The organism is Mucilaginibacter lappiensis (assembly GCF_900155965.1).
Lineage (GTDB): Bacteria > Bacteroidota > Bacteroidia > Sphingobacteriales > Sphingobacteriaceae > Mucilaginibacter > Mucilaginibacter lappiensis.
The window spans coordinates 865,071-922,741 of record NZ_FTMG01000001.1; the positions used below are offsets into that span (position 1 = coordinate 865,071).

The following is a 57,671-nucleotide window of genomic DNA, read 5'->3' on the forward strand; positions in this document are numbered from 1 at the left end:
ACACTTTTTAACAAATTTTTGATGGGTTTTGAAAGGTTTAAAAAGTATTAATTTATTGACTATCAAATAAGTACTTACTAAAAGGTCGATTTTGTGGCCTTTATTTCTTTAACCAAAACGGCCCGGTATCCTTTTATAAAAGGACACCGGGCCGTTATACATACAAATATACCGAAATTTTGGGGCATATAAAAGTTCTGGCCTATCAAAAAAGAGCTGTCATTGCTCAGAGAAGCCCCTTCTAAATATCCCCCGGAAGGGGAGACTTTTTGAACTACTTTAAAGCCCTCCCTTCCGGGGAGGGTTGGGTGGGGCTTCGTATTTCGCAATGACATGGGTTTTATATGATCCGTTTTGCTAAACATCTTCATTAATTGCTTTTTGTTATACCGCTTTTATCTTCCAGTGTCCATTCGCAGGTATCCTGTAAAACCTTTCCATCCGTAGTGGCGCTTACCTCAATTTTGTTTTTCCCTTTGTGCAGCAGGACGTTTTCCCAGCGGATGATGTGAAACTCGTCTGGCTCACCATTGGCGATGACAGTTCCATTAACCCTTAGTTTTACATACGCCATGGTACTGTATATTTTTATAACTGTAGCCTGCTGCGTTCGTACCTCGTTCCTGCGATCAGTGATATAGAGCATGGGTTCGGGGTTCCAGTTGGCTTTGTAAAAGTAAAAGGCATCTTTTTTCACTTTCCGATCATAGGTAACCAAACCCTTATCGTTGATGCCGGAGGTATCCCCTTCCGTGCGGATGGATGAGCCAAAATCGGCCAGGGCCCAAACAAACTTGCCCCAGATAAATGGCCTTTTACTCAGTTCCAGCCAGTTCATTTCATGATAGCTGGTTTGCCATTCTTCCGGGTGAAATTTCCCATCGGCATCTGGTTTAACATTGTTCTCGCTATGTTTAAACGGACTACCGCCTGCCCCATATTCGCTTACCGCAAATGCTTTCTGTGGATAACTATGATGTGTTTTATCGGCCCAAACACCTATCTGCTTAAATTCGCCATCGTACCAGCCATAATATTTGTTCCAGGCTATCAGATCGGACACCTGATTAAAGCGGTCACCGTCTAAAAAAGTGGCACAGGTGGTTAACCGCGTTGGATCTTCTTTTTTTGCCAAAGTATTGAGTTCTTTTATAAAAGGTACCGGGTCGTCATGATCCAGTTTCAGCTCATTGAATAAGCCCCAGAAACAAACTGAAGGGTGATTATAATTCTGACGGATCATTTCAGTCAGCACCTGCCGGGCCTGCCCTTCCAGTTCGGGGTTCTTGAGGTATCCGGCACCTGTGTAGCCACCGGGGCCAACAAAGGGAATCTCGGACCATACTACCATGCCGGTCCTATCGCATAGATCATAAAAATATTTGCCATGCGGGTAATGTGTTAAGCGGAGCGCGGTAGCGCCAATCTCCCTGATCAACTGCATGTCCTTGTCATAATCGGCGGTGTCCAATGCCGAGCCCTTGCCTTCCACATCTTCATGAAAACCTACACCATGCAGATCGAGGTATTTGCCATTCAAAATAAAACCTTTGTTGGCGTCTACATGATAATATCTTAAACCCAATGGCTGTGTTACCCGATCAATCACCTGTCCGTCTTTTAGTAAATTCACCTGTACGGTATATACATAAGGATTGGCCTTCCCGTTCCATAAATGCGGCTGTTTCAGGCGGATAGTTTGCGCAGCATTGCGGTTATTGCTTACCGCATTAGTGACTGAAGCCACAACATGCTGACCGGCATCAATCACCTCTGACCTGATCTGTAACCCGGTGCTGGCCGTTACCGAAAGTTTGGTTAAAATATTCACCGTAGCCAACTGCTCAGATACAGAACTTGGCGTAAGATAAACTCCGGGTGAGCCATGATCTAAAGGAGAGATACAATCCTTTGCCGTAACCAATAAGGAAACAGGCCGGTGGATGCCCCCATACACATTAAAATCGCCGCATAATGGCAGCACATCCGTCCGGGCAGCATTGCTTACCTGCACCTCTACCTGGTTTGTTTCTCCGAGCTTTACCAAACCAGTGATCTCCACACAAAAGGCGGTATAGCCCCCTTTATGTTCGGTCACAAAATGTTTGTTTATCAGCACTGTTGCCACCGAGTTAGCGCCTTCAAAATATAAAAACAGGCGTTTGTTTTTCCATATAGGATCAATCATAAAGCTTTTTTCATAGATACCACTTTCTCGTTGGTAATTGCCCTTGCCTAATAATACATCTTGCGCGTTCCAGGTATGGGGTAGCTTTACATTGATGGTTTCCGGCTGCTTGCGAACATCATAGGCCATGTGAAATTTCCAGCCGGTGTTGAAGCTGATGGTTTGGCGGGTGGATTGCGCTGCAGCTCGTAGACAACTCACCCCGCCTGCGCTTCGCTGGGCGACCCTCTCTCCGGCTGCGCCGTATAGAGGGTGGGGAAATTGTTTGTTTTTGTTTCCTTTTTTTTCAAGTCCCCTCTTTACGCCGAAGGCGAAGAGAGGGTGACCAGGCGCAGCGATGGTCGGGTGAGTCGTATGCGAGTTATGATGCGCCAAACCAATTGATGAGGCTCCTGCAATAGCATTTCCAATACCCACAATCAGCAGAAAAAAGATATAAAAAGATCCAGATAGTAATTTATTCATATAAGATAGAAGGGGTGTGTTAGAGGCAAGAGCTGAGAGTCAAGAACCAAGACGTTAGAAAAACACATAAACATATACAATCCTATTTCTTGATTCCTGACTCTAATATCTTGACTCTTTTTAGTTGATCCAACCGGTGTTCTGTTTCAGGTTGGGGTTTCTTTGGGTTTCTACCAGCGGGATGGGCCAGGTATAAATATAATCGCCCTGGAAAGAATACGTGTACACATTGGCACCCCAAACTTGTTTTACACCATTGCCTGAGTAAAACACTTTATCTTTCCATGATTGCCACCTCAGTTCATCAAAGTAATTGATACCCTCGTTCGGGAACTCTACCCGGCGCTCGTTCCTGATACGCTCGCGCAGATCGGCCTGCCCGGCAACCATGGTAGCTGTACTTGAATTTAATAAAGCTACGCCGGCCCTTGTCCTCACCTCGTTAACTTTAGCCACGGCATCTGATGTTAAACCCTGCTCATTCAAAGCCTCGGCCCACATCAACAGCACATCGGCATACCTGATCAACGGGAAATCAGTAGGTCCGTATGCCCTGTTGATGAGTTCGGCATTACCTTCATAAACAAATTTCCGGTACAGGTAGTAAAAATAGCTTTGTGTATCGGTACGCAGATCGCCACCCAGGGCAGCCTCAGCACGATATGGCCAGCGTGAAGTTACTGTTGCATTATTTGAACCAAATACACCGTTATAAGTAGCATAAGGCGTGATCACATTGGCAGCCAAACGAGGGTCGCGGTTAGCATAAGCCTGCAGGATCCGGGCTTCGTTACTCGTAGGTAAATACAAGCTCATTTGTGCGCCCCTGGTTGTAGCGGCAGCTATTTCGGCAGCTGTCAAATTATTTCTTAAGAAAAACACTTCCCGTTGTGCCGGGGTCATGCTTGAATAGCCCGGCAAAACAGAATCCCAGTTAAAAGGCGAACCATCCAGGTTCTGGTAAAGATCAACCAGGTTGGGCGATACCAGGTAATCATTCCAGCAGGAGCCAAAAGACGAGCGCGTACCGCAGAACCATTGTGTGGTTGAGCCATATCCCTGAGTTCCGCCACCGGCAACGGCCACATTCTGGATAGAAAATATCATCTCGCTGCATTGCTCATTGGCGGCCTTAAACAGCGTGGTATAATTAGCAAACAGGGCATATCCGGCCGATTTTACCATAGCGAAATCAGCAGCGGCCAGATCCCATTTCTGCAGATACAAATAGGCTTTACCACGCAGCGCATACGCCGCGCCTTTGGTCGCGTGACCGTAGTTGGCAGCTCCTGCCGTGTATATTGAAGGTAGATTTGGTTCGTTGATGGCGTCGGTCAAATCGGCCACCACCTGGTTCCACACATCAGCTTCGGACGACCTTGCTTTGGTAGCCTGGTCGGCAGTGAAAGGTTCCAGGTAAATGGGTACACCTTTCCATAACTGGTTTAAGCGCAGGTAAAAATAAGCCCGCAAAAATTTACACTCCGCTACGTAACGGGCTTTTTTTGCTGGATCGGAAGGTGATTTTAGTGGTATGTTTTTGATAGCATCATCAGAACGTTGTACACCTTCATACAGGTTTTGCCATGTACTGCTGTAAATTCCGTTACCGGTGGTTATGGTACCTGACAACATGGATTCCTGGCTGCGGGTTTGACCGGTAAAACCAAAGCGATCCATCATATATAATTCCAGACCGGAATCGCCGCCAGAGTTTTCGCCCAATCTTAACGCCTGATATACCCCTGTAACACCCAGATCGGTTAAATTATCGGTTGTCCACATATTGGAGGAGGCAACAGAAGAATAAGGCGATGTATCGAGCAGGTTTTTCTTGCAGCCGGTTACTATGGCTACAGTCATCAATAATATAAATATCTTTTTCATTATTTTTTATTTAAGCTTAAAAGGCAGCATTTAAACCAACAGAGTATTGACGCATGGTTGGATAGCCCACACTCGGACCTATTTCCGGATCAAGTCCAGGGTACTTGGTTATCGTGAATAAATTTTCGGCGGCTACGTAGATCCTTATTTTACTTAACGACCATTTCTGGGTTAACCTTTTTGGAAGTGTATAGCCCAATTGAACGTTCTTCAATTTTACGTACGATGCGTTATACAGATAGAAATTACTGGCTACCGCGGCATTCTGCACATCGGATGTATTTTTTAAGCGTGGGTAATAGCCATTAATATTATTAGCCGGGTCTGATGGATTGGCATCATTATAATAATAATGGTTATTAGCTACCAGTGTACTTACCGCGTTACCTAAGGAAACAATAGAGTTATTATATCCGGTATCATTCCAGTAATAGTACATACCAAAGCTTCCGGCCCATATCATAAAGCAATCAAAACCTTTGTAGGATACATTGAACTGTAAACCGGCATTATATTTTGGCGTTGCCGATTTATTGGTAAGCTGCGCATCGTAACTATTGCCATAAATGCCGTCGCCATTGGTGTCACCATAGATCAGGTCGCCATAATAGATCTTGGTTTTGCCGATGCCATTAGCCGGTTGAAATTTATAGCCGGCATTCATCATACTCTGCAACCAGGCCAAATCCTGCGGTGTACGGATCATACCATCTTTAGGGCCGCCATTTTTATTTACGGAGCCATCTGCATTATAATAGCTTCCATTTCCTTTGTACACTGGGTACAGGTAATACTCATTGATGGCATGACCCTGGATAACTCTGGTAGTGCCACCACTTGAAACCTGACCAATGTTTGATGAATAAACCTGATTCCCGTTAGCATCGGTGGTGTAACCTTGCTGCAGGGTACCATTATATTTTTCGACCCGGTTAAAGTTGTAAGCAAAATTACCAGACACGCTATAACTCAAACCACCAGTTTGGCCGCGAAAGCCCAGGGTAACCTCAATACCTTTGTTGGATACTTCGGCAATGTTTTGTGTGGCGGCCGTGGCCGTACCAACGGTCAATGGTATGGTTGGGGTAAATAAGATGCCGGTGGTATATTTACGATAGGCATCAATCTCAAAATTCATTTTGCCTTTAAACAAGGTTCCATCCAAACCAATATTACTGGTGGTGGTAGTTTCCCACTTCAGGTTCTGGTTGGCAAATTTTGTTTGTGCCAAACCGGTTACAGCAGCTCCGTTGTAGGAATAAGCGGTAGGACTATAAGTTGCCAGGTAATCGTAATTACCCAATGCAGCATTGGAGTTTAGCACGTTATTACCGGTTTGTCCCCAGGATGCACGCAGTTTTAAATTACCTACATATTCATTTACGTTTTGCATAAAGGGCTCTTCGGAGATGCGCCAGCCCGCGGCAAAGGCAGGAAAAAAGCCCCAGCGGTTAGATGGTGCAAATTTGGATGAGCCATCATATCTGAACACCGCTTCCAACAGGTAGCGCGATTTATAATCATAGTTCAAACGTCCAAAGAATGAGCGCAAAGCATAATCGTAGGCGTCGCCGGTGGCTGCTGTTGGCGTGGTTGCCGAATTTAGGGTGGTAATTGTAGGATCGATGAGGCCTAATTTAGTGGCGTCGAAATAGTAATATTTGTATTGATACTGATCATAGCCTACCAAAGCGCCAATAGTATGATTTTTGGCTATAGTAGTGTTATATCTTAAAACCGCATCGAGCGTGATCAGGTAGTTTTTATTAAAATCATAATAAGTACTCAATTGCGATGGCGCTGTGGCTGCCTGTTTTAAGGTGTTGGTCGAAAAGTCCCATTTTTCGAAAGGAATAGTGAACGAATTGTTTTCCTCAAAACGGGTCTGGTAATTGAATTTGGTTTCCAGGGTTAAACCTTTATAAAGGTCGACATTAGCGAAAAGTGTGGTATTGATCCTGGATTCCTGGTCGCTTCCGCCGGTAGAGGTTAAATAACTCAGGATGTTATTGGCTGTCGATGATTCTTCGGGAGCCGAAGGGAAACCATATTTACCGTTGTAATAGGGATAAACACCCGGTGTGGTTTGTCTTAAATAGTTAAAGGCGTTACTGGTACTGGCCAGGCCAAAAGTTTGCAGTGATGCAAATGTTTGCGTACCCACGGTTAAAAACTTGGTAGCCTTAGTCTGCAAATTCACCCGGAACTGGTATTTATCGGATCCGGTATTTTGCATAGTGCCCGGGTTACCGGTATATCCGGCTGATAGCAGGAATTGAGTAGTTTCGTTACCACCGCTGATGGATAGGTTATGATCCTGCAATACATTGTTTTGAAAAATTGCTTTTGCCCAATTGGTATTGGGATAGGCAATGTAATTGGGTACACCAATGACATTTAATCCGTTGGGATCAGCATCGGCTTTTTGCCATTGTGCTATGGTAGCAGCGGTATAAACCGGTGTTTGACCCAGGTTTTGGTACCCCTCATTGACCAACTGCATATGCCTTACATAATCAGACACAAAGGAAGGCATACTGCTTGGATTGGTTTTGGAGGCAATACCCGTATAAGTTACCGTAGTTTTATTTTTGCTTCCCTTTTTGGTAGTCACCAGGATAACTCCATTGGCAGCCAATGAACCATATATAGAAGCCGCTGCGGCATCTTTTAAAATAGAAATACTTTCTATATCGTCGGGATTTACGGCATCTAAAGTGCCCTGTATACCGTCGATAACTACAAGGGCATTGTTATTATTCAAGGTACCCATCCCCCGGATACGGATAGTAGCACCGTCTGAACCGGGCTTACCGGAACTTTGCATCACCGATACCCCAGCGCTCAAACCCGTTAACGCCGATGATACGTTGGTTACCGATCTGTTTTCGAGATCTTTTGCCCCGATGGTAGCCACCGAACCGATCAGGTTAACCTTTTTCTGGGTTCCGTAACCTACTACTACCACGTCGTTCAAACTGGTACTTTGTTCTGCCAGTACAATATTAACAGACGGGGAATCTCCTGCTGCTTTTTCCTGGGTAATAAACCCAATATAGGAAAACACCAGCGTAGCATTGTTATCGGGCACGCTGATGTTATAGATGCCTTTCGCATCTGTAACCGTGCCGTTCGCTGTACCTTTTAATTTGACGCTTACCCCGGGCAGCGTCTCCCCTTTGCTATCTTTTACCGTACCCGTGATCTTTCGTGTTTGGGCGTAGGCGCTGCCAATAAACAAAGTAAGTATGATGAGGGTTGCAAGGAGATTTTTAAAACACTTTACCATGCGCGCACCCTGGCAGTTCAATGAGTAAATTTTATCCATCTTAATTCAATAAGTTTTAAATTTTGTTGGTGTATGATCATTAAAAAGGCACGTATCTGCGCCTTTACTCAGTTCCCGATTCCTGACCGGCGGGAATAAAATGGCATTAAGCCGCAATACCCGGATGGGTTAATAAAATGTCTGCTCTTTCATAATTGGTTTTAATGGTTTCAACAAATTTGCTATTATCAGCAGCAGAGGAGGGGGTAAAATCCTAAGGAAATGGGGGTAAAATTCTAAATAACCTTACCAATAAGGCTTATAAGGCCGATATTTTACGATAGATGACCAGGTTAAATTTCAAGAAGGAAGGATCATTCAACTGTAAATAATGGATTATTCCCAGCAAAATTCACAAACATCTGGTGGAGGTTGCCTAACTTCGGCCATTATATCATAGTTGCTTATATACCGTGAAAAATCATATCAATAATGTTTATATCGTAGGTTTGGGTGCAATGGGCGGCATGTATGCGGCCAAATTACAAGATATAGATCCTGGCCTGGTCAAGGTAATCGCTTCTCCCGAACGCATCAAAAACTATCAAAACTCTGAGATCAAGGTTAATGGCAGTCCTTATCAATTCAATTACGTTAAACCTGGCGACCGCTCTCAGCCCCCTGCCGATCTCATTATTGTTGCGGTAAAGGCGCCCCAGCTTGCAGCAGCCATAAATGATCTGAGCACATTTGTGCACGACGACACCATCGTTATTTCACTACTCAATGGTATATCCAGCGAAGAGCAGATAGGCGAAACAATCGGGATAAAACATTTACTTTTTGCCTATGGCGTGGGGATGGATGCCGTTAGAGCAGACAGTACGATTACCTATTCCAATCCTGGCCGGATAGTTTTTGGCGAAAAAGACAATAGCACGCTTTCGGCACGGGTAAAAGCTATAAAAGAGTTATTTGAAAAGGCTGGTATCCCCCATCACATCCCCGCGGATATGTACAAAGCGCTCTGGTTTAAATTTATGATGAACACGGGCATTAACCAGGCATCAGCTGTATTGAAGGCTCCTTACGGGGAGTTTCAGCAAAATAAACAAGCCCGTAAGCTGATGCTGATGGCAGCCGAAGAAGTGATAACATTATCGCACCAAATGGGTATTTTTCTGGGTCAGGACGATATTAATGAGTTTACCCGCATAGTTGACGGGCTTGGCCCCGACGGGAAAACCTCCATGTTACAGGACATTGAAGCCGGGCGTAAAAGCGAAGTAGATCTTTTTGCCGGAAAGGTAATAGAGCTTGGCCACAAATACCAGGTACCTACCCCTATTAATGAAACTTTATATACCATTATCCGTGCATTGGAAACAAGCCGGGAAGTAATTTAAACCACCTAACCATTTTAAATTTTGTTTGTATAAAACTTTTTATATTTTTGTTTTAGTGTTATATTAACAATTAATATTTCGCAACCAGTTATAGCTAATTTATTAACCGTTCTGCCATTTCATTTGTGATGTTATTTAATTAAATGATCATCAGCATATATCCGGCAGATACTATTTCAACGTCAATCAAAATAAGTGTTATAAAAACACTAATTATACATGAATAAAAATCAATTAGTGATTGGGGTGGATTATGGATCAGATTCTGTACGTTCCATCTTGGTAAATGCAGCAAATGGACAGGAAATAGCCTCGTCTGTATATGAGTATCCCCGCTGGCGCGATGGCTTATTTTGCGAACCCGGTATAAACCAGTTCAGGCAGCATCCACAGGATTATATTGATGGTCTGGAGATCACCATTAAAGACTGTATAGCACAGGCAGGCGGCGCCGGCATTGTTGATTCCATAAAAGGTATATCTGTTGATACTACCGGCTCCACCCCCGTAGCAGTCGACGCTTACGGTACCCCCCTGGCTTTAACACCCGGTTTTGAAAATAACCCGAACGCCATGTTTGTGTTATGGAAAGATCATACGGCTGTTAAAGAAGCTGCCGAAATCAACGCCCACGCGGCTTTGTTTGATACCAATTACCTGCAATATGTGGGCGGCATCTACTCATCCGAGTGGTTTTGGGCTAAGCTGCTGCACGTTTTAAGGGTTGATGAAGTTGTAAGAAACGCAGCAGCTTCCTGGGTAGAACATTGTGATTGGATACCCTTTTTACTCACTGGCGGTAACGATGTTAAAGCCATCAAACGCGGGCGTTGCTCTGCGGGGCATAAAGCCTTATGGGCCGAAGAATTTGATGGTTTACCGCCCGACGATTTCTTTTCATCGCTTGACCCATTATTAAAAGGCTTTACGCACAAACTTTATAAAGACACTTACACCGCCGACCAGGCCGCAGGTACGTTAAGCGCTGAATGGGCGCAGCGCCTGGGCCTTTCCTCTGGAGTTATTGTGGGTACCGGGGCATTTGACGCGCACATGGGAGCCGTTGGCGGGCAAATTGAACCTTATTATTTAAGCAAGGTAATGGGTACATCTACCTGCGATATTTTGGTAGCCCCAACATCCAACATGCAGGGCAAGCTGGTGCGCGGTATATGCGGACAGGTAAATGGCTCGGTTATTCCGGGGATGGTAGGTTTAGAAGCCGGGCAATCGGCTTTTGGCGATACTTATGCCTGGTTTAAAAATATAATTTCATGGCCGGTTAATCATATACTATCTCAATCAAAAATAATTGACGAGGCTACTGCCAAAGCGCTAAAAGCCGAACTGAGCGATCTGATCATACCCGAACTGAGCAGGCAGGCTGCTCTGATCCCTGTTGATGAACCTAACGAATTGGCTGTTGACTGGTTGAACGGTCGCCGTACACCTGATGCCAACCAGGAACTGAAAGGGGCAATAAGCGGCCTGAGCTTAGGCAGCGACGCACCCAGGATTTTCCGCGCCCTGGCAGAAGCCACCTGTTTTGGTGCAAAAAGTATTGTGGACAGGTTTATTGCCGAAGGTATCCCTGTAAAAGGCATCATTGGCATTGGCGGCGTGGCCAAAAAGTCGCCATTTGTTATGCAAATGATGGCCGATGTGCTGGGTATGCCTATCCGTATCCATCAGTTTAAACACACCTGTGCTCTCGGTGCAGCTATGTTTGCCGCCGTGGTAGCCGGTATATACCCAACGGTTGAAGAAGCTATGAAAGCTATGGGAGGCGGTTTTGACGAGGAGTATTATCCCAACACCGATCATACAGTTATTTACAACAGACGGTATGAGCAGTATAAAGATCTCGGGGAGTTTGTAGCTGGTCAAATAGCCAAAACTACAGCAGTCGAACTTCAAAACAGTTAAGCACATGAGTAAGTATCAACACATTAAACAAACGGCTTATGAGGCAAACATGCAATTACCCAAATTGGGCCTGGTACTGTTCACCTTTGGCAACGTAAGCGCGGCCGACAGGGATCTGGGTGTTTTCGCAATCAAACCGAGCGGTATTCCCTATGATGAACTAACACCAGAAAAAATGGTGATTGTTGATTTTGACGGTAATACGATAGAAGGTAATCTCCGCCCATCTTCTGATACCAAAACACACGCTGTTTTGTATAAGTATTGGGCCGGCATTAACGGCATTGTACATACCCATTCCACCTATGCTACCGCATGGGCACAGGCGCAACGCTGTATCCCTATCTTTGGTACAACCCATGCCGATCATCTAACCACCGACATCCCCTGCGCACCACCAATGGAAGATAATAGGATAATCGGCGATTACGAATACCAAACGGGCTTCCAGATCATCGATTATTTTAAGGACAACAATCTTGATTATAAAGAGATCGAAATGATACTGGTGGGTAACCACGCCCCCTTTACCTGGGGCAAAACAGCCGAAAAAGCGGTTTACAACAGCGCCGTCCTGGAGGCTGTTGCGCACATGGCCCATTTAACAGAACAAATAGATAATTATGCTCCCCGTTTAAAAGATTCGCTCATCAAAAAACATTACGAACGCAAACACGGGCCCGATTCTTATTACGGCCAATAATACAACTATGAAACTACACTGTTTAATCCTATTTGCCGCGGGTATTCTGCTGAGCACCCAAACGTCTGCCCAAACAAAAATAGCCGCTACACCACCAATGGGTTGGAATAGTTATAACTGTTTTGGTTCGGCTGTTCATGAGGATGAGGTTAAAGCTAATACCGATTATATGGCCAAATACTTAAAGCAATATGGCTGGCAATATATTGTGGTCGACTTTTTATGGTCATATGACAACCCTCCGGGCAGTAATATCGGCAACCCTTTTCAAAAAAGGTTACAGGATGGCTCATACATACCCTGGTTAGCTATGGATAAATGGGGCCGGTTAACACCTCAGCCCAATAAATTCCCATCGGCGTTTGGCGGCAACGGCTTTAAACCACTTGCCGATTATGTACACGCACAGGGGTTAAAATTCGGGATTCACGTGATGCGCGGTATCCCAAGACAGGCCGTGTGGGCAAAATCGCCGATAAAAGGCACCAACGGTATTACTGCAGATATGGTTGCGGATACCAATTCGCAATGCCTCTGGATGAACCATATGTACGGACTTGATATGAAAAAGCCCGGCGCACAGGAATACCTGAACTCCTTATTGGAGTTATACGCTTTATGGGGTGTAGATTTTATTAAGGTTGATGACCTCTCGCGACCTTACAGCGCAGCCGAAGTTGAAGGCTACAAAAAAGCGATTGATCAATGCGGCAGGCCTATCGTTTTAAGTCTTTCACCGGGCGAAACACCACTTAACCAGGCTGCCCATGCCACCCAATATGCCAATATGTGGCGCATGGCCGATGATTTTTGGGATAACTGGAAAGAAGTGCTGCACATGTTTGATTATGCCAAAAGCTGGGAAGGCGTAGGTGGCCTCGGCCATTGGCCAGATTGCGATATGATACAGATTGGTAAACTATCCAAACGGGGTCCTGTTGGTATTGAAAGGTACAGTCGTTTTACCGAAGATGAGCTCTACACTCACATGACCTTTTGGAGCATCTACCGCTCACCCCTGATGCTGGGTGGTAACCTGCCCGAAAACCGAGAACTGGAATTGAAGCTATTCACTAATGCTGAAGTACTTGCCGCTAACCAAAGCGGAGAAAACCCGCGCCAGTTGTATAAAAAAGATGGCGCTATGGTTTGGTATTCGCATGTGCAAAATAGCAACGACGTGTATGTGGCTATGTTTAATATTGGTGATGATCCGAGATCGGTGGCTGTAGATTTTTCATCCCTTGGCCTTAAAGGCAAAGTAAAGGTGCGCGATCTCTGGAAAAAACAAACCCTTGGTCAGTATAAAACAAATTATCAGCAAAATATCAATGCGCATGGTACAGCCTTGTTCAGACTATCGTCCATAAAATAATAAATCAAAACAATCAATAACTAAAAAGTAGTGGATCAAACAATCACTAATTCACTAAATCCATAATTCAATAATTATAAAATGATCGACCTGAAAACATTTGAAGTTTGGTTCATTACCGGGAGCCAGGACCTGTACGGAGAAGAAACATTAAGACTGGTAGCCGAACATTCCCAGCAAATTACAGCAGGATTGGATAGCTCTAGCAAAATTCCCGTTCGCGTAATTTATAAACCCGTTGTAAAAAGCACAGATGAGATATACACTACCCTGCAACAGGCAAACCTGGCTGAAAACTGCATTGGTGTGATCACCTGGATGCACACCTTCTCTCCTGCCAAAATGTGGATACGGGGTTTAAGCATCCTGAAAAAGCCACTATTACATCTTCATACCCAATACAATCGCGATATTCCATGGAGCTCTATCGATATGGATTTTATGAATCTGAACCAAAGCGCCCATGGCGACCGGGAGTTTGGTTTTATGGTATCACGTATGCGCATTAACCGCAAGGTGGTTGTTGGGCACTGGCAGGATCCCGAAGTTTTAAGTCAGATAGAAGCATGGACACGCGCTGCGGCTGGCTGGTATGACTGGCAGGGTGCCAAATTTGTCCGCTTTGGCGATAACATGCGCTTTGTTGCTGTGACCGACGGCGATAAGGTTGAAGCCGAGCTAAAATTTGGTTTCTCTGTAAATACCTATGGCATTGGTGATCTGGTAGCTGTGATCAACGCGGTAATTGAAGCCGATATTAATACGCTGATAGACGAATATGAAGCAACATACACCATGGACACTTCGCTTAAAAAAGGAGGCGAAAAACATTCGTCCGTTTATGAAGCCGCAAGGATAGAATTAGGCTTGCGCAAATTTCTGACAGAGGGCGGCTTTAAAGGTTTCTCAGATACATTTGAGGACCTGCATGGCATGGTACAATTACCAGGCATTGCCGCCCAGCGCCTAATGGCCGATGGTTATGGTTTTGCCGGAGAAGGAGACTGGAAAACAGCTGCCCTGGTACGTGCTTTTAAAGTAATGGGCGCCGGACTAAAAGGTGGCAACGCTTTTATGGAGGATTACACCTATCATTTCGACCCCAATAATGCGCTGGTATTGGGATCGCATATGCTGGAGGTAGACGCCTCTTTGGCCAATGGCAAAGCCACGTTGGAGGTTCATCCTTTAGGCATAGGTGGCAAAGCCGATCCTGCAAGGCTGGTATTTAATGTAGCAGGCGGCCTTGCGCTAAATGCGGCGTTGGTTGATATGGGTAACCGTTTTCGCCTGTTGATTAATGAGGTAGAAGCCGTAGAACCGCTGAATGATCTGCCCAAGCTACCGGTTGCCCGAGTATTATGGAAACCATACCCCGACATGAAAACCGGCTGCGCCGCATGGATATACGCCGGTGGAGCCCACCATACTGCTTACAGCCAGAATTTAACCGCAGAGCATCTGCGGGATTTTGCTGATATGGCGGGCATTGAGTTTTTACGCATCGGAAAAGATACCCGTATAGACCAATTCCGTAATGAGATCAGGTGGAACGAAGTTGCTTATAGATAATTACCCCCTAATTTAAAAACTGGACTGGCGACTATTGATGGGTGCTATAAGTCGCCGGTTCAGTCCTATCAACCCCAATTAAAATTAAACCAAATTATGAGTAAATTCTCCACTATTGATTATATCATATTCATCATCTATTTTTTTGTTGTGGCCGGGTATGGTTACTGGGTATACAGCCGTAAGAAAAAAAACAGCATCACAGGCAGTCACGATTTCTTTTTGGCCGAAGGGTCACTTACCTGGTGGGCCATCGGCGCCTCGCTGATCGCCTCTAACATTTCGGCAGAACAATTTATTGGCGCCAGTGGTCAGGGCTTTACCGTAGGTATTGCCGTAGCGGCGTATGAATGGATTGCGGCCATAGCACTCATTATTGTAGCCGTATGGTTTATCCCGGTATATCTTAAAAACAAGATATTTACCATGCCCCAGTTCCTGGAAACCCGTTATAATCAGTCGGTGAGTTTGATCATGGCCATTTTCTGGTTGTTTTTATATGTTTTTGTAAACCTTACCTCCATCCTCTTCCTCGGCGCATTGGCCATCAACAGCTTAGCAGGCGGCGATCCTGCCACTTTCCACTGGATCATTATCGCTCTCTCTGTTTTCGCATTGGTGATTGCCCTGGGTGGTATGAAAGTTATCGGCTTTACAGATGTGATTCAGGTTTTGGTACTGGTTATTGGTGGTTTAGCCACAACCTATATTGCCTTAACACTGGTTAGCGAGCGTTTTGGTTTGGGTAAAGATGCCTTGGCAGGATTTACTGCTATGCTCAAGGATTCGCCCGAACACTTTAAAATGATACTGGCCAAACCGGGGCCGCATGCATCGCAGGCTGATATTGATAAATACCTGCTGCTGCCAGGTATAGCCATGTATTTTGCCGGGCAATGGATAGTGAATTTAAATTACTGGGGTTGTAACCAATACATCACCCAAAGGGCCTTAGGCTCCGATCTGAAAACCGCTCGTACCGGTATCCTTTTCGCCGGTTTAATGAAACTGGCCATGCCTATCATCGTGATCCTGCCGGGTATAGCAGCTTATGTTTTATATAAGAACGGCGGCTTACAGCATGAAATGAACTCAGGCGGACATTTAAATGCCGATAACGCTTATTCCGCAGTGCTGGGATTTTTGCCAAGTGGTTTAAAGGGGCTTTCTATAGCGGCCCTAACTGCGGCTATCGTGGCCTCATTGGCCGGTAAGGCCAATAGTATATCCACCATATTTACGATGGATATCTACAAAAAGTATATCAAAAAAGATGCTGATGAAAAAGGCATGGTAAGGATGGGTAAGTTAATTATCGCATTGGCTATGTTACTATCTGTTTTGTTAACCTGGAAAGACCTGTTAGGCATTGGTGGTGAAGGTGGATTTACCTTCATCCAAAAATATACCGGCTTCATTAGCCCGGGAATATTTGCCATATTCATATTGGGCTTCTTCTGGAAACGTACAACAGGAGCAGCAGCTATTGTAGGGATTATCACCGGCTTTCTGATGTCGGTATTATTTAATAACTATGCGCCAAGATTGTTTGGGCATGAAACATTTTTATATACCGCTTTCCCTAACGGGCATGGTGGTTATGAGATACCCTTTTTGATATGCATGGGCCTTTCGTTCCTGTTCACCGTTATTGCCATCGTTCTGGTAAGCTTCGCAGGACCTAAGATCAATCCAAAAGCATTTGTACTTGATAAAACCATGTTTAAGGTTGAGCCATCTACATTGGCCCTCATCATAGTAACCTTGCTGCTGCTTACCACGCTTTATGTAAAGTTCTGGTAAGTTATAATTCTGTTGCTCCAATAAACAGGCCCGATGTAAGCCTTTACATCGGGCCTGTTTATTGGAAACTTAAAAGTATATGGCTCTATTTTTTCTGATAAACCCTTACATAATCTATTTCATAACGGCGAGGAAACTTTGTTTGAGATGGATCGCCGCCATTGTTGCCACCCAGCGCCAAGTTGAGCAAAATATAATGCGGTTGCATAAAAGGGTTAAAATTACTGCCATCACGGTTAACCAGGTCTTTGAGTTCTACCCAGTTCAGCAGCTGATCATCCACAAACAAACTGATCGTGTTTTCATTCCAATCCATACGCCAGATGTGAAATTTCTGGCTCCAACTCTGATCGAAACTGGTGAGTGGTTTGGCATTGCTATACCATTTGGCATGGTAAGGCTGGGCTGTTCCACAGGCTATATTAGCTAATAGTTTACCCCGATAATATTCCATAATGTCAATTTCACCATTAGATGGCCAGGGTTTACTGATACCCAACGTCCAGAACGCGGGCCATAAGCCGGCATCAACATCAATCCTGGCACGCATCACAAAACGGCCATATTGCCAGCTATGCCGTCCACCTGTATTTAGGCTTGATGAGGTATATTCTATAAACTCCCGGCTGGCTTTCCAATCGCTGCTCCCCGCCACATAACCTGTATTTGGCAAATGTTCTTTTTTAGCCTCTATTACTAAGAAACCCTTATGGCAAACCGCATTTTGTGGCTGATACCATTGTAATTCATGATTACGTACAAACCCATGTTCAAATTTCCAGTTGGTGGTATCCGGAGCGCCTTCTTTATTAAATTCATCGGCCCATACCAGTTTATAATTACCGGCCGTATCAATTTGTTTAACCTGGCATTTACCTACCCAACTATTGCCGGCAAGAAGCCCTGCCAAAACTACCAGCATCTTTTTCATCATGCTATTTCATCAAGCCAAATAAAACATCTCCTGTAATGGGGAGCTTATGGGTGAGTGATCGCTATTACTTTCCATAATATCGGCCATATATTGCCACCATTTTTGCATCACCGGGTTTTCCGGAAGCTGGCTAATAACATTTAAATCCGCAGCCATGTAAGTACCCAAAAGGATGTTTGTGTCTTCGTCCAGGTAAATGTAATAGTCACTGATACCCGTTTGTTTTAACAAGGTTACTAATTCGGGCCATATGAGGTCGTGCCGCATTTTATATTCCTGGGCTTTACCAGGTAAAAGGTGCATCTTAAAAGCGACTCTTTGCATAACGGGTATATTTAGATTAAAGTAAATACTATAACTGATCTAAAATTGGCTTTTCGGATGTTTCCAGGAGGGTTTGTTCTGGTTTAAGCAGCTCTAAAATCACTACTTCATTTTGGCCTTTTTTCAACCACTCCGCAGGTAAATATAACGTTTGTTGAGGCCCTACGCTCCAATATTTACCTAAATTATGACCATTTACCCATACCAGGCCTTTCCCCCATTTGCGCATATCTAAATAGGTATCGGCAATCTTATCCAAATTAAATGAACCTTTTTTAATAACCGGTGCTGTACCTTTGTAAGTTACGGGCTGATATTTTAAGCCGTTAAGATTTTTGAAGGGCAGGGTATACATTTTCCAGTTGTTCAATTCGGTGTGGTTAAACCATACTTTTTCGGTAATTCCTTTTTTATTTTGTAAAAGATATTTACCAAAATTAATCCGGCCCATATTTTCAACCAATATATCCAGCGTCACATTACCGGCAGGCAGGGTAACCGGTAAACTATCCTGTTTTAAACGGCGATCAAGCGTACCTACAGTTTTTCCGTTAACCATTACAATGGCATAATCCCTTAGCTCCTGTAATTTCAGCAGACCACTTTTACCACCTTTTATAGTAGTCCGATACAATACAAAACCATAGTCCTGGTTCAGATCTTCAAACGTAAGTGGCTTCGGACTACTCTTCGGCACTGGCAGATTCTGCAGTATCCCCCCTGCCTGTGTAAGGTTTATAGTCGGAAGCCGTGCAGTGGGTTTAGCAGCCGGAACCGGCGGTAATTGCTGACCAGCCAGTAAATGCTTTTCAATTACACTTCTGAACGCCATAAATTTAGGTGTTGCGTTACCGGCCTCATCCAGCGGCGCATCATAATCATAACTGCTGATCTGCGGTTCATAAGGCGTTTCGTCCTTAAAATTGGCCCCATTCATAAAACCGCGGGTAGTACCGCCATGAAACATATACATATTGATGGAGATACCGGCGGCCAAAACGGAGTCGAGCCGGCCACTATACTGCTCTGCTGGGACTGTATGATGCTTTGTACCCCACCAATCAAACCAAGCCGGGTACCATTCGGCTATATAGTAAGGTCCCTTGCCTCCATGATTTTCATTGATAATCTTTTTTACCTTGGCAGGGCTATCAAGGCCGTTTACCGCTGGCAATAGCCCGGGCAAATGACCTTTTACCAGATCGGGTGCCGGATCGCAGGTATAAAGCAAGCCATCAAAACCCGCCTCTTTAAATAATTTCTGATTGATTTCCAGGTATTCTTTATCACTTCCGTATGATCCATATTCATTTTCGATCTGCACCATGAGGATGTTGCCTCCATGATTGATCTGCAAGGGCGCCAGCTGTTTGCCTACTTCTTTGATATATTTTTCATACTCTTTCAAATATTGCTCCTCTTTGCTGCGAACAACCAAGCCTTTTTCATTTTGCAACCAATACGGATATCCACCAAATTCCCATTCGGCACAAACGTATGGGCTTGGCCGCAGGATCACCCACAAACCCTCCTGTTGAGCAATCTTTACAAACTCGGCTACATCGTTATTACCTCTGAAATCAAATGTGCCTTTCTGTGGTTCGTGTAAATTCCAGAAAACATAGGTACCAATGGTATTTAACCCCATGGCTTTTGCCATCTTCATCCGGGCACGCCAAGCTTCACGGGGTACCCTGGGGTAATGCATCTCACCGCTAATCATCTGAAAAGGCTTACCATCCAACATAAAGGCAGTATCGGATAAAGCAAAGGAATGTTGAGTTTGCGCATGGGTATATAAAGCCGTTAGCATTAAAATACCGGAACACAGGGCGTGTAACTTATTTCTTAAAAGCATAAAATTAATTGGTGGTGTTATTTTTATCAGGTTGTAATTGCTAAATACAGACTTTTTCAAATAAAACAGAGGGGGTAAAATCGCCAATTGCAGGGGATATTTTCTCATTTGCAAAGTTTTCCACAATATATTACTGAATCTTCCCAAAAAGGACTGAAAATGTATTTTTGCCAGCTGTAAAACAGAATACCATTTTATGTCTGCTGAAGAAACTTATTCCAAATCCGGGGCCAACCTGGTCAGCATTGCTTCCAAATATATTTTGCTTATAGAAAGCCGAAGAAATTTAAAAGGCCGATGCCCGTTTCATGCCGATCAGGGAACTTCGTTCATGTTATCGCCCGAGAAAAACATTTTCAAATGTTTTGGCTGTGGCAAAGATGGAGGCCCCATAGAATTTATTATGTATATGGAAGGCAAAAGCCGCGAGGAAGCTATTGAACAATTGATAAGCTCAGGAAATTAAAAAAGGTATCGCATGGGGCAATGCAATACCTTTTTAAGATATGGGTATTATTGATACCTATTTATGTGGCATTAATGTAATTGAAACGCCCCCATGGTAGTTGTTCCACCACTAATCAAAGGAATGCCGTCATAATCAGTTTGGGTTGGATCTGTTATAACACTGATGTCACCCGATTTAGTAAAAGTACTTAAGGCAGTAAGATGAAAATCTGGTGATGATGCGGTAAGGTTCTTAAAATTGGGGTTAGTATATAATGATTTGCCATCTTGTTTAGTATTCGCCTTATAAGCCGCAAAACTATCATACTCTTTCTTTAACCAATTTACACTTACATTATCCTGATTTCCATCGGGCGAATAATAACAATTAAAGTTGAACGTATTGTTTTGTTGAGGAGTTATCGGGGTAAGACTAAATAGCAATGCCTGGCTACCAGTGTAAAAAATATTATTTTCCATTTTGCAATTTGTTGCCTTAGTGATCAAAACTTCACCATTGCCATTCATGCCCATGTCATTGCTATAAAAGGTGTTATTATAAAAGGAGCAATTCAGCACCTGGCCCGTTGTTTTTTCGTCATATCCGCCAAAAGCAAGCCCTGCATCATCGTTAGAGTAGAGTAAATTTGAAACCACTGTAATATTGCTGGCCGATCCATTTTGCTCATTTCCTACTTCAATACCAAAACCATTTTGATAGCTCAGATTTCTTTCAATTTTTATATCCCGTCCTCCGTCAATATATATCCCTCCACTGGTGGAGTAGGTGGCAAAGTCCTTGTAGCAGGTATTTTGACTGATCAGGCCATTTCTGGCCTGATCAAGCTGGGGAGTTCCGCTTGTACCATAATTCCCAATGGCATCAATGCCGATATTGGTATTATCATGCACCAGACAGTGTGTAATGCTGAACCCATCGATATTACCATCCAATGAAATTGCCTCGCTTTGGCCCAATATATTGTTACTTATCTCGCAACTATCTATTACTAATTTGGTAACCGCATTAGCTTGCGTTGTTCCTTCTCCATAAACTATAAAAGCCTGGGCGTTCTGGTCAGCGTTTGGGATAGCGGCGGCACTTGTACTCCAATTAATTTGCGAAACTACTATGTGTTTAAAGCTAAGCGCTGTCACCCCACCGTTCTCTGTAGCATCAACCAAGATTCCCTGCGCTTCATTCATGGTGAGGTTTTTAATAGTTAATCCTCTAAAATTAAGGTAGCTTTTGTCGACAATTTTTAATATTACATTTCCAGCCTTACCCGAACCGTCAATAGTAACGCTTTGATTAGCGTAGTTAACAAAATTTATAGGTTTGCCGCTTAAACCCGAAACATTAACTGTAACGTGTTCATTATAAACGCCCCCAAGAATAGCGACAGTACTACCGGGAGTTGCGCTATTACAGGATTTTTGAATTGTTTTCCAGGCCTTTGCCAATGATTTGCCATCATTGGCATTATTTCCATTTTTGCCATCCACATAATAAACAGTAAGCGTACTATCTGCTTTACCAAGATTAGTATCCGAGAGGTGAGTACCAGCAGACGATTTCTTATCAACAAGCTGGTTTTTATTGCATGACGCAATAGGTAAAATAACTGTAAGCATAGCGAATTTCATAAGCAACGTGCTTACTTCCCAAATTTTTTTCATAGGTGTTTTGTAATTAAAAGATTAATAATTATTAAATAAAACTGGTATAGATGTTTTTCTTAAACGAATCTAGGGATGACTCGTACATTGTATACAAAACATTAAGTTTTCTATACAATGCGGACGGCAATAAAAAACTACAATGCTCAAATGTATAAAAAATCCGGAATAACAAAAGGGAAATATGTGAGAACAACATAGCCCCCGGTTAATCTTAATTATAAAGCATTATCCATTGGTGAATAATTGGACTGTACAATTCTACTTACTTGTGTGGAGTATAGTTGAAAAAATTAAAAGGAGTTCATTCTGTAAGCTCACGCCTTTATCTTCATTATACCATTTCTGCAACGCAATCTTCTTTTGCTCTATTTCCACATGTTCTTCCAGTAGCCTGTTGTATAATAATTGACACTCCGCTGGTCGTGAGCCCCAAACGGCAAGATCATTATTCTCATGATCCTTAATGATCAATTTCGGTATGGTTTTTTTGCCGTTAGTTAGATAATGATCAATCAAAAATGGCGCTGTATCCCTTAACTGGTAGTCTATCTTTATTAATGGGTTCAACTCCGATAACCTATGTATAAATGGCAAAGAATGAGCCGCATCACCACACCAGGGTTCAGTAATGATTGTCCAGAATTGCTCTTTCCTTATACTTTGAATTACAGCCACTAACTCCTCATTCAGTATACCAATCTTCAACCACCTTTGCTGCCTCGACCAATTTAGCCTGGTATAATTCAAATAATCGGGATTATCGTAAGGCGCCAGAGGATTAAGCCCGTCTAAAGTATTTTGAAAGATCTGCTGATAAGCTGAAAAGTTCATCGATTTTACTTTTATTATTAAAAAAGAGGCAAAGCCAGTTTTTTTCAACCGGCTTTACCATGATTGGTAATTTACAAATGATTAATTGAAAACAGGTCAGTTTTTTGTAAATGTCAGATGGTTTAAACTTAAAAGAAAAAGCCTGTAAATCTTAAGATTTACAGGCTTTTGATACTTATTGATATCGCTTTTATTGCCCTCCCTATATAAATTCCGAACCTTCTTCTGCATAATTTGAGGAGGTTGGCGACATTGTCGTTGTAAGGAATGCAAGCATCAAAAATAACTTTGCATCAGAGGTCTTCTTCTCGATAAGACGAATTCCATTCCCTAACGTTTCTTGGTAAAGGCCGCTAACGTACAGGCTAATCCCTCTAAGAGTTCCTGTCCTTTTAATAAGTGGTTGCCATTTATCGGCTCAGATATTTCTTGTATATTTATAGCACCAACCCAATCGTGATTCAAATAGTTTATTATGGTCTCTGCCGACTTCTGATTTAACTTCCGTCCTGATAAAAATAAGGATATGATAACGGCATTGATCCGATAGTTGAGCACTTGAATATGCTCTATCCCGGGCAGATCAACCTTGCCTGGTTCTACCCTCGCATGACGAATCCCCTCAGATAATCTGGCTAGTCGCAAATGAGCCTCTTTCCTTGCCAACCAAATTTCTTGCTGTTCCGATCCATTCACTACGGCTTCTAAAAACAAACGATTACCCTCCGTAGCCGAGCGTCCAAGATCTTCCAGTTCAGTATTGATCCAAACCGGAAAGATAAAGATACCTGCAAACGCTAGTGCGCATCCCACCAAAGAATACCATACCCTGGCCGATACGATTACCGTTGGCTGCCCGTGATATAAACTTAGGCAAATCACTACACAAATAGTGATACAACAAACACTCCATCCATATTTCGGACGATTCCAGATGAAAAAGCCCAGCAAGGCAAAACTGGCAATGACTAACAAAACAACAGTTGGCTTAATCAGGAAAATAAACGCACTCGCCAGCACAACACCAGCAAATGTTCCGGCTAACCGTTCCAAATTCCGCTGCCAGGTAACTGCCAGCTTTGGCCTCGCTACAATAACGATGGTTAGCAACAACCAGTAACTATAATAGTCCTTAGTAAAAAATAAAGTAGCGAGATATCCTATACCGAATAGGAGTGCCAACCGTAACGAAAATCGTAATACGGGCGATTGAAAGTGAAGTTGCATTTTAAACTTTTGCCAGTAATTATCGCCGCGTGGTAAAAAAGCGTTAAAATTAGGATTTGCTACTGTATCATCCCGGTCAAGGTGAATATCCTCCAATAGCTGACGTATGGCGCCCACATTTGTCAAAATACTATTTACAACCGCCCTTTCCTCGGTCGGCAATCTTATAGCTATCTTACCCAGCTCAATATTTAGCTCCTGATATCTTTCGAAATATCCTGGTGGCACATCCTTCTTCAACTGGTCTGCCTCTTCAGCTAACAAATTGATCAATTCTGCCACAACTATCAGGGCGCCTGTGGGTGCCAGACGTAGTCGCACCACTTCATAGTCATAATGCATCGCTGTTATTTGTTCATAAAGACCAATCACTTTTATGGACGAGCTAAGCAGTCTTTTAACCTGCGGTCGTGATTCCCGCATCGCTGCGCGATCACTTAATAACAATTGTCTCACTAATTCTTGTTTTTCGGATACCCGCAAATGCAATGTGATGATTTGCCGGTAGCTTTCCTCCAGTGAAATATGCGGATCGTAACAATTAGCTTTGGCCTTCAAAAAGTCAGCCGTGGCCGATAAAGTCTCCCTTAGACCCTGATGCAGCGAACGGAATGGCCATACAAATACCTGTATCAGACTTACCAAGTAAAACCAAATACAGCCTGCCAGCAAGTAACAGCTAAATATTAATGGCTCGTGTGGCCGTAGGCCCAGAATAAAAACCATCAGTATGATACCCATGGTTCCGACTACGGTTGAGCGCCCACCCAACGCTGCCAGCATAGAAAGTAAAAACGTAAAGCAGACCAACATCAGTCCGGTACTTACAGGGCTGGATAAGCCTGTCGAAAACAAAAGTGAGATCAGTAAAAAGGCAACGATACTTTGCAAAGCAGTCAATGTCTTATTGCGCCGGTTCCCCGGTAAATCGGTCAAGCTAATCAACAATGCACCTACAGCCATCGCTATTGCCATTTGCCGATGTTTTGCATACAGCAATACTAAAGGTATTAACACAACCAGCGTGTTACGTAGTGCATCGGTTACACTTTCTTTTAAACGGAAAGCTAAAAAAAACGAAGGGCGGTTTAACACACAGCAAAAGTAAATAATAATTAGGGGTACAAGCAATCCCCCCCTTGCATCATTGAACAATTCACAATAAATGTCTTTATCTCCAGAAAAATTTATGGCATATTCAGGCGCAATTTATATTCAGGCATATCATAAACCAGGCTAGGTGTCCTCTAATAAAACTCGAATAGTTTTAAGTCACCATGTTTAAATCGTTTATTAAAAAATTTCGATTAAAATGATTCGAAAAATATCCTATTGTCGGGATTCGTTAGCACCAACGAGTTGGCCATCATTCAGAAGCATCAACACCCCACTTACAACAGCGTTAATGAAAAATTACGTGGGTTTACTGCCACTGGCAGCAGACCTTACAAATAAGCAGCCATTGAACTATCTGGTAAAGGAAGTTGGCGGCACTTTGTTTATAGTAGCAGTTAGTATCGTGCTTAATATTTCTGATTCGGCTTGATAATACTAAAGCCTAAGGATTCTTGAATCATTTCATTGAATATTCATCTAAGACATAGATTTTAGAGGAAAAATTACTATTTCGTAAATTGCTAATTCAATAATTGCTGTTCATTTTTTTTATTCGTTCGAGCCCATTAGGACGCACTTGCAGGTGCTGCCTGATTAAAAGCTCTGAGCGGGAAGCTTTAGCGCGAAATGTGCAGGAACAATTGCCGGGGCTGACGATATTTATCAATAATCCATTACCGTATGCAAAAACAGGTAATGGTTAGCTTGATGTGTTTATGAAAAATATGTCATGATTGATTAAATGGCCTAGACCTAATCATCATCATCTTTCTTTTTCTTTTCGAGGATAACAAAGGCACTGCGCTTGGGTGCCGGCATTACCGATCCCTCTCCTTTTACTGATTTCCAGATCACTTCATTCAAATCGAGGTCGGGTACGGCATCCTCTTTGGCGAAATTGAATAGCTGTGAACGTTTGCTACTTTCATTCACGGCAACGTTACGTTGTTCAATATCAACCTGCGCGGCCTTCGCAACATATGGCGAAGTATCCGGCTTACTCATAAAGCACTCATACAGGGGCATTGCAGCTGCATCATACTGGCTCATAGGCGGTAGGCCTAATATAAGCTCAATAGTACGTAGCACACCTGATGTTGAATACATATTATGAATAATCGCATTACGCCTAACATAAGGACCGGCAACAAATACCGGAGATCGGTGAGCATCAATATGATCAGAACCATTCTGAGCATCATCCTCCAGGATAAATACCACAGATTCCTTCCAGATGGAACTTTTAGACAGGTGTTCGATAAAGCGGCCTATAGCCAGGTCGTTATCGGCAACAGCCGCGATCGGCGAAATCGCTCCTCTTTTCTGCCCGCTGGTATGATCATTTGATATACGGATGGTATTAAACTTCGGTACCTCATTGATGGTAAGCAGTGAATCGAAGTCATGAGCCCATATCTCTTCGCGTTTTATATCCTGCACAGCAAGATCAAACCCCGGTGATTTGACACAGTAATGTCCCTGTAACGATTTGATATTCGGTTTTCCGTCATCAACAAATTCGCCGTAGGTGCGGTAGCTTATGCCCGCTCGTTTGCAATAATCCCATATGTAGCCATCGCGCGGATCACCGATTTTACGGGTGCCCTCGGAATCATAATTACCGCCGCGGCCTCCATAACTAGTTGGCCAGGTTTTTTCAATAAAATCTGTTGCATAGGCGGCCATGCTCCAGTTATGCCCATCGGCACTTACTTCGGCATCTACGTAAAAATTATCAAGCAAAACAAACTCATTAGCTATAGCATGATGGTTTGGAGTAACCTGTTTACCAAAAATACACAGAGAAGTATCGCCATTACCCTGAGGCATGTCACCCAACACCTGATCATAGGTGCGGTTTTCCTTGATAATGTAAAACACATGTTTTATAGGCGATTTCTCGCCTTTTTTGCGCGGTATAGGGTTACCCTCCTCGCCGGGGGCCTGTGCGGTCACTTGTTCATTAAATGGAGTATTGGCATAAACCTGCCTGGTGTAGGCCTTAAGCTGCTCGGGGTGCGGAGCATCAATAAACGACAATGTGCCTTTAAATAAGCCACCGATATATTGTTCCTTAGTATTGGTAGCACCCAGCTTATAGCCGCTATTATCGGTTCTTTTAACCGGCCGTGGCCCTTTAGGATTAGCCATTGAGGTAAAACCCTTACCATTGGCCACCAGAATTTTACTGCCTAGTATTTTAACGTTGGTTGGATACCAACCAACGGGTATAAAACCCTGGCTAAGGCTGTTGCCCGGTTTGGTGACATCAAATACCGCCAGGCAGTTATTGTCGGCGTTGGCTATATAGAGCGTTTTTTCATTGGCCGATAAGGCCAGTCCGTTGGTAGTTGAACCAGTTAGTTTCGTTGGGTAAAGCGTAGCTGATATCAGTTCGATAGTTTTACGGGTTACCGTATTAATTACCGAAACAGAGTTATCATTGGCATTGGCAACAAATAAAAGGTTCCCCTTTTTGTTCAACAACAATTCATTAGGGTGATTGCCAGTAGGTAGGATACTCAACGCCCCGGTGGTCGTGTTATAGCAGGCTACCTCACTGCCGCCCCATATAGATATATATAAAGTTTTTTCATCGGGCGACAAGATGCAGCTATAGGCTTCGGCAGTTAACTTAACCTGTTTTAAAACTTTACGCCTGCCGGGGTCAATTATGTAGAGGGAGCTATCCTCCTTGGTAACGGTGTATAAGGTAGTATTACGTTTATTTACCGCTATGCCCGTTGGGCAAATTTTATTTTTAGGCCAAGGGGCACCTAATTTTATGGTATCTGCCTCACCAAACTTATTGTTCTGAATGGAGAACGCCAGTATCCAGTTATCATTACCACCAGATGCGTAAATTTTTTTTTCGTCGCTGTTAAAAGCAAGGCCATACCATGATTTACTCAGTACTTTTTCATCGAGCAGTTTTTCACTTTTGGGATCGATAAGCTGAAGTGATTGGGTGCTTTGCCCATTATTGGTAACCGCTAAATATTTACCCGATGCAGATAACTGGATATTTAAAGGCAGGTCACCCAGGGGTAAACCACGCCCTGCCGGACTGAGCTTCCATCCGTTAGGTAACAATACCTGGTTCGTTTGTGCTATTTTTCCAGGTACCTGTGCTTGGACATAAAAACTCCATACGAGCCATAAAGCCACTGTTAGCATTTTTTTTATTGAGCCGAGCTTGCTAGTTAATATCATGACGAATATAGATTACATGGGTAAATTAAATTTCACAATAGCTGCACAATAACATGTGAATACGGGCTAAATGTTTATTAACTTAAGTAAAAGACCTGAAAATTATTTTTACTCTCTATCATTTACTGACAAACAAAACTAGTTTAAATACGATGCTAAGTATATTACCGGCTTGTTAATCAATCGCCAACAAATGATAACAATGTTGTTGCACAATGTGGCCATCGATTTAATTAAGGGCAAAAATGCGATCATAACAAACAATATATACTTTTCAATTAACTTCCGTATCCATCGTTCGAATACAGGAGTATACACAAAGAAGCACGAACGTATATAAATACTGTCAATCAATTATTAGAGTGCTATATTTGCATCCCAACTCAAAACCATCAAAACGATGCTTGTAATCGATACCTACTGCCAAGGCTAACACTCTAAGCGTAAAAATATTAAAATTATCTCAAAAGATCTCTTCTCTTTTCTACCCGGCTTGAAACTATAATACTGATTTCGTATAATAAAAATAGCGGAAAAGTAACGCTAAGCATAGTTTACGTTAATTCATAAATAACGTCGTCCAAATGCCCTTTAAGCTCTTCCTGGTCTTCATTACTTATAGATGCTTGACTTAGGCGATGTTTCCAACCCGTTATTTGTTGGTTTAGGTAAGAGAAAGTGGTGTCCATAAGGTATTTAGTAATTCATTCATAAATTGCCAGGACAGGCGCTCTGCTTTCAAATATTCCAGGCCTTTTGCAGTGATCTGGTAATAACGCCTGCGCTTATCGTTATCGGCTATACGCCATTCTGAAATGATCAGTTCTTTATCCTCCAATTTCCTAAGTACAGGATATAAAGTCCCGTCTGAATACAATAACCTTTCATTTGTGACCTCTTTTATCTTTTTAATAATTTCATATCCATAACTCTCTCCCTGAATAAGCGTCGATAAAATAATGGGTATGGAAGAAGCCGCGATCAGGTCTTTAGAAATCGCTATCATTTATAATTTATTTTATTTAAATATACATAGAACTGCAATGTATATAAAATAATTACTCCGTAATATCATTTCAGCACGCTTTGTTCTTCCAAATCAGGCCCTCATAAATTTTAATTTTTATCTCTTGCAAATATCAAACTTTGTGATATATATTTGTAGTGCACTATCTAACTATATCACATATTATGATTCAGATAAAAGATCTGCAGTTCGGATATCAAAAAAACAAGCCTTTATTTAAAGGGCTTCATTTAAATTTAACTAAAGGACACATCTACGGTCTGTTGGGAAAAAACGGGGCTGGTAAATCAACCTTGTTAAAAAACATGGCAGGTCTCGCCTATCCGCAACATGGAAAATGTTATTTTAAAGGTATCAATGTATCCGGAAGACCGGTAGCGGTTTTAGAAGATATATACTTTTTAGCAGAGGAGCTGTTTGTACCTAACCTCACCCCTGCTCAATTCGTTGCTAATACCGCTTATTTTTATCCGCGCTTCAACAAAGCAGATTTTTACCGGTATCTGAGCATTTTAGATGTAGACATTGATGCGATAATGGATAAACAATCTTTTGGCCAGCAAAAGAAGGCGATGATAGCCTTTGGACTTGCTGCCAATACCGGGCTGTTAATTATGGATGAACCGACAAACGGACTGGATATCCCATCTAAAGTGCAATTCAGAAAGCTTATTGCATCAGTATTGACCGAAGATCGCTGCATTGTTATTTCCACTCACCAGGTACGTGACCTCGACAGCTTAATTGATACACTGTTGATATTACATAACGGAGAGATCATTATTAATCAATCCATAGACGAAGTGCAGGAAAAAATACTTTTTGAAAGTTATCACGATACCCAAGGGTTGCCGGTGTTATACGAAGAAACTGGCCCACGCGGCAAAAATGTCATCCTGAAAAATGAAAGCGGTGAATATAGTAAAGTTGATCTGGAACTCCTTTTTAACGCGATTATCATCGGTAACCAATCCGTTTTACAAACTTTAAAAGCATCAGCCCATGAATAACATATTTAAACCAGAACGCTTTAGCAGGCTATTTATGAAATTCACAGCCGAACAGTACAAAAGCTATCTTCTGTCCCTGGGAGTATTGATGGGGATATTAATCCTCGGAGGTACTTTCATGGTATATATGATGAATGTACACATGGAACCAACCATTCAAATGATATTTTTATCCTGGGTAGTTTTCTTTTCGGGATCGGTTTTTACGAGTATGATATTTAGCCCGTTGGGTGAGCCTAAAAAAGCCATTAGCGTACTTACATTACCGGCAACACATTTTGAAAAATTCCTGGTAGCCTGGATTTACTCCTTCGTCATATTTTTGGCAGTGGTTATTGCCTGCTTTTACTTGGTTGTGCTGTTTTTACTAAATATCAGGCATTTCCCAGGTCCACAGGAAGAAGTTTTTAATTTATTTCACAATATCAATGGCTTTAACGGAAGTGTTTTCTTTGTGGTAGTTAGCCTGTATGCTTTATTTCATTCCATTGCTTTTTATGGCGCCATATGTTTTAAGAAACTACATTTTGTAAAAACGGCGCTTATATTTTTTTTAGGCATAGCAGTTTTAATTATTGTGAATAATATCTATACGGGTTGGCTAATACATCGTGATATTATTCAGGCGGTGCCCTTTACCTTCCTGGGCTTCCTGGAAAAAGGTCAACCAGTTTTTTTAAATGTCATCAGTTTTGTTTGGGTCGGGCAATTGGTATTCCTTATTCTCGCTTTGATGCTCTGGACAGCCGCTTATTTCAGGCTAAAAGAAAAGCAAGTCTGATAAATCGTCAATTATGGAATTTAAAGACAAAGATGCCATATACCTGCAGATAGCGGCATATGTGAGCGAAAATATACTATTGGGTAAGTGGTTGCCGGAAGAAAAGATACCGTCGACGCGGGATCTTGCCGTGGATCTGGAGGTGAATCCAAATACGGTTATACGGTCATACGAATTTTTACAAAGCCAGGAAGTAATAGTTAACAGACGGGGTCTTGGTTTATTTGTAGCGACCGACGGGCCCGAAAAGATCAAAGCTTACCGCAAAGAGCGTTTTATTCAGCAACAATTACCCGAATTTTTCAGGAACCTCTACCTGTTGGACATTGATATTAAAGACTTGCAGGAAATGTATAATAGTTACATCAGAAACATCGATCAAACAGCCAAAAACAAATGAAGACAAGTACCAAAATTTTTATCGCTACCCTGCTTTTCTTAGTGCTGTCTATGCTGGGATACGATCATTTATTAAAGAAGGAATTTCTTACCGGCAGGTATAAAAACAGCTATGCCTATTATAAGGAACTCAAACTTGAAAATTTTGACACGTTTGATATCAATGCGGCACACATAGCCAATGTTAAATTTATTCAGGGGCCATACCGTGTGTTGATTGAACCAAACGCGCTTGATTATGTCAAGGTGAAACAAATAGGCAATCACCTGCAAATTGATGTAAACCTTTCGGAGGCACGTTATAACAACCGCAATCCCTATCTAATACTTATATCCTGTCCGCGTATCAAAGAGGTTATTACTAATGCCTATATAATCAACAAAAACCTAAAGGTAATTGACACAGTAGTTAACGAGGGATGGAACGGACGACAGGTTTTGATATCCGGTTTTAAGCAAGATAGTTTAGCCATCAGGCAGGATTATGGTACTAATGTCGTGCTTGCGGATAATTCTATCCGTTCATTAAATGCCACTGTGGGGCAAAGCCCATCAAGTGTTTCCAGGATAGCCATTTTAAAAAGTAATCGCTTTGAAAATGTAAACCTTCAGGTAATGAATAAAAGTAAGCTGGTATTAAAAGATGCACTGATCACGCATCTGAAATACCAGCTTTCTGATAGCGCGGAGCTCATCATGAGCGGTGCAGCGAAACACGCTTTTATTAAAGAATAACAAATAACTAAACCTTATAATTATGAACTTAGTCATTAACTCACTTTCCAAAACATACTCCAACGGGGTGAATGCCTTAAAAGATGTTTCCCTAACCCTTGGCAATGGCATGTTTGGTTTATTAGGCCCAAACGGGGCCGGTAAATCATCATTGATGCGCACTATTGCCACGTTACAGGAAGCTGACACAGGCAGTGTTTTCCTGGACGACCTTGATGTACTTAAACATAAAACAGAGGTAAGGCAATTATTAGGTTACCTCCCCCAGGAATTTGGTGTTTACCCAAAGATTTCGGCCGAGCGTATGCTCGATCATATTGCGCAGCTCAAGGGTGTAGGCAACAGGAATGAGCGAAAAGAACTAGTCGCTGCCCTGTTGGATAATGTGAATCTGACCAAAGACAAAAAGAAAAACCTCGGTACTTACTCCGGCGGTATGAAACAGCGGTTTGGTATTGCGCAGGCGTTGATCGGTAATCCTAAACTGATCATCGTGGATGAGCCTACCGCGGGTCTTGATCCGGCTGAGCGCAACCGGTTTTATAATCTGCTTAGCCAGCTAGGCGATAATACAATCGTGATCCTGTCTACCCATATCGTAGAGGATGTCAGTACTTTATGCTCCAACTTTGCCATTATTTGCCAGGGTGAAGTTTTATACGCTGGCCAACCGGATATAGCTGTTAATGAACTGGATGGTAAAATATTCAACAAGGCCATCAATAAACAGGAACTGGGGTTTTATCAGGACGATTTCACCGTTATTTCCACCCAGCTCAAAACCGGTAAATTACATATCCGGATCATTCAGGATACCCATCCCGGAAAAGATTTTGAATTGGCAATACCCAATCTGGAAGATGTTTATTTCAGTAACATCGCTACCCGCATTGATGTAAATACTATTTAAAACCACCCCATCATGTTCTGGAAAATATTCATTTTTGAGGTGCAAAACCGCCTCAGACGGCCTGCAGTGTATCTATACTTCGCCGCCGTGTTTGTTTTTGTGACTTTTACCTTTTCTACAGGATCATTACCGGTTGGCGAAAAAGAGCACATTAACAGCCCCATGTTAATCGCGATGTCCATGGCCTGGATCAGTACGATCATGATGCTTGTTACTTCTGCCATCATGGGTATGCCCCTGTATAAAGACATCGAATATAACACCAAGGATTATTACCTCACCTACCCTATAACCAAAGCGGGTTATTTCTGGGGCAGGTATTGCAGTTCGATATTATTTGTATTTATTATCGGCAGTGGCATCATGCTTGGCGTTTTTGCCGGGAGCAAGTTAGGGCCTTTAATGGGCTGGCGCGAGGCTGCCAGGTATGGCCCCAATCATCTGGAGTATTACGTAAAACCTTTCTTATTAATTGCCATTCCTAACCTCGTTTTCACCTCTTCTATATTTTATGGACTTGTAGCACTCACTCGTAATATCAAGGTGATCTATAGCAGCGGCATTGTGATGTTTCTGGGATATATGATAGCCTCCTTTTCTTTAATGCATTTAAGCAATGAGTTTATTACTAATCTGGCCGATCCATTTGCTTTTAGCGGGATTCGTTCACAGCTTTTGGCAGCTAATGACCAGGTTCGAAACGTAACCATGATCTCTTTTGAAGGTTCCCTGCTCATCAACCGTATCTTATGGCCAGCATTGGGGCTGCTTGTTTTAATCATTACCTATTTAAAGTTCAATTTTGAAGATTTTTTTAGTGGTAAAAGGGACAAACGTATAATTAATAGTGACGAAAATATCAACCGGAATGCGCAGCGCCCACAAGTTGTTACCAGTTTTGCAGATTCCTACAACAGGCAAACCCTGGTTACGCTGGTTAAAACCGAATTGGTAAACATTGTTAGGGATAACTACTTCTGGATCATTATTGGTTGCGGGCTCAGCTTTTTGGGCTTTGTTTTTTACCTGGGGGATAGTTTTTATGGTATCCCCAATTTCCCCAGAACGGTTGCGCTGTTAAAGATCTTTTATGAAGTGTTCCTGTTTTTCATTTTCTTTATTATTATTTTTTATACCGGCGAAACCGTGCATCGTGACCGGATCACGCGGTATGCCTACATTAACGATTCCCTACCCGCTCCCAATTGGGTATTAAATGGCTCGCGATTGATCAGCCTGCTCATCATGGGCCTATGTTTGTCCTTGGTTCCGTTGGTTATGGGGATTTTTATTCAGATCATCAGGGGTTATCACGAGTTCGCTTTTTCGGTATACCTGATAGTGGTCTTCACGCTTATCTTACCTCGTTTTCTGGAGATGGTTGTATTTGCTTACGTTATTCACGTAATATTCAACAATAAGTTTGCGGCCCACGGTATTGGCATTGTTATTTGGATAGCCCTTTTCTTTCTGCACATTACCAGTATTTTCAATTACAATATCTTGCTATACTCCTATACTCCGGATTATACAGTCTCGGACATGGACGGTATCGGACATATGGCTTGGCCGGTATTTTGGTTTAATTTTTACTGGTTATTAGCTGCCGGAATACTGATCATTATCGCTTCATTATTTTATTACAGAGGTTTATCCTCTACACTTAAAGAAAGGCTCCAACTCATTCCTGAACGCTTTGACCGTAAAACTAAATTAATCACCACTATCGTATTATTTGGTTTCTTAGGCACAGGTTCTTTTCTTTACTACAATGTAAATTATCTGAATAATTACCTGACACGATCAGAAAGCGATCAGCGGGCGGTAGCTTATGAGCAAAAACTAAAACCATATGCCAACCTGCCCCTACCTAAAGTAACCGCTATCAAATTATGGGTAGACCTGTATCCGGAAAAGCAACAGGCCCGAACACACGGGTATTTTACGTTAGTTAATCAATCTGACAAAACTATTAGTCAGCTCCTTCTGGATGGCGATAGAATGAGTAGTTATAGTTTAAAAACTAATGGCAAGGCCATACCTTACACAACGCCATTACTATACGCTCGTGGCAAATTCAATTGGTTCAGAGCAGAAAAGGATACTGCCGATTTTAGGCTATATCATTTTGCTAAAGTGCTCGCCCCTGGCGATTCTATGATCGTGGAATTGCGATCAGCAGTATTTCACAAGGGCTTTACCAATAGTCTTTTCAGCGGAGATATCATACATAATGGAACTTTTTTCAGGGGTGGTATCCCGGGTTTAGGTTATGATGAGGACGATGAGTTACATAGCCCTTATGAACGTAAACGAAGTGGTCTGGCACCAAAAAAAGAGGAAGAGATAGCGCAAAATGATCCTGAAGGCATCCAAACCCTTAGTATGGGCAAAGCCGCGAGCTTTTATTCGCTGGATATCACGGTTAGTACCTCTGGTGATCAAACCGCGATCACCAACGGCTATCTGGAAAAACAGTGGAAACAGAACGGACGAAACTACTTCCAGTATGTTCAAAACAAGCCTGGCATGTATCCGCCATTTGGTATCCTTTCAGCCAGGTATGCTGTATCTCATCATTTGGCTGTTATAGATCCCCATCATCACATCAATGTGGATGTTTTTTATCATCCGGACCACAAGGCTAACGTTAGCCGTTATGCTGATGCCTTAAAAGCCGGCTTAACCTATTATTCAGGTGCTTATGGAATATACCCTTTCCATGATATACGGCTTGTTGAAAGCAGTGTTTACAGCCGTGGTTCAACCTCATCAACGTCTTTAATTACGTATAATGAAAATGGCGGTTGGAACGCGGATTTTAAAAGCCGGAATAACCAGAACGTACTTTATGATTACTGCTATTATGAAAGTGTACAGGCACTGGCTCAACAGTGGTGGATGTTCCAGGTTTGTCCTAATAATACAGTTGGTTCGCATATCATTTCGGATGGTTTGCCTCAATATGATGCTTTTGTAATGATAGAGAACAAGTATGGCAAGGAAAATATGCGCGGGATCCTGCGTGAACAACTGTGGGGCTATCTATTTTGGCATAGCCGAGGTGTATTTGGGGAAAAGCCGTTGATCAGGACTGATGCCTGGTATGAATGGGACAAAGCCGGTGTTGTTTTGTATGGCCTGAGAGATCTAATAGGTGATGAACATATCAATGCTGCGCTGCGGGACTTTAAGAATGAATATGCTTTTAAAAAACAACCACCATACGCAGGCAGTAATGATCTGTACCGCTATCTGAAAAAATATACTCCGGATTCCCTACAATATTATTTAACCGATACCTGGGAAAAAATTACTTTTTATAATAACAGGGTAATAGAGGCCAAATCTGTTCCACTTGGGCACAACAAGTATAGGGTAACTTTCAAAGTCAGTACCGGTAAAATTTATATCAATACGAAAGGAGACGATATTCCGGCGACGATGAATGATTATATCGACATAGGCGTATTCGCCAAGGAAAGCCAGGATAAAGATGGACAAATGGGGAGTAAACCTTTATATCTCAAAAAGTATAAACTGACAAGTGGTGAACATACTTTTAGTATTGATGTACAGGGAATACCTGAAAGTGTAGGCATTGACCCTTATAACAAATTAGTTGATCGCGCGCCAATGGATAATAACAAAAAATTTTGAGTAGGAAGGTCCATTATACTTATACGAGGCTAGTCACATCCAGATGAACTAATAGAACATGCGGCTAACATAAACTATACAACAAGATCGAGCTCACTAACGGTAACGGCGTTGTGGTATATAGTGTCCTATATAACCAATGACACCATTAAATGGTGTCATTGGTTTGCCGCATCTCCTGTATAGGTTTCTTAGACGACAGAGAACTCAATTAAAGGCACATCCATTACTTTTGTTTAAATCACCTCTGGTAAAATTGAGGATAATTTAAAAAATAAAAAAGTACAGGACAATTAGATACTACTAAACTTTTGTCTTTTTCCCCACCTGGTCGCTTCTCGAACTATTTTATTGATGATTTGAAGAAATTATTATAATACGAAATAGTAGGTGACTGGACAAGTTACTCTATACTATACATCATTTGTTAATTCTTATTTTTTTGCTGGCCATAAAAATATAAAGCCTGCTATCAAATGATAACAGGCTTTATAAAATTGACGATTATTTTTCAGTAAACCTCGGTACTACCGAAAAACAAAGTCGGGATGGCAGGATTCGAACCTGCGGCCTCCACATCCCAAATGTGGCGCGATACCGGGCTACGCTACATCCCGTTTCCGATTGGGTTTGCAAAAGTAGGATTTTAAATCAAGTTGCAAAACTTTTTTTAAAAGAATTTTCAAGTTAAATGCTAACCCATTCATTAGCACAGTTTTGAACTTAAAAAAAGTTTTACATTAATATTTACAGCACACAATCGCTGTTATTTTAAACATATCAGAGCCTGCTAAAACTTTAAATAACTAATCATGTTGTTCAAACAAACCTGCCTGAAAAATATATGAACCTTTACGAACAGCACCCTTATTGGCTAATGAAGAATGGTATTGTTACCTCATACCCTTCTTTAGATAACAATCTCCAGATAGATGTGGCCATTATGGGTGCAGGTATCAGCGCTGCTTTAACAGCCTTTAATTTAAGAAACTCGGGATTATCTGTAGCCGTTTTCGATAAAGGTCATACCGCGATGGGTAGTACCGCTGCGAGCACCGCCTTTTTACAATACGAGATTGATACTCCATTAAGCCAATTGAAAAACTTAGTTGGCGAAAAGGATGCAGTTAAAAGCTATGAGCTTTGCCGCCAGGCGATATATGATATTGGCGACCTGTGCGAATCATTTAAACCAAAATTTGATTTCCACCTCCGGCCAAGTTTGCAGTATGCAAGCTTTAAAACTCACACCAAAGCTTTACAGGATGAATTTAAACTCCGGAAGAAACATCATTTTAAAGTGGAATGGCTGGAAACATCAGATCTGCGGAAAAAATTCAATTTTGATGCACCGGGTGCTATACTTTCTGCAGATGGTGGCGAGGTGGATGCCTATTTGTTTACACACGCTCTATTTAAAGACTTTCAGCGTGCCGGTCACCGGGTTTATAATAACACCGGGATAAAAAACATTGAATATTCAAAGCAGGGCATTAAACTGTACACCAACAATGATCATATTGTAAAGGCTAAAAAACTAATCATAGCCTGCGGTTATGAAAGTTTGCAATATATCCCTAAAAAAATCGCGGAGATCAATTCAACCTATGCCCTGGTATCTGAGCCCTTAATCAATGAATTCTTTTGGCATAAAAACAGCCTGATATGGGAAACAGCTACGCCATATATGTATTTCAGAGTGGTTAGCGAAAATCGCATTTTGGTAGGCGGACGGGATGATCCGTTTCATCATCCGCACATCTATCCATCCGTAATTAACCGAAAAACGGAGTTATTAAAGCAGGCTTTTTTAAAGAAGATGCCGCATATTCCCTTAGTACCCGATTTTAGCTGGGCCGGCGCATTTGCATCAACCAAAGACGGCTTACCTTACATTGGTTCAATTTCCGAAAGGCCAAACACATTTTTTGCTTTGGGTTTTGGAGGCAACGGGATTACTTTTAGCGTAATAGCAGCACAAATTATACAAGATATGGTATTGGGTAAGAAAAACGCCAATGCCGACATTTTCAGCTTTAACAGGTAATAATTTAATCTAGTTTACCCGAGCGGTTCATCAGCGCAAGCGAAACAGCTACGCAAATGAATACCCCTATCAATGCCCCACCCAATAAACGACCGGAGAAACCCAGGAAGTTATTGCCCTGGTCGATATAATTCAGGTAAACAAGCCCGGCCAGACAAGCAACAATACCACCTATGACTAATATTCTGAAACTTTGAAAAAGTGCCTCGAAGAAACTAAGATTATTGTCCTTTTCGTTTTCCTTATAACTTTTCACCCCCATGTAAACCCCTATCAGCGGTATTAAAATAGATAAATATTCAATAGGATAAACATGATTGCCCGAATTGCTATAACCAAAAGTGTGCATTACAAACAGCCAGGTTCCGCTAAAAACACCTACAACCAAACCACTAACAAATGCATTTTTCATCAGCTCAGTATTAAATAGTACATCTTACTAAATTTACATATAAAAAAGGAAATAATCAAAGCCAATTATTTTATGTAATGATTGTTTTACAGGGAAATACGTTACCATCTCATCAAACAACAAGCCTGTTTTGCTGCTTCAATAACTTTTAATTATAACCAAAAGTTATTGAAGATTGTTCTTTGTGATAAAAATAACGATGGGTAAAACTTCACTTTTGTGGTGTTAAAACATACATCACATGCATACAAATCATCAATTTGCCAATAACACCAATACATTACTACTCAATGTAAGCTCTAATGCACGCATCATCATTTTTGCCACATGTATCATACTTTGCTTAACACCATTTGTAAGTCCGGCAGTAGCGCTCCTCATGGGACTTGTCATAGCCCAGTTCACCGGTCATCCTTACCTACATCTTAATCATAAGGCCACCCACATACTATTGCAAGCATCGGTGGTAGGCCTGGGCTTTGGTATGAATGTACATAGTGCGCTGCATGCCGGTAAAGAAGGTATTTTGTTTACAATCGCTTCTATCAGCGGAACGCTAGTTTTGGGGTATTTCATGGGCAAATGGTTTAATATCGAAAAGAAAACATCTTTCCTGATTTCATCAGGAACGGCAATTTGTGGCGGAAGCGCTATTGCAGCCATATCACCGGTAATTAAAGCCGAAGAAAAACAAATATCGGTAGCGTTGGGCTGCGTTTTTATCCTCAATTCTGTAGCATTATTTATATTCCCGGTTATTGGCCATCATTTAAATTTATCACAAAACCAATTTGGTTTATGGTGCGCCATAGCTATTCATGATACCAGTTCGGTAGTAGGCGCAGCAAGTAAATATGGCGCACATGCTTTAGAAGTTGCTACCACGGTTAAACTGGCCAGGGCTTTATGGATCATACCGGTTGCTTTTTTATCCTCATTCCTGTTTAAAAACAATTCGCGCAAAATTAAAGTGCCCTATTTTATAGGATTATTTATTTTGGCCATGATCATTAATACTTATGTACCTGCTATAGCTATAGCCAGCCCCTATATTATAAAAATTGCCAAGACAGGCTTAACGCTTACTTTATTTTTAATTGGTGCCGGTTTATCCCGTACAGTTTTATTATCCGTAGGTTTCCGGCCTTTGTTTCAAGGTATATTATTATGGATAGCCATATCAACCAGCGCTCTTTATGCAGTGATACATTGGGCGTAATTAATTTTCATATAAGAATAAATAATTTCAATAAACAAAAGAAACGTGTTTTTACGTATAGGTGGTTACCGTTTTTTGTTTATTTTTAGCCCCGATGATACCCGTTGTTTCTAAACTCCCCCAAACTGGCACAACCATATTCACCATCATGTCGGCCCTGGCCAACGAGGTTGGTGCAATAAATCTTTCGCAAGGTTTTCCGGATTATGATTGCTCTCCGGAGCTTATTGAGTTAGTGAATAAGGCCATGAAAAATGGTCATAATCAATATGCCCCGATGGCCGGTGTAATGGGCCTGAGAGAAAAAATTGCCGAGAAAACAGAAAAGCTATACGGAGCAGTTTATAATCCGGATACCGAGATCACTATCACTGCCGGCGGCACACAAGCTATATTTACGGCCATCAGCGCCGTTATACACCCCAATGACGAAGTGATTATTTTTGAGCCCGCCTTTGATTGCTATGCACCAGCCATCAAACTGATGGGAGGTGTTGTAAAATCATTGGCGCTTGAACCGCCAAACTACCGTATTGCCTGGGATATGGTAAAAAGACTGATCAATCATAAAACTAAAATGATCATTCTTAACTCGCCGCAAAACCCAACATCCACCATACTGCACCGGCATGATATTGACGAGTTGAGCGCGATAGTTAAAAATCAGGACATATTGATATTGAGCGATGAGGTATATGAGCACCTGATATATGATGGCGAAACCCATCATAGCATGGCCCGGTATCCCGAACTGCAGCAACGTAGTTTTATAGTGGCCTCATTTGGCAAACCTTTTCATGCTACAGGCTGGAAAGTGGGCTATTGCATGGCCCCAGAGCACCTGATGAATGAGTTCAGAAAAATTCACCAGTTTTTAGTATTTGCAGTAAATACGCCCATACAATATGCTATTGCCGAATATTTAAAAAACGAAGAAACCTATTTAGGTTTACGCGAGTTTTTTCAGCAGAAAAGAGACTACTTCAGAAAAGGGCTTGAACAAACCCGTTTTGAGTTGCTTCCATGCTTTGGATCATACTTTCAGTCAGTTCGTTACAGCAATATAACCGACGAAAAAGACGCTGACTTTGCCATTCGTATGGCTAAGGAAAACGGGGTGGCTTCTATACCAGTTTCGGCTTTTTATACCAAGGGGATCGACCATCATGTGTTAAGATTTTGTTTTGCCAAAAGGCAAGAAACCTTAGATAAAGCCGTTGATAGGTTATTGAAGGTTTAATTTATGGTTAATATATTGTTTATAAACCATAGTTTTGGTTAATAGCAATAAGATGGATCAATTGTAACTTATTTTGACAAGGGTCTATCATCTATAAACTACTAAAATACTGCTTATGGATAATCTTAAAATTACTGTTTTTCAGGGTTACCTTTTCTGGGAAAATACCGATAAAAATTTACAGAATATATCGCTAAGATTATCGGGGGGTATACGCGAAAAAACCGACCTTATTATATTGCCCGAGATGTTCAGCACCGGTTTTACTATGGATGCCGAGAAATTGGCAGAACCCATGGATGATAAAACCATGAAATGGATGCTCAAAACGGCACAGTTATATGATTGTGTAGTAACCGGCAGCATTATTATAAAAGAAGGTGACAAGTTTTATAACCGCCTGATCTGGATGCGGCCTGATGGTACTTATGAACATTATGATAAACGGCACCTTTTTGCATTGGGCAAAGAACATAACACTTACACTGCAGGTAACGAAAAGCTTTTTGTTAAACTTAACGGATGGGTAATTTGCCCGGTGATTTGTTACGATCTCCGTTTCCCGGTATGGTTACGTAATATTAACGAAAACGCTTACGACCTGCTCATTGTAGTGGCTAACTGGCCCGAACGCAGGGCATTACACTGGCGTACCCTATTGCCGGCACGCGCCGTGGAAAATCAAAGCTATGTAATTGGTGTAAATCGCGTGGGGCATGATGGCAACGAGGTTTATCACTCTGGTGATTCAACCTGTATCGATCCCAACGGCAACGTAGTATATTATAAACGCGATGAAGATGATGTATATACATTTTCTATTATAGCCGATGAGGTTCAAAAAGCCCGCCGTGCCCTACCTTTTTTAAAGGATGCTGATACGTTTGAAATAGAAATTTAGCCCATTTTTATCCCAATCAGGAATAAGAGAATTAATATCGAATAATGAATTTTGAATTGCCAACATCGAAATAATTATTCCACACTCAATACCCGATATTATACCCTATGTCTCCTCGGGGCCTCTCGCAGAGGATCCTAAGATATAAGGCAACCATCTCAAGACTCCTTTTACCATCATATAGTGGGTTTACATAAAAAACTACTATATGGTGGCAAAATTCACATAATTAGTTAATAATCAATTACATAAATAAATGTAAACCATAAAAAGTGTAAACCATGTAAACCCACTTTTTAATAAACTAGCTGCGTGTTTAGAGGTTATACTTAGGGGAGAATTAACTGCAAGCTTCTTAAAAACTTCGCTTCAGGGAAGGGCTTGGGAGGCACCTTTTGCCAAACTTATTTTGAAAACCTTACCTAAGATACTTTTATAACATTTATATTTAGCAGTATTTAAACTTTATGTTTTTCCCGATATAATATATGGGCAGTTTATATTGCCACGTTCTTTTTAATTATATCGTTAACCCATCTTCATGTAAAATTCATACCTATTATGAATGTTTGCAAAGTTGAATTGAACTAGGACTATGTATAAGATAAAACCCCTGCTTTTTTTATCAGTTGTACTTTTTACTTTTGGTACCAACCGGGCAGTCGCCCAAACTGACACACTCAAAATCACCTTTCAGGATGCCGAGAAACAATTTCTTGAAAACAATTTAAGCCTTTTAGCCCAAAAATATAATGTAGAAGCCTCAAAAGCGCTTATACAACAGGCTAAGCTTTGGGACAACCCTGTATTAAGCACCGATCAAAACATTCATACCAGCGGCAGCAATAAATTCTTTGACCACAGCAAAGGCCAGGGGCAAGTATTTGTGCAACTGAACCAGGTATTTACTACCGCAGGCAAACGTGGTAAGCAAGTACAAATGGCCAAAGATGATGCCATGGTACAGGAAGCCGCTTTTAATGATCTGATGCGTAACCTGCGCTATAACCTCCGGCTTGATTTTAGTCAGCTGGCTACGCTTAATGCCCAGCAAAAAGTTTATGAGAATGAGATCACTTCGGCCACTAACCTGGTGAAGGCTATTCAAAAATCATATGATGCTGGTAATACCTCCATGAAAGATCTGATCAGACTTAAAGCCTTGCTTTTTGGCTTGCAGAATGACATGGTGGAGAACAACCGCCAGATCAATGATCTGCAAACCGAACTCAAAACTTTGCTGCAAACTAAAGAAACCGCTTTTGTTGATCCTATCATTAATGATAAACCAACAGAGAATGTAACGCTTGATGTTCCTTCATTAATTGAGCAAGCAAAAGCAAGCAGGCCTGATTACTTATCGAACCAATACCAGCTTAACTCGGCCACACATAACCTGGCTTATCAACGGGCATTAGCGGTTCCGGACATTACCATTGGTGCTTCGTATGATAAAAACAGCAACTACGCCCCTAACTATTATGGTTTGGAGATTGGCTTGCCCCTGCCCTTTTTTAATCGTAACCAGGGTAATATCAAATCGGCCAAATATAACATTAAAAGCCAGGAAAGCACTTTAAAACAGAGTGAGTTCCAGCTTAAAAATGAGGTGGTAGCCGCTGTAAATCAATATAAATTAAATCAACAGTTGTTTACTACGCAGCAGGTTGAATTTAATGAGCAGTACGATAAATTATTTAGCAGTATGCTTAAAAGTTTTCAGCAACGACAGATCAGCCTGATTGAGTTTGTTGACTTTTTTGATACTTATAAAGATACTAAGCTTAAGATTTTGCAACAGCAGTATAACCTGCAAAAGTCTATTGCCGATCTTAATTTTGCTATTGGTATTCCTGTAATTAAATCCTGATAATTTTTATAAATATAAAATAATGATGAAAAGAGAAACGCTGTTATCCGGCATCTCCGCTTTACTATTACTTGCCGCCTGCAAAGGCAAGCCCCAACCTGTAGCAGAAAACCTGCCTGTTACCGTTAGCGACTCTATGGCGCGAATGATCACTATTGATACGGCCAAAACCACTGCCATGAAAGATGAACTCAGCCTTTCGGGTGAGGTGTCTTATGATGATAACAATGTGATCAAAGTATTCCCTTTCGCGGGTGGACAAATACAGGAGGTGAAAGTTTCCCTGGGTGATAAAGTTACCAAAGGTCAAACGCTAGCCGTAATGCGGAGCGCGGATATTGCCGGTAATTATACCGATCTGACAGCAACCCGATCAGACTTAGCCATTGCCAAACGCCAGTTGGAGCAGGCAGAATACCTGTACAAAAACGGTATATCAAGCGAGCGCGACTATACAGAAGCCAAAGAAAACTACAATAAAGCGGCAGCAGCCAGCACAAAAATTCAACAGCAAATTGCCATCAATGGCGGCGGTAATACCTCTGCAAGTGGTTCACTGGTCATCAAAGCCCCTGAGAGTGGTTTTATCGTTGAAAAAAGTATCACCGCCGGGAGTTTTATCCGCCCCGATAATAGCGGTAACATGTTCACTATTTCCAATATGAAGGATGTGTGGATATGGGCCAATGTGTTCGAATCAGATATTAGCAAAGTAAAGGTAGGCTATACTGCAAAAGTCACTACAGTAGCTTATCCGGGTAAAGTATTCATTGGTAAGGTTAATGCGATCAGCTCGGTTCTCGATCCAGACAATAAGGTAATGAAAATAAAGATCGTTTTACCTAACACGGATATGTTGCTGAAGCCGGAAATGTTTACCAATGTGGTGATATCTAATAACGATAAGGCTCAATCGGTAGCAGTACCTGCAAAGGCGGTTATTTTTGATAACAGCAAATATTACGTAGTGGTATACAATAGCAAAAGCGATTTAAAAGTACGCGAAGTAAGTGTAATTAAAACGGTTGATGATGTAAGCTATATCTCCTCGGGCTTAAATGCCGGTGATAAGATCATCTCTAAAAATCAACTCTTATTTTATGATGCGTTAATGGGTGATAAATAGTGGTGAGTGGTAAGTAGCCAGTGGTGAGTATTTACCCCGCTCCCTACCCTCCTAAAATTACAAAACTGACCACTCAAAACTCAATACTAAATTACAATGAATAAATTCATTAAAAATATAATCTACTTTTCATTAAGGCACCGCTACTTCGTGTTTTTCATGACGCTGGTATTGGTTGTGCTGGGTATATGGAGTTACCTCAATACGCCTATTGAAACGTTTCCGGATGTTACCAATACACAGATCATCATTATAGCGCAATGGCCGGGCCGCAGTGCCGAAGAGGTCGAAAAAATGATCACCATACCTATGGAGACCGTTTTAAACTCCGTACAAAAAAAGGCTAACCTGCGTACCACTTCTTCCTTTGGTTTATCCTATGTCCGCATCATTTTTGATGATGACGTGGACGATGCATTTGCCCGGCAACAGGTTTTAAGTCGCCTGGGTAATGCCGACCTGCCAGATGGTGTAAAACCAGAAGTAGAACCACCTTATGGCCCTACCGGCGAGATATACCGTTATACTCTTAAAAGCCGTACCAAAACCATCCATGACCTCACCGCCATTCAGGATTGGATTCTGGATCGTCAGTTTAAATCGGTACCAGGTGTTGCCGACGTAAACAGCTTTGGTGGTGAAGAAAAAACCTACGAAGTAAGCGTTAACCCTGCATTACTTCAGAAATACAGTCTTACCTCACTTGACGTTTACAATGCTATCAACCGCAGCAACATCAACGTAGGTGGCGATATTATTGAAAAGAACGACCAGGCCTACATTGTACGCGGTATTGGTTTGATCAATAATATTGATGAGATCCAGAACATCATCATTAAAAATGTAAACAATGTACCTATACTGGCCAAAGACGTTGCCGAAATTAAAGAAAGCGGTCTGCCACGTTTAGGGCAGGTTGGCCGCGACAAGCATAACGACGTTATTGAAGGTATCGTAGTAATGCGTAAAGGCGAAAATCCAGCCGAAGTTTTAAAACGGATACGGGATAAGGTTGCCGACCTCAACAATAACGTGCTACCAAAAGATGTTAAGATCGATACTTTTTACGATCGTACCAACCTGATGGACTTTTGTACCGAAACTGTTATCCATAACCTGTGCGAAGGCATTATCCTGGTTACCGTTATTGTATTCCTGTTCATGGCCGACTGGCGTACAACCCTTATTGTAGCCATCATTATACCGCTCGCCCTATTGTTTGCCTTTATGTGTTTACGCTTAAAAGGTATGAGCGCCAATTTGCTCTCGATGGGTGCTGTTGATTTTGGTATTATCATCGATGGCGCCGTGGTGATGGTGGAAGGGATATTTGTGGCCCTTGACCATCGGGCCAAAGAAGTAGGGATGCAAAAATTCAACGGCCTTGCCAAGCTGGGACTATTCAAAAATGTGGGTGCAGAAATGGGTAAAGCTATATTCTTTTCCAAACTCATTATCCTTACCTGTTTAGTACCGATTTTCGCCTTTCAAAAGGTGGAAGGTAAAATGTTCTCGCCATTGGCTTACACCCTGGGTTTCGCCTTGTTGGGCGCGTTAATATTCACCCTTACACTGGTACCCGCCCTATCAAGCATATTGCTGAGCAAAAACGTTAGGGAAAAACATAACCCTATTGTTATATTCTTTGAGAAGGGCATCCGCCGGATGTTTAATTATACCTACCGCAATCAAAAGCTAAGCTTAATTGTAGCTGTATCGTTCATGGCTGTAACTTTCTTTTCGGCCAAATTTTTAGGCACTGAGTTTTTACCGCAGCTTAACGAGGGCGCTTTGTGGGTAACAGCACAATTACCTATGAGTACATCATTGGAAAGCTCTGTAAACGTTACCAACAAAATGCGCGATGTGCTCTCAACCTTCCCTGAGGTAAAACAGACACTTTCGCAGGTTGGCCGTACCAATGATGGTACCGACCCTAAAGGTTTCTTTAACGTACAGATCCAGGTGGATCTGAAACCCAAAGACCAATGGGAAAGCGGTCTGACCCAGGAGGAATTGATTGCCAATATTGATAAAAAGCTCAGTCAGTTTCCGGGTATTATCTTCAACTATTCGCAGCCTATTATTGATAACGTTGCCGAGGCCGTTGCCGGTGTACCTGCTTCTATGGCCGTAAAAATATTCGGCCCTGATTTTACCGTGCTCGACCATAAGGCCGATTCTGTAATGGATATTCTCAAGCATGTTCAAGGCGTTGAAGACCTTGGCGTACTGCGCAACCTGGGCCAACCGGAGTTCAGAATAGAGCTTGACCAGCGAAAAATGGCGCTTTACGGCGTATCTACTGCCGACGCTAATGCCGTTATTGAAATGGCTATTGGTGGTAAAGCAGCTACTACTCTTTACGAAGGTGAACGCAAATTTGACATCCGGATACGGTATCAAAAAGCATTCAGGAATACACAGGATAAGATCGAAAATCTAATGGTACCTACTTTGAACGGTTCCAAAATTGCTATCAAAGAAATCTCAAACATCACCACCCAAACCGGGCCTGCCTTTATTTACCGCGACAATAATATGCGTTATATAGCGGTTAAATTCTCGGTGCGTGGCCGCGATTTAGGCAGCACCATTGCCGAAGCGCAGCAGAAAGTAAATGCCGCTGTTAAGCTTGACCAGGGCTATTCCTTTACCTGGAACGGTGAGTTTGAAAACCAGATTCGTGCCTCAAATACTTTGGCTCACGTAGTACCTGTATGCCTGCTGGTTATATTCCTGATACTGTTTATCACCTTTGGCAACGCTAAAGATGCGATACTGGTTATCATGAACGTACCATTCGCGCTTATTGGCGGTATCCTGGCATTGCATATTACAAACACCAACTTTAGTATATCGGCAGGTATCGGTTTTATCGCCCTGTTTGGCGTTTGTATCCAGAATGGGGTGATATTGGTATCCGTTTTCCGGAAGAATCTCGAAGCGCGGATGCACCTTAACGAAGCTATACTGGAAGGTGTAATTTCAAGAGTTCGCCCGGTAGTGATGACCGCCCTCATGGCGGCAATCGGCTTGTTACCAGCAGCTGTATCAACCGGTATTGGTTCCGAAACCCAGAAACCACTGGCTATTGTAGTGATTGGTGGCCTGGTGACATCGACGATATTAACATTATTGATATTGCCGATCATTTATGCCATCGTTTACCGCCTCATTCATCGTCGCGAAAACCGTAAGCTTTTGAAAAAAATGGGAGTAGTACGTAACGCTTAAAAACTTTTTAAACCTTCTATTTTAACACTTTTTTAGTCAAAAACAGGGTAAAAACGATTGATTTTTACCCTGTTTAACTAAATTTTACCGCCATTTTAACACTTTTTAACAAATTTTAGAGATGTTTTAAAAGGCTTAAAAAGTATTAAATAATTGACTATCAAATAACTACACACCAAACGGTCGGTTTTTTGTCCCTTGCGAACCTTAACTAAAGAGCCCCGGCTTTCAATATTCATGAAAACCAGGGCTCTTGGTATATACAAATATACGAAAAAGCAGTCTGAATCAGAATTAACTCTGTTGAGGGCTACGCCGTTTTCAGGATTTAAGAATTTTCAGGATTTGACTAAGCAGTCTGGCATTTTGCTCCTTATTCTAAAAATCCTTACTCTCCTCACCTGCCTTTTTTAATTGTAACATTTAAGTTTTAATTTGCGTGATATAATAAACAGCGTTTACCTATATGTCTGCTATAAAATTTGTGCTCCGGAATGTTTTAGCATTTACTTTATTATTCGCTACAGCATCCGTTGCTTTGGCCCAAAAGGTCGAAAAGAAAAAAGAGAAAGATTACGCGCAACTGGTCGATCCTTTTATCGGCACCGGCGGGCATGGGCATACTTACCCGGGTGCTGTACTGCCTTTTGGTATGGTACAGCTGAGTCCGGATACGCGCCTAACCGGCTGGGATGGCTGTTCGGGTTACCATTTTACCGATACGGTAGTATATGGCTTTTCACATACCCATTTAAGCGGTACAGGTATTGCCGACTATTGTGACGTATTATTTATGCCCACCACCGGCGATCCGCAGTTTAAAAACACGGATTACCGATCCGGCTTTAAAAAGAAGAACGAACTGGCCTCACCCGGTTACTATAAAACACTACTGGATAAATATAATATAGGTGTAGAACTTACCGCAACTACCCGGGTGGGTGTTCACCGGTATAATTACCCCAGTACCCCAAAAGCCAATATCATCATTGATCTGCAGCACCGCGATATGGTAATTGATTCCTGGATAGAGGTGGTGAATGATCATGAAGTCCGTGGTTTTCGCGAATCCAGGTCATGGGCAAAAGGTCAGCGGGTTTATTTCTATGCCAAGTTTTCCAAACCATTTAAAACTTATGGTATAGCAAGTGATGATCAACTACAGAAGGGTCAGAAAAAGGCAGAAGGCAAAAACATCAAAATGTACCTGCAATTCGATAATCCAGGTGAGGTGATCTCCAAAGTAGGCATATCCGCGGTAAGTGCCGAAGGAGCCTTAAAGAACCTGGATGCCGAAGTGCCCGATTTCGACTTTAAAAAGACACAAAAAGCGGCCAGAGCTACCTGGAATGCCGAACTGAATAAGATACAGGTAGAGGGCGGCGCCCCTACCGTTGCCCAGGCTACACAAGCTGCCCAAACAGAACTCAAAGCAAGCGGGGGTGCCAATGGTCGCGTTCCCAAAGAGAAACGACCTGTAGTGCCCGATTATTCCCACATTAAACAAACCATATTTTATACGGCCCTGTATCATGCCATGCTCGCGCCAAACATTTATAATGATGTAGACGGGCAATATCTCGGGCTCGATCAAAAGGTACATACCGCTCAGGGTTTTAACTACTACACCGTATTCTCCTTATGGGATACCTTCCGTGCCGAAAACCCTTTGCTCACGCTGATTGACCGGAAACGAACAAGTGATTTTATCAAAACTTTCCTGGCTATGTATGAACAGGGCGGTTTACTGCCTATATGGCCGTTGGCGAGTACCGAAACCTATTGTATGATCGGCAACCACTCCATCCCGGTTATTGTTGACTCTTATGCCAAAGGTATCCGTGATTTTGATGCTGCCGAAGCTTTTACAGCGATGAAAGCCGCCGTAAACCGCGACCAGTTTGGCTTGGATAATTACCGTAAAAATGGCGCTGTACAGGCCGATAGCCAACCGGCATCTGTTTCAAAAACCCTGGAGTATGCTTATGACGATTGGTGCATTGCCCAAATGGCCAAAATGCTGGATAAAACCCAGGACTATACCGAATACATACAACGCGCCCAATACTGGAAAAACGTATATAACAATCAGAACGGGTTTATGCAGGCCCGTATTAACGGTGGCTGGTTCGCTCCTTTTAACCCTACCGATATCAACCGTAATTATACCGAAGGTAATTCCTGGCAGTATTCGTTCCTGGTACCGCAAGATGTGGATGGCCTGATAACCCGTATGGGCGGCAAACAAGCTTTTGAAGCTAAACTGGATGAGTTGTTCACTACCGAATCGAAATTAAGCGGGAATGCTCCCCCCGATGTGGCAGGTTTGATTGGCCAATATGCACACGGAAACGAGCCAAGTCATCACATGGCCTACCTGTATAACTTTACCGATTCGCCCGATAAAACCCAGTTCTACATCGACCGCATCCTGCGTGAGGAATACAGCGAAAAACCGGATGGCCTGGCGGGTAATGAAGATTGCGGGCAGATGTCGGCCTGGTATGTGATGAGCTCCTTGGGTATTTATAACATCGCGCCAGGGCAAAACCAGTTTATGGTGGGTATCCCCCAGTTTGATAAGGCTACGGTTTACCTCGAGAATGGCAAAAAATTCGTTATTACCAACCCGGGCGCAGGTATCAGCAGGGCCAATACCTATTTGCAGGGGATGAACCTTGCCAAAAAATCATATAATAAATTGTACTTAAATTACAGCGACATGGCCGATGGCGGCGAGTTTGAAGTATTTACCGGCCGGTTATCCAACAAACTATTTCTGCAGGACCTGGAGAAACCGGTATCCACCATCACCGATAACCCCATCGTGACCAATCCGTACATCATTGCGCCATCCAAAACATTTAAACAACCTTTCAGCATCCAGATTAAAAGTGCTGATACCGATGCTAAAATATATTACACGCTTGATGGATCGGCACCTACAGCCGGTTCAATATTATACAGCGCCCCGATAATCATTTCTGCCAGTACAACCGTTAAGGCTGTGGCTATCGTCAATGGTAAAAGCAGCTTTGTTGATGAGGCCAGTTTTGTGAAGGGAAATTAAGGGAAGTAACAGATGTTTTTTTATTTCCTACAACATAACACTGTTTCGACTGGAAGGAGAAATCTTATACGAGGCATATCCCATGTATAAGATTTCTCCTCGTACCTCGTTCGAAATGACATTAGTTTTTTCTCCCCATCGTCTGTGTCCTCACAGACGGTCACCCACCAGGTTATTTGTGAGTATACAAACAACGGATATACTATTTACGACACCTCTCAGAGCCACAGAAGCTCCATGGCATCCCCGAAAACCATGATTTACAAAAAAATAAAACATTTGGTGACAAAATATAGTTAGCTTTAATTAATAATTGATAATAAATCTAAATCATTAATCACCTAACCCCATGAACGACATCCCATCAAAAGACGACGGCAAAACAGCAGGAATTGTAAGTTACTTTTTTATCATCGGTTGGCTAATCGCTTATTTCGCTATGTATAAGGATAATAAAACCGCGCAGGCAAGCTATCAGTTAAGACAAACCCTATTATTTCATATTGCTTCCATGATCATTTATTACGCTGCCGGAGCCATTTTCGCAGCTATATTTTTCTCGGGAGGATATACCATTGGTATAACCATTTTCTGGATAGTGCGCGTTGGATTATTTGTTTTATGGGTAATAGGCTTTATTGGTGCTATTAACGGCGAAAGTAAACCTATTCCACTTATCGGTGAAAGAGCACAATCGATGTTCTCGAGTATATAAAATATTTCTGAAGAACAGGGGGGTGTCATGCTGAGCCCGTCGAAGCATGACACCCTTTTTTACTCTTCTTCACTCCTTCACCAGCATCTTTTTACATTCATCCAACCTGTCCTTTTCCTCTTTGGGAAGTACCGGATATTTTAGTTTCAGGTCTTTTAAGGTTTGCAGGATAACGTTGGAGATGGCTATACGGGTAAACCATTTTTTATCAGCCGGGATCACATACCAGGGGCAATCTTTAGTAGCGGTTTCCTGGATGGCCTTTTGGTAAGCAGTCATATAATCGTCCCAGCGCTTACGCTCTTCGATATCCGATGCAGAAAATTTCCAATTCTTTTTTGGGTCGTCTATCCGTTGTAAAAAACGTGCTTTTTGTTCGTCCTTTGATACATTCAGAAAAAACTTAATGATTACCGTTCCATTAATGGTAAGATGCTCTTCAAAAGCCCGAATACTTTGATAACGTTTGTTCCAAAATTTGGAATCGATATCTTTTACATTGTTGATGTCGGGCAATTTTTCTTTTAATATCAGCTCTGGGTGTACTTTGGTGATGAGCACATTTTCATAGTGCGACCGGTTATGGATACCGATACGTCCACGTTCGGGCAGGGTTTTATAATGGCGCCATAAAAAATCGTGCTGATAATCTTCGGTACTGGGTTGTTTAAAACTATATACCTGGCAACCCTGGGGGTTTAGTCCCGATAAGGTATGTGCTATGGCGCTATCCTTACCGGCTGCGTCCATTGCCTGAAAAATAATCAGCAGCGCATATTTATTGGCCGCGTAAAGCTCGGTTTGCAGGTCGGAGGTTTCTGCTATCAGCGCGGTGAGCACATCTTTGGCATCGTCTTTTTCAAAACCATCGGCATAGGCGGAATCATGATCTTTAAGCGAAAAGCCCTTACCGTTGTCGATCTTAAATTTGTTAATTATGTTACTCATATTAAAAAAATTGCTTTACAGTTTTGTCAACTTAAAATTTAGATGTTAAAATTGCGTTGTTAACGATACTGTTTATTTAAATTTATAAATATCCATACCCATAAAGGTCAATTTAAATTTGACCGAGCCTATATGAATACGGTTTTAAGGTACTGAAAATTTAATGCCTTATGCTTACAAACAGGTTGGTGATGGGTGTACTGTAACTTTTATGTAAACTGTATATATTAATATTTGTTTGATACTATGATTTAGTGTCATTATTTTACATCTTTACCCAATGTTCCGACGTATACGAAACCGATTTCTTAGATATTTCGCCATATTTATTTACTTCGTCATCATCTTTTTTTGTTGTATCGAACTCAATTTCCTCTGGCTTTCAGGCTACTCACCTGATATGCAGGATATTAAAAACCCTGTAATGTCTGTTGGCTCTGAAGTGTATACAGCTGATGGTAAGCTGATTGGCCAATACTATAAAGAGAACCGCTCACCTGTGGAGCTCAAAAACATCTCTCCCAACCTCATCAACGCCTTAATAGCTACTGAGGACGTACGCTTTTACAAGCATAACGGTGTCGATTTCTATTCGTTTTTTACCAGTATGCTATCTACCGCTAAAGGCGAACGCCGCGGCGGCAGTACCATTACACAGCAGCTGGCCAAAAACCTGTTCGAGACCCGGAAACGCAAATCGCAGGGATTTATTAAACACGTTCCTTTTATCCGTACCATTGTTTATAAGTGTAAGGAATGGCTCACCGCCTTTAAAATTGAGCATGTTTATAATAAGGAGCAAATACTTACGCTGTACTTAAATACGGTACCTTTTGGCAATAACTCTTTCGGCATTAAAACTGCTTCGTTAAAATATTTTAATAAAACACCGGATAAGGTTACGCCTGCAGAAGCCGCCCTGCTTATTGGGATGCTTAAAGCAACCTCGAGTTACAATCCTATTAAAAACCCTGACCGTGCCCTGGAGCGCCGTAATACGGTTTTAAGCCAAATGCAGAAATATGGCTATCTGACCAAAACTGGTTACGATACCAGTTTCAAAGCGCCTATAAAACTTGATTTGAGCTATGTGGAAGAAGATTCACATGGGGACTCCTACTTGCGCCGCGCGGTAGAAAAATGGCTGGATAAATGGTGTAAGGATAATGGCTATAACCTGTATGAGGATGGCTTAAAGATTTACACAACCATCGACTCGCGTTTGCAACGGTATGCGGAAGAAGCTGTTGCCGAAAAAATGAAGATGCTTCAAAAGCGCTTCAACAACCTGTGGGGTAATAAAAACCCATGGCGCGACTCTAAGGGCGTAGAGATCAAAGATTTTATCCTGAAAAACGAACAGCGCTTGCCTATATTCAGTTTACTGGAGAAGAAATACAAGGGCGACACTGTTCAAATTCAGCAGTATTTTAAACAGAAAAAACGGATGACCGTTTTTACCTGGAATGGCGAAAAGGATACTACCTTCTCAACCATCGACTCGATTAAATATTACGCGAAGATCCTCAATACCGGTATGATGACGCTGGAGCCATCAACAGGTAAAATAAAGGTATGGATAGGCGGTATCGATCATCGCTTTTTTAATTACGATCACGTAAACCAGGCACGCCGCCAGGCGGGTTCAACCTTTAAGCCTTTCGCTTATTTAACCGCGCTGGACAATGGCTTTACACCCTGCGATAAATTCACAGACAAACCCGTAACCATTAAATATAAAGACAATGGCAAGGACGAAGTTTGGCAGCCTAACAATGCCGACTTCAAGTTCTCGTACCGCGAAATGTCGTTACGCTGGGCCATGGGTAAATCGGTAAACTCCATCACTGCACAGCTGACAGAAAAAGTGGGCTGGGATAAAATTGTTGAATACGCTCATAAATGCGGTATCGAAAGTCCACTTAAGGCTGTACCATCGGTATCATTAGGTTCAAACGATGTTTCGGTTTTTGAAATGGTGAGGGCTTACAGCACCTTCCTGAACAAAGGCGAAAAACTGGACCCAATTCTGGTAACCCGAATTGAGGATCAGGACGGAAGCGTATTGAAAGAATTCACCTTAAAAACAGAACGTGTGATCAGCGAGGAAACGGCCTGGCTCATGTTATATATGTTCCGCGGTGGTATGGAAGAACCAGGAGGTACTTCACAAGCTTTGTGGGAATACCCTGGCTTGTGGAAAAAGGATAACCAAATAGGCGGTAAAACCGGTACATCATCTGACTATGTTGATGGCTGGTACATGGGCATCACCAAAGACCTGGTAACCGGTATATGGGTTGGCGCCGATGATCGCAGCGTGCACTTCACTACTTCCGAGACTGGTGAAGGATCACATACCGCGCTCCCTATATTTGGCCGTTTTATGGAAAAAGTTTATGCCGATCCAAAATCAGGCTACACCTATGGATCATTCCCGAAACCATGGGTAAAAATCACCAAGGAGTACAATTGTCCATCACCAAGAATAGTGGCCGATACGGCAGCGGTTGACAGTACAAGCAACCCTATTGATACAACGCACGTATTACCTGTACCGGCAACACCAACTACTACACCTGAAAATCCAGAAAATACGCCACCGGGTAATAAATAGGGAGTCAAGATATTAGAATCAAGAGTCAGGAATAAAAGGTTGGTGTTGCACTTAAACAAGTAATTTTGTAATGAACTGTTTTGCACTCATCTTGACTCTTTATTCTGATATCTTGAGTCTTGATGCTTTTCATTAAATTAGCCATGTCATCTATTAGTTAAGTTATGAATAAACACTACCCCTTATCAAATAAGGCCAAAAAGTTCACTTTTGTACTCCTTTGTATTATAGGTTCTTTATTGATAAGTACTGGTGCCCATGCCCAGTATTTTGGGCAAAATAAGGTGCGTTATAAAAACCTCAAGTTTAAAGTTTACAAAACCCCGCATTTTGAAATTTACTATTACTTAAAAAATGATAGTATGGTAAAACGCTTCGCACAGGAAAGCGAATTGTGGTATACTTTACATCAACAAGTTTTTAAAGACACATTTAAAACCGCGAACCCCATCATCCTATATGCCAATCATCCCGATTTTCAGCAAACTACAGCCATTGATGGCGAAATTGGTGTGGGTACCGGCGGTGTTACCGAAGGCCTGAAGAACCGGGTGGTGATGCCGGTGATGGAAACCAACCAAACCACCCGCCATGTTATCGGGCACGAATTGGTACACGCATTTCAGTACCGGGCGCTGCAGGCTGGTGAAGGCGATAGTTTTGAGGAGATCAACAACATCCCACTGTGGATGATTGAGGGTATGGCCGAATACTTGTCCTTAGGTAAAAAAGATACATACACAGCAATGTGGATGCGCGATGCCTATCTGAACCATGATATCCCCTCGGTACGTGATCTTACAGAAAGCAATAAGTATTTCCCTTACCGATATGGTGAGGCTTTCTGGTCGTTCCTGGGCTCCACCTATGGCGATACGGTAATTGTGCCCTTCTTCAAAAATACAGCGCGCTACGGTCTTAATTATGGCATCAGGCGTAGCTTTGGGTATGATGACAAGACCTTATCCCGTTTGTGGAAGACCTCCATCGAGAATACCTATAAACCTTTTTTAAAAGATACAGTTCAAAAACCAGTTGGTATGAAACTAATCGACAGCAAAACTGGGGGTGATCTGGTAGTGGCGCCAGCGGTAAGTCCCGATGGCAATTATGTGGCTTTTCTGTCTGCGAAAAGTTTATTCTCTATTGACCTTTATCTTGCCGATGCCCATACGGGGCGCATCTTACGAAAGCTTACGAGCAAGGTATCCAACACTCATATTGATGAGTTTAACTTTATAGAATCAGCGGGCGCGTGGTCGCCGGATGGTAAGCGCTTTGCCTTCAGCGTTTTCAGCAAGGGTCGAAACCGGATGATTGTGGTGGATGTAGCCAGCGGTAACACACTGAATGACGTTTCGATGGGGAAAGCCGAGCAGTTTAGTAACCTATCCTGGTCGCCCACCGGTAAGGATATTGTTTTCCAGGGCTTATCAGAAGGCCAGGGCGACTTGTATTCGTATAACTTCGATACCCAAAAAGTCACTCAGTTGACTAACGATAAATATTCTGATTACCAGC

Annotated in this window: 38 protein-coding genes and 1 tRNA gene (1 of these 39 only partly in view); 25 read left to right on the plus strand and 14 right to left on the minus strand. The window is 42.2% G+C overall.

All coding sequences use genetic code 11. The features are described from left to right. Positions 1-370 precede the first annotated feature (370 nt). The 3 genes from BW976_RS03515 to BW976_RS03525 all read right to left on the minus strand — a co-directional run bounded on the left by BW976_RS03515 (position 371) and on the right by BW976_RS03525 (position 7,868). On the minus strand, positions 371-2,653 hold the full coding sequence (locus tag BW976_RS03515; protein WP_084192048.1) for a glycoside hydrolase family 2 protein: 2,283 nt from the start codon (positions 2,651-2,653) through the stop codon (positions 371-373). Between the two features lie 120 nt (positions 2,654-2,773). Further along, the gene (locus BW976_RS03520) at positions 2,774-4,540 is read right to left on the minus strand and encodes a RagB/SusD family nutrient uptake outer membrane protein (protein WP_076370400.1); all 1,767 of its coding nucleotides are present in this window, start codon (positions 4,538-4,540) and stop codon (positions 2,774-2,776) included. 16 nt (positions 4,541-4,556) lie between these two features. Further along, positions 4,557-7,868 carry a SusC/RagA family TonB-linked outer membrane protein gene (locus tag BW976_RS03525; RefSeq protein ID WP_245834617.1) on the minus strand — a complete coding sequence of 1,104 codons (3,312 nt, stop codon included), beginning with the start codon at positions 7,866-7,868 and terminating at the stop codon, positions 4,557-4,559. Positions 7,869-8,281: 413 nt separating this feature from the next. On the opposite strand from BW976_RS03525, the gene BW976_RS03530 reads away from it, so the two are divergent. The 6 genes from BW976_RS03530 to BW976_RS03555 all read left to right on the plus strand — a co-directional run bounded on the left by BW976_RS03530 (position 8,282) and on the right by BW976_RS03555 (position 16,593). Further along, a complete protein-coding gene (locus tag BW976_RS03530; RefSeq protein WP_217696197.1) occupies positions 8,282-9,214 on the plus strand; it encodes a ketopantoate reductase family protein in 933 nt (310 codons plus the stop codon). Positions 9,215-9,433: 219 nt separating this feature from the next. Then, positions 9,434-11,140 (plus strand): ribulokinase, encoded by a 1,707-nt coding sequence (locus BW976_RS03535; protein ID WP_076370402.1) that lies wholly within the window; start codon positions 9,434-9,436, stop codon positions 11,138-11,140. A 4-nt stretch (positions 11,141-11,144) separates the two neighbouring features. After that, positions 11,145-11,843 carry an L-ribulose-5-phosphate 4-epimerase gene (locus tag BW976_RS03540; RefSeq protein WP_076370404.1) on the plus strand — a complete coding sequence of 233 codons (699 nt, stop codon included), beginning with the start codon at positions 11,145-11,147 and terminating at the stop codon, positions 11,841-11,843. 7 nt (positions 11,844-11,850) lie between these two features. Next, a complete protein-coding gene (locus BW976_RS03545) occupies positions 11,851-13,218 on the plus strand; it encodes a glycoside hydrolase family 27 protein (RefSeq protein WP_076370406.1) in 1,368 nt (455 codons plus the stop codon). A gap of 81 nt (positions 13,219-13,299) precedes the next feature. Further along, positions 13,300-14,790, plus strand: a complete 1,491-nt coding sequence (gene araA, locus BW976_RS03550; protein ID WP_076370408.1) for an L-arabinose isomerase — start codon at positions 13,300-13,302, stop codon at positions 14,788-14,790. A 96-nt stretch (positions 14,791-14,886) separates the two neighbouring features. Continuing rightward, positions 14,887-16,593, plus strand: a complete 1,707-nt coding sequence (locus BW976_RS03555) for a sodium:solute symporter family transporter (RefSeq protein WP_076370410.1) — start codon at positions 14,887-14,889, stop codon at positions 16,591-16,593. An 85-nt stretch (positions 16,594-16,678) separates the two neighbouring features. On the opposite strand, the gene BW976_RS03560 is transcribed toward BW976_RS03555, so the two are convergent. From BW976_RS03560 to BW976_RS03570, 3 genes are read right to left on the minus strand one after another with little or no spacing between them, the layout of a single operon-like run. After that, complete coding sequence (locus tag BW976_RS03560; RefSeq protein WP_139332185.1) at positions 16,679-17,527, minus strand: glycoside hydrolase family 16 protein; 849 nt, start codon at positions 17,525-17,527, stop codon at positions 16,679-16,681. 9 nt (positions 17,528-17,536) lie between these two features. Further along, a complete protein-coding gene (rhaM, locus tag BW976_RS03565; protein WP_076370414.1) occupies positions 17,537-17,851 on the minus strand; it encodes an L-rhamnose mutarotase in 315 nt (104 codons plus the stop codon). Positions 17,852-17,879: 28 nt separating this feature from the next. Then, a complete protein-coding gene (locus tag BW976_RS03570; protein WP_076370674.1) occupies positions 17,880-19,709 on the minus strand; it encodes a glycoside hydrolase family 35 protein in 1,830 nt (609 codons plus the stop codon). A 196-nt stretch (positions 19,710-19,905) separates the two neighbouring features. Between BW976_RS03570 and BW976_RS03575 the strand changes: the two genes are divergently transcribed. Continuing rightward, complete coding sequence (locus tag BW976_RS03575; RefSeq protein WP_076370416.1) at positions 19,906-20,175, plus strand: CHC2 zinc finger domain-containing protein; 270 nt, start codon at positions 19,906-19,908, stop codon at positions 20,173-20,175. Positions 20,176-20,246: 71 nt separating this feature from the next. Here BW976_RS03575 and BW976_RS03580 read toward each other — a convergent pair whose 3' ends face one another. From BW976_RS03580 to BW976_RS03590, 3 genes are all read right to left on the minus strand, one after another. After that, positions 20,247-21,836: a right-handed parallel beta-helix repeat-containing protein gene (locus BW976_RS03580; RefSeq protein WP_076370418.1), complete on the minus strand. Its 1,590-nt coding sequence runs from the start codon at positions 21,834-21,836 to the stop codon at positions 20,247-20,249. A gap of 261 nt (positions 21,837-22,097) precedes the next feature. After that, positions 22,098-22,670, minus strand: a complete 573-nt coding sequence (locus tag BW976_RS03585; RefSeq protein ID WP_076370420.1) for a thioredoxin family protein — start codon at positions 22,668-22,670, stop codon at positions 22,098-22,100. A 330-nt stretch (positions 22,671-23,000) separates the two neighbouring features. Further along, positions 23,001-24,992: an FUSC family protein gene (locus BW976_RS03590; RefSeq protein ID WP_076370422.1), complete on the minus strand. Its 1,992-nt coding sequence runs from the start codon at positions 24,990-24,992 to the stop codon at positions 23,001-23,003. A gap of 310 nt (positions 24,993-25,302) precedes the next feature. Here BW976_RS03590 and BW976_RS29220 point away from each other — a divergent pair, with 310 nt between their 5' ends. Further along, entirely contained in the window at positions 25,303-25,443 is a 141-nt protein-coding gene (locus BW976_RS29220) for a hypothetical protein (RefSeq protein ID WP_175614033.1), read from the plus strand. A 323-nt stretch (positions 25,444-25,766) separates the two neighbouring features. On the opposite strand, the gene BW976_RS03595 is transcribed toward BW976_RS29220, so the two are convergent. After that, positions 25,767-28,190: a bifunctional YncE family protein/alkaline phosphatase family protein gene (locus BW976_RS03595; protein ID WP_076370676.1), complete on the minus strand. Its 2,424-nt coding sequence runs from the start codon at positions 28,188-28,190 to the stop codon at positions 25,767-25,769. A gap of 700 nt (positions 28,191-28,890) precedes the next feature. Further along, the gene (locus BW976_RS03600; RefSeq protein ID WP_076370424.1) at positions 28,891-29,232 is read right to left on the minus strand and encodes a PadR family transcriptional regulator; all 342 of its coding nucleotides are present in this window, start codon (positions 29,230-29,232) and stop codon (positions 28,891-28,893) included. Positions 29,233-29,417: 185 nt separating this feature from the next. On the opposite strand from BW976_RS03600, the gene BW976_RS03605 reads away from it, so the two are divergent. Genes BW976_RS03605 through BW976_RS03630 form a run of 6 tightly spaced genes read left to right on the plus strand, consistent with a single transcriptional unit; the run spans position 29,418 to position 36,748 of the window. Next, positions 29,418-30,263 (plus strand): ABC transporter ATP-binding protein, encoded by an 846-nt coding sequence (locus tag BW976_RS03605; RefSeq protein WP_076370426.1) that lies wholly within the window; start codon positions 29,418-29,420, stop codon positions 30,261-30,263. After that, entirely contained in the window at positions 30,256-31,044 is a 789-nt protein-coding gene (locus BW976_RS03610) for a hypothetical protein (protein ID WP_076370428.1), read from the plus strand. The genes BW976_RS03605 and BW976_RS03610 overlap by 8 nt, the downstream gene beginning before the upstream one ends. A gap of 13 nt (positions 31,045-31,057) precedes the next feature. Further along, entirely contained in the window at positions 31,058-31,444 is a 387-nt protein-coding gene (locus BW976_RS03615) for a GntR family transcriptional regulator (protein WP_076370430.1), read from the plus strand. Beyond that, positions 31,441-32,178, plus strand: coding sequence for a hypothetical protein (locus tag BW976_RS03620; protein WP_076370432.1), 738 nt, complete (start codon positions 31,441-31,443; stop codon positions 32,176-32,178). The genes BW976_RS03615 and BW976_RS03620 overlap by 4 nt, the downstream gene beginning before the upstream one ends. Before the next feature lie 22 nt (positions 32,179-32,200). Then, a complete protein-coding gene (locus tag BW976_RS03625) occupies positions 32,201-33,088 on the plus strand; it encodes an ABC transporter ATP-binding protein (protein WP_076370434.1) in 888 nt (295 codons plus the stop codon). 12 nt (positions 33,089-33,100) lie between these two features. Then, complete coding sequence (locus tag BW976_RS03630) at positions 33,101-36,748, plus strand: ABC transporter permease/M1 family aminopeptidase (protein WP_076370436.1); 3,648 nt, start codon at positions 33,101-33,103, stop codon at positions 36,746-36,748. Positions 36,749-37,291: 543 nt separating this feature from the next. On the opposite strand, the gene BW976_RS03635 is transcribed toward BW976_RS03630, so the two are convergent. Continuing rightward, positions 37,292-37,365, minus strand: a tRNA-Pro gene (locus BW976_RS03635). Between the two features lie 227 nt (positions 37,366-37,592). Here BW976_RS03635 and BW976_RS03640 point away from each other — a divergent pair. Further along, positions 37,593-38,795, plus strand: a complete 1,203-nt coding sequence (locus BW976_RS03640; protein ID WP_076370438.1) for an NAD(P)/FAD-dependent oxidoreductase — start codon at positions 37,593-37,595, stop codon at positions 38,793-38,795. A 4-nt stretch (positions 38,796-38,799) separates the two neighbouring features. Here BW976_RS03640 and BW976_RS03645 read toward each other — a convergent pair whose 3' ends face one another. Continuing rightward, a complete protein-coding gene (locus tag BW976_RS03645) occupies positions 38,800-39,207 on the minus strand; it encodes a DUF4199 domain-containing protein (protein ID WP_076370440.1) in 408 nt (135 codons plus the stop codon). Between the two features lie 241 nt (positions 39,208-39,448). Between BW976_RS03645 and BW976_RS03650 the strand changes: the two genes are divergently transcribed. The 8 genes from BW976_RS03650 to BW976_RS03685 all read left to right on the plus strand — a co-directional run bounded on the left by BW976_RS03650 (position 39,449) and on the right by BW976_RS03685 (position 52,585). Further along, a complete protein-coding gene (locus BW976_RS03650; RefSeq protein ID WP_076370442.1) occupies positions 39,449-40,426 on the plus strand; it encodes a YeiH family protein in 978 nt (325 codons plus the stop codon). A 94-nt stretch (positions 40,427-40,520) separates the two neighbouring features. Beyond that, complete coding sequence (locus BW976_RS03655; protein WP_076370444.1) at positions 40,521-41,666, plus strand: methionine aminotransferase; 1,146 nt, start codon at positions 40,521-40,523, stop codon at positions 41,664-41,666. A 115-nt stretch (positions 41,667-41,781) separates the two neighbouring features. Continuing rightward, a complete protein-coding gene (locus BW976_RS03660) occupies positions 41,782-42,567 on the plus strand; it encodes an amidohydrolase (RefSeq protein WP_076370446.1) in 786 nt (261 codons plus the stop codon). Between the two features lie 595 nt (positions 42,568-43,162). Continuing rightward, positions 43,163-44,437 (plus strand): TolC family protein, encoded by a 1,275-nt coding sequence (locus BW976_RS03665; RefSeq protein WP_076370448.1) that lies wholly within the window; start codon positions 43,163-43,165, stop codon positions 44,435-44,437. A gap of 22 nt (positions 44,438-44,459) precedes the next feature. Beyond that, positions 44,460-45,563: an efflux RND transporter periplasmic adaptor subunit gene (locus tag BW976_RS03670; RefSeq protein WP_245834619.1), complete on the plus strand. Its 1,104-nt coding sequence runs from the start codon at positions 44,460-44,462 to the stop codon at positions 45,561-45,563. Between the two features lie 96 nt (positions 45,564-45,659). Further along, positions 45,660-48,800 (plus strand): efflux RND transporter permease subunit, encoded by a 3,141-nt coding sequence (locus BW976_RS03675; protein ID WP_076370452.1) that lies wholly within the window; start codon positions 45,660-45,662, stop codon positions 48,798-48,800. Positions 48,801-49,266: 466 nt separating this feature from the next. Continuing rightward, positions 49,267-51,870 carry a GH92 family glycosyl hydrolase gene (locus BW976_RS03680; RefSeq protein ID WP_076370453.1) on the plus strand — a complete coding sequence of 868 codons (2,604 nt, stop codon included), beginning with the start codon at positions 49,267-49,269 and terminating at the stop codon, positions 51,868-51,870. Between the two features lie 349 nt (positions 51,871-52,219). Beyond that, entirely contained in the window at positions 52,220-52,585 is a 366-nt protein-coding gene (locus BW976_RS03685) for a magnetosome magnetite crystal formation protein family (protein WP_076370455.1), read from the plus strand. Between the two features lie 69 nt (positions 52,586-52,654). Here the strand turns inward: BW976_RS03685 and BW976_RS03690 are convergent, their stop codons facing one another. Beyond that, a complete protein-coding gene (locus tag BW976_RS03690) occupies positions 52,655-53,533 on the minus strand; it encodes a polyphosphate kinase 2 family protein (protein ID WP_076370457.1) in 879 nt (292 codons plus the stop codon). Between the two features lie 280 nt (positions 53,534-53,813). Between BW976_RS03690 and BW976_RS03695 the strand changes: the two genes are divergently transcribed. After that, positions 53,814-56,150: a penicillin-binding protein 1A gene (locus BW976_RS03695; protein WP_076370459.1), complete on the plus strand. Its 2,337-nt coding sequence runs from the start codon at positions 53,814-53,816 to the stop codon at positions 56,148-56,150. Between the two features lie 164 nt (positions 56,151-56,314). Next, a protein-coding gene (locus BW976_RS03700) for a DPP IV N-terminal domain-containing protein (RefSeq protein WP_084192049.1) crosses the window boundary here: on the plus strand, positions 56,315-57,671 show its beginning. The gene runs 1,859 nt beyond the window's last position; 1,357 of the gene's 3,216 nt are visible here — the first part of the coding sequence; its start codon is at positions 56,315-56,317; its stop codon lies off the right edge, out of view.

What these genes read in the sequence shown, in the direction of transcription:
- araA (WP_076370408.1), top strand. Translation starts at nt 13,300, where the DNA reads ATGATCGACCTGAAAACATTTGAAGTTTGGTTCATTACCGGGAGCCAG.
- BW976_RS03515 (WP_084192048.1), bottom strand. Translation starts at nt 2,653, where the DNA reads ATGAATAAATTACTATCTGGATCTTTTTATATCTTTTTTCTGCTGATT.
- BW976_RS03650 (WP_076370442.1), top strand. Translation starts at nt 39,449, where the DNA reads ATGCATACAAATCATCAATTTGCCAATAACACCAATACATTACTACTC.
- BW976_RS03655 (WP_076370444.1), top strand. Translation starts at nt 40,521, where the DNA reads ATGATACCCGTTGTTTCTAAACTCCCCCAAACTGGCACAACCATATTC.
- BW976_RS03600 (WP_076370424.1), bottom strand. Translation starts at nt 29,232, where the DNA reads ATGATAGCGATTTCTAAAGACCTGATCGCGGCTTCTTCCATACCCATT.
- BW976_RS03520 (WP_076370400.1), bottom strand. Translation starts at nt 4,540, where the DNA reads ATGAAAAAGATATTTATATTATTGATGACTGTAGCCATAGTAACCGGC.
- BW976_RS03620 (WP_076370432.1), top strand. Translation starts at nt 31,441, where the DNA reads ATGAAGACAAGTACCAAAATTTTTATCGCTACCCTGCTTTTCTTAGTG.
- BW976_RS03545 (WP_076370406.1), top strand. Translation starts at nt 11,851, where the DNA reads ATGAAACTACACTGTTTAATCCTATTTGCCGCGGGTATTCTGCTGAGC.
- BW976_RS03615 (WP_076370430.1), top strand. Translation starts at nt 31,058, where the DNA reads ATGGAATTTAAAGACAAAGATGCCATATACCTGCAGATAGCGGCATAT.
- BW976_RS03625 (WP_076370434.1), top strand. Translation starts at nt 32,201, where the DNA reads ATGAACTTAGTCATTAACTCACTTTCCAAAACATACTCCAACGGGGTG.
- BW976_RS03540 (WP_076370404.1), top strand. Translation starts at nt 11,145, where the DNA reads ATGAGTAAGTATCAACACATTAAACAAACGGCTTATGAGGCAAACATG.
- BW976_RS03680 (WP_076370453.1), top strand. Translation starts at nt 49,267, where the DNA reads ATGTCTGCTATAAAATTTGTGCTCCGGAATGTTTTAGCATTTACTTTA.
- BW976_RS03525 (WP_245834617.1), bottom strand. Translation starts at nt 7,868, where the DNA reads ATGGATAAAATTTACTCATTGAACTGCCAGGGTGCGCGCATGGTAAAG.
- BW976_RS03670 (WP_245834619.1), top strand. Translation starts at nt 44,460, where the DNA reads ATGATGAAAAGAGAAACGCTGTTATCCGGCATCTCCGCTTTACTATTA.
- BW976_RS03685 (WP_076370455.1), top strand. Translation starts at nt 52,220, where the DNA reads ATGAACGACATCCCATCAAAAGACGACGGCAAAACAGCAGGAATTGTA.
- BW976_RS03695 (WP_076370459.1), top strand. Translation starts at nt 53,814, where the DNA reads ATGTTCCGACGTATACGAAACCGATTTCTTAGATATTTCGCCATATTT.
- rhaM (WP_076370414.1), bottom strand. Translation starts at nt 17,851, where the DNA reads ATGCAAAGAGTCGCTTTTAAGATGCACCTTTTACCTGGTAAAGCCCAG.
- BW976_RS03575 (WP_076370416.1), top strand. Translation starts at nt 19,906, where the DNA reads ATGTCTGCTGAAGAAACTTATTCCAAATCCGGGGCCAACCTGGTCAGC.
- BW976_RS03665 (WP_076370448.1), top strand. Translation starts at nt 43,163, where the DNA reads ATGTATAAGATAAAACCCCTGCTTTTTTTATCAGTTGTACTTTTTACT.
- BW976_RS03645 (WP_076370440.1), bottom strand. Translation starts at nt 39,207, where the DNA reads ATGAAAAATGCATTTGTTAGTGGTTTGGTTGTAGGTGTTTTTAGCGGA.
- BW976_RS03660 (WP_076370446.1), top strand. Translation starts at nt 41,782, where the DNA reads ATGGATAATCTTAAAATTACTGTTTTTCAGGGTTACCTTTTCTGGGAA.
- BW976_RS03690 (WP_076370457.1), bottom strand. Translation starts at nt 53,533, where the DNA reads ATGAGTAACATAATTAACAAATTTAAGATCGACAACGGTAAGGGCTTT.
- BW976_RS03560 (WP_139332185.1), bottom strand. Translation starts at nt 17,527, where the DNA reads ATGATGAAAAAGATGCTGGTAGTTTTGGCAGGGCTTCTTGCCGGCAAT.
- BW976_RS03555 (WP_076370410.1), top strand. Translation starts at nt 14,887, where the DNA reads ATGAGTAAATTCTCCACTATTGATTATATCATATTCATCATCTATTTT.
- BW976_RS03535 (WP_076370402.1), top strand. Translation starts at nt 9,434, where the DNA reads ATGAATAAAAATCAATTAGTGATTGGGGTGGATTATGGATCAGATTCT.
- BW976_RS03610 (WP_076370428.1), top strand. Translation starts at nt 30,256, where the DNA reads ATGAATAACATATTTAAACCAGAACGCTTTAGCAGGCTATTTATGAAA.
- BW976_RS29220 (WP_175614033.1), top strand. Translation starts at nt 25,303, where the DNA reads ATGAAAAATTACGTGGGTTTACTGCCACTGGCAGCAGACCTTACAAAT.
- BW976_RS03595 (WP_076370676.1), bottom strand. Translation starts at nt 28,190, where the DNA reads ATGCTAACAGTGGCTTTATGGCTCGTATGGAGTTTTTATGTCCAAGCA.
- BW976_RS03630 (WP_076370436.1), top strand. Translation starts at nt 33,101, where the DNA reads ATGTTCTGGAAAATATTCATTTTTGAGGTGCAAAACCGCCTCAGACGG.
- BW976_RS03640 (WP_076370438.1), top strand. Translation starts at nt 37,593, where the DNA reads ATGAACCTTTACGAACAGCACCCTTATTGGCTAATGAAGAATGGTATT.
- BW976_RS03580 (WP_076370418.1), bottom strand. Translation starts at nt 21,836, where the DNA reads ATGAAAAAAATTTGGGAAGTAAGCACGTTGCTTATGAAATTCGCTATG.
- BW976_RS03585 (WP_076370420.1), bottom strand. Translation starts at nt 22,670, where the DNA reads ATGAACTTTTCAGCTTATCAGCAGATCTTTCAAAATACTTTAGACGGG.
- BW976_RS03570 (WP_076370674.1), bottom strand. Translation starts at nt 19,709, where the DNA reads ATGCTTTTAAGAAATAAGTTACACGCCCTGTGTTCCGGTATTTTAATG.
- BW976_RS03605 (WP_076370426.1), top strand. Translation starts at nt 29,418, where the DNA reads ATGATTCAGATAAAAGATCTGCAGTTCGGATATCAAAAAAACAAGCCT.
- BW976_RS03675 (WP_076370452.1), top strand. Translation starts at nt 45,660, where the DNA reads ATGAATAAATTCATTAAAAATATAATCTACTTTTCATTAAGGCACCGC.